50 protein-coding genes (2 of these 50 cut by a window edge) are annotated in these 56,866 nt (G+C 71.8%); 35 read left to right on the forward strand and 15 right to left on the reverse strand.

The window, feature by feature from the left end; translation table 11 throughout:
- Together ACFVYF_RS02330 and ACFVYF_RS02335 are read left to right on the forward strand one after the other, a co-directional pair.
- Positions 1-113: the 3' portion of a phosphatidylglycerol lysyltransferase domain-containing protein gene (locus ACFVYF_RS02330; protein WP_389449470.1), read on the forward strand. It extends 1,684 nt beyond the left edge of the window; only the last 113 of its 1,797 coding nucleotides appear in the window; its start codon lies beyond the left edge, outside the window; the stop codon is at positions 111-113.
- A gap of 34 nt (positions 114-147) precedes the next feature.
- Positions 148-867 carry a hypothetical protein gene (locus ACFVYF_RS02335; RefSeq protein WP_389449473.1) on the forward strand — a complete coding sequence of 240 codons (720 nt, stop codon included), beginning with the start codon at positions 148-150 and terminating at the stop codon, positions 865-867.
- On the opposite strand, the gene ACFVYF_RS02340 is transcribed toward ACFVYF_RS02335, so the two are convergent.
- Positions 804-1,571, reverse strand: a complete 768-nt coding sequence (locus ACFVYF_RS02340; RefSeq protein WP_389449476.1) for a hypothetical protein — start codon at positions 1,569-1,571, stop codon at positions 804-806. The two genes, ACFVYF_RS02335 and ACFVYF_RS02340, sit on opposite strands and share 64 nt — an antisense overlap.
- Positions 1,572-1,631: 60 nt before the next feature.
- Between ACFVYF_RS02340 and ACFVYF_RS02345 the strand changes: the two genes are divergently transcribed.
- A complete protein-coding gene (locus ACFVYF_RS02345) occupies positions 1,632-2,417 on the forward strand; it encodes an adenosylcobinamide-GDP ribazoletransferase (protein ID WP_389449479.1) in 786 nt (261 codons plus the stop codon).
- Between the two features lie 129 nt (positions 2,418-2,546).
- Positions 2,547-3,152 carry an RDD family protein gene (locus ACFVYF_RS02350; protein ID WP_389449482.1) on the forward strand — a complete coding sequence of 202 codons (606 nt, stop codon included), beginning with the start codon at positions 2,547-2,549 and terminating at the stop codon, positions 3,150-3,152.
- Here ACFVYF_RS02350 and ACFVYF_RS02355 read toward each other — a convergent pair.
- From ACFVYF_RS02355 to ACFVYF_RS02375, 5 genes are all read right to left on the reverse strand, one after another.
- Complete coding sequence (locus ACFVYF_RS02355) at positions 3,112-3,891, reverse strand: endo alpha-1,4 polygalactosaminidase (RefSeq protein ID WP_389449485.1); 780 nt, start codon at positions 3,889-3,891, stop codon at positions 3,112-3,114. The two genes, ACFVYF_RS02350 and ACFVYF_RS02355, sit on opposite strands and share 41 nt — an antisense overlap.
- Positions 3,888-4,553, reverse strand: a complete 666-nt coding sequence (locus tag ACFVYF_RS02360; protein WP_389449488.1) for a spherulation-specific family 4 protein — start codon at positions 4,551-4,553, stop codon at positions 3,888-3,890. The genes ACFVYF_RS02355 and ACFVYF_RS02360 overlap by 4 nt, the downstream gene beginning before the upstream one ends.
- Positions 4,550-6,070 (reverse strand): hypothetical protein, encoded by a 1,521-nt coding sequence (locus tag ACFVYF_RS02365; protein ID WP_389449491.1) that lies wholly within the window; start codon positions 6,068-6,070, stop codon positions 4,550-4,552. Before ACFVYF_RS02365 ends, ACFVYF_RS02360 begins: the two co-directional genes overlap by 4 nt.
- A complete protein-coding gene (gene pelF / locus ACFVYF_RS02370) occupies positions 6,067-7,590 on the reverse strand; it encodes a GT4 family glycosyltransferase PelF (protein ID WP_389449494.1) in 1,524 nt (507 codons plus the stop codon). The genes ACFVYF_RS02365 and pelF overlap by 4 nt, the downstream gene beginning before the upstream one ends.
- An 89-nt stretch (positions 7,591-7,679) precedes the next feature.
- Positions 7,680-9,716: a hypothetical protein gene (locus ACFVYF_RS02375; RefSeq protein WP_389449497.1), complete on the reverse strand. Its 2,037-nt coding sequence runs from the start codon at positions 9,714-9,716 to the stop codon at positions 7,680-7,682.
- Between the two features lie 329 nt (positions 9,717-10,045).
- Here ACFVYF_RS02375 and ACFVYF_RS02380 point away from each other — a divergent pair, with 329 nt between their 5' ends.
- From ACFVYF_RS02380 to ACFVYF_RS02410, 7 genes are all read left to right on the forward strand, one after another.
- Positions 10,046-11,569 (forward strand): leucyl aminopeptidase, encoded by a 1,524-nt coding sequence (locus ACFVYF_RS02380; protein ID WP_389449500.1) that lies wholly within the window; start codon positions 10,046-10,048, stop codon positions 11,567-11,569.
- Positions 11,570-11,831: 262 nt separating this feature from the next.
- Positions 11,832-13,220, forward strand: a complete 1,389-nt coding sequence (gene lpdA / locus ACFVYF_RS02385) for a dihydrolipoyl dehydrogenase (protein WP_389449503.1) — start codon at positions 11,832-11,834, stop codon at positions 13,218-13,220.
- A gap of 85 nt (positions 13,221-13,305) precedes the next feature.
- Positions 13,306-15,117, forward strand: coding sequence for a 2-oxoglutarate dehydrogenase, E2 component, dihydrolipoamide succinyltransferase (sucB, locus tag ACFVYF_RS02390; RefSeq protein WP_389449506.1), 1,812 nt, complete (start codon positions 13,306-13,308; stop codon positions 15,115-15,117).
- Positions 15,118-15,360: 243 nt separating this feature from the next.
- A complete protein-coding gene (locus ACFVYF_RS02395; RefSeq protein WP_389449509.1) occupies positions 15,361-15,984 on the forward strand; it encodes a GntR family transcriptional regulator in 624 nt (207 codons plus the stop codon).
- 359 nt (positions 15,985-16,343) lie between these two features.
- Positions 16,344-19,046: a pyruvate dehydrogenase (acetyl-transferring), homodimeric type gene (aceE, locus tag ACFVYF_RS02400; protein ID WP_389449512.1), complete on the forward strand. Its 2,703-nt coding sequence runs from the start codon at positions 16,344-16,346 to the stop codon at positions 19,044-19,046.
- An 87-nt stretch (positions 19,047-19,133) separates the two neighbouring features.
- Entirely contained in the window at positions 19,134-20,111 is a 978-nt protein-coding gene (locus tag ACFVYF_RS02405; protein WP_389449515.1) for a helix-turn-helix transcriptional regulator, read from the forward strand.
- A gap of 212 nt (positions 20,112-20,323) precedes the next feature.
- The gene (locus ACFVYF_RS02410) at positions 20,324-20,842 is read left to right on the forward strand and encodes a DUF4240 domain-containing protein (RefSeq protein WP_389450608.1); all 519 of its coding nucleotides are present in this window, start codon (positions 20,324-20,326) and stop codon (positions 20,840-20,842) included.
- Between the two features lie 2 nt (positions 20,843-20,844).
- Here ACFVYF_RS02410 and ACFVYF_RS02415 read toward each other — a convergent pair whose 3' ends face one another.
- Both ACFVYF_RS02415 and ACFVYF_RS02420 read right to left on the reverse strand, forming a co-directional pair.
- The gene (locus tag ACFVYF_RS02415) at positions 20,845-21,051 is read right to left on the reverse strand and encodes a hypothetical protein (protein WP_389449518.1); all 207 of its coding nucleotides are present in this window, start codon (positions 21,049-21,051) and stop codon (positions 20,845-20,847) included.
- A gap of 226 nt (positions 21,052-21,277) precedes the next feature.
- Complete coding sequence (locus ACFVYF_RS02420; RefSeq protein ID WP_389450611.1) at positions 21,278-22,018, reverse strand: peptidoglycan recognition protein; 741 nt, start codon at positions 22,016-22,018, stop codon at positions 21,278-21,280.
- Positions 22,019-22,534: 516 nt separating this feature from the next.
- Between ACFVYF_RS02420 and ACFVYF_RS02425 the strand changes: the two genes are divergently transcribed.
- Positions 22,535-23,719 (forward strand): MarP family serine protease, encoded by a 1,185-nt coding sequence (locus tag ACFVYF_RS02425; RefSeq protein WP_389449521.1) that lies wholly within the window; start codon positions 22,535-22,537, stop codon positions 23,717-23,719.
- A 24-nt stretch (positions 23,720-23,743) separates the two neighbouring features.
- Here ACFVYF_RS02425 and ACFVYF_RS02430 read toward each other — a convergent pair whose 3' ends face one another.
- On the reverse strand, positions 23,744-24,241 hold the full coding sequence (locus ACFVYF_RS02430) for a GNAT family N-acetyltransferase (RefSeq protein WP_389449523.1): 498 nt from the start codon (positions 24,239-24,241) through the stop codon (positions 23,744-23,746).
- A gap of 62 nt (positions 24,242-24,303) precedes the next feature.
- On the opposite strand from ACFVYF_RS02430, the gene ACFVYF_RS02435 reads away from it, so the two are divergent.
- Together ACFVYF_RS02435 and ACFVYF_RS02440 are read left to right on the forward strand one after the other, a co-directional pair.
- A complete protein-coding gene (locus ACFVYF_RS02435) occupies positions 24,304-25,221 on the forward strand; it encodes a TIGR01777 family oxidoreductase (RefSeq protein WP_389449526.1) in 918 nt (305 codons plus the stop codon).
- Between the two features lie 261 nt (positions 25,222-25,482).
- Positions 25,483-26,925 carry an NAD(P)/FAD-dependent oxidoreductase gene (locus ACFVYF_RS02440; protein ID WP_389450614.1) on the forward strand — a complete coding sequence of 481 codons (1,443 nt, stop codon included), beginning with the start codon at positions 25,483-25,485 and terminating at the stop codon, positions 26,923-26,925.
- A gap of 7 nt (positions 26,926-26,932) precedes the next feature.
- Here the strand turns inward: ACFVYF_RS02440 and ACFVYF_RS02445 are convergent, their stop codons facing one another.
- Positions 26,933-28,372, reverse strand: coding sequence for a regulator (locus tag ACFVYF_RS02445; protein WP_389449529.1), 1,440 nt, complete (start codon positions 28,370-28,372; stop codon positions 26,933-26,935).
- 232 nt (positions 28,373-28,604) lie between these two features.
- Here ACFVYF_RS02445 and lipB point away from each other — a divergent pair, with 232 nt between their 5' ends.
- The 4 genes from lipB (at position 28,605) to ACFVYF_RS02465 (ending at position 31,722) form a co-directional block, all read left to right on the forward strand.
- A complete protein-coding gene (lipB, locus tag ACFVYF_RS02450; protein ID WP_389449531.1) occupies positions 28,605-29,402 on the forward strand; it encodes a lipoyl(octanoyl) transferase LipB in 798 nt (265 codons plus the stop codon).
- Positions 29,403-29,523: 121 nt separating this feature from the next.
- Complete coding sequence (gene lipA / locus ACFVYF_RS02455) at positions 29,524-30,489, forward strand: lipoyl synthase (protein WP_389449534.1); 966 nt, start codon at positions 29,524-29,526, stop codon at positions 30,487-30,489.
- 277 nt (positions 30,490-30,766) lie between these two features.
- Positions 30,767-30,970, forward strand: coding sequence for a hypothetical protein (locus tag ACFVYF_RS02460; RefSeq protein WP_389449537.1), 204 nt, complete (start codon positions 30,767-30,769; stop codon positions 30,968-30,970).
- A gap of 50 nt (positions 30,971-31,020) precedes the next feature.
- Positions 31,021-31,722, forward strand: a complete 702-nt coding sequence (locus ACFVYF_RS02465) for a DUF4191 domain-containing protein (RefSeq protein WP_389449540.1) — start codon at positions 31,021-31,023, stop codon at positions 31,720-31,722.
- Between the two features lie 142 nt (positions 31,723-31,864).
- Here the strand turns inward: ACFVYF_RS02465 and ACFVYF_RS02470 are convergent, their stop codons facing one another.
- Entirely contained in the window at positions 31,865-32,332 is a 468-nt protein-coding gene (locus ACFVYF_RS02470) for an RDD family protein (protein ID WP_389449543.1), read from the reverse strand.
- A gap of 210 nt (positions 32,333-32,542) precedes the next feature.
- On the opposite strand from ACFVYF_RS02470, the gene glnA reads away from it, so the two are divergent.
- The 3 genes from glnA to ACFVYF_RS02485 all read left to right on the forward strand — a co-directional run bounded on the left by glnA (position 32,543) and on the right by ACFVYF_RS02485 (position 35,724).
- Positions 32,543-33,952, forward strand: coding sequence for a type I glutamate--ammonia ligase (gene glnA / locus ACFVYF_RS02475; RefSeq protein ID WP_389449546.1), 1,410 nt, complete (start codon positions 32,543-32,545; stop codon positions 33,950-33,952).
- A 219-nt stretch (positions 33,953-34,171) separates the two neighbouring features.
- Positions 34,172-35,095: a zinc metalloprotease HtpX gene (gene htpX, locus ACFVYF_RS02480; RefSeq protein ID WP_389449548.1), complete on the forward strand. Its 924-nt coding sequence runs from the start codon at positions 34,172-34,174 to the stop codon at positions 35,093-35,095.
- A gap of 2 nt (positions 35,096-35,097) precedes the next feature.
- Positions 35,098-35,724, forward strand: coding sequence for a hypothetical protein (locus ACFVYF_RS02485; protein WP_389449551.1), 627 nt, complete (start codon positions 35,098-35,100; stop codon positions 35,722-35,724).
- A 30-nt stretch (positions 35,725-35,754) separates the two neighbouring features.
- Here ACFVYF_RS02485 and ACFVYF_RS02490 read toward each other — a convergent pair whose 3' ends face one another.
- Positions 35,755-36,066, reverse strand: coding sequence for a hypothetical protein (locus ACFVYF_RS02490; RefSeq protein ID WP_389449554.1), 312 nt, complete (start codon positions 36,064-36,066; stop codon positions 35,755-35,757).
- 238 nt (positions 36,067-36,304) lie between these two features.
- Entirely contained in the window at positions 36,305-37,651 is a 1,347-nt protein-coding gene (locus tag ACFVYF_RS02495) for a DUF2252 domain-containing protein (protein WP_389449557.1), read from the reverse strand.
- Between the two features lie 242 nt (positions 37,652-37,893).
- On the opposite strand from ACFVYF_RS02495, the gene ACFVYF_RS02500 reads away from it, so the two are divergent.
- Positions 37,894-39,087 carry a winged helix DNA-binding domain-containing protein gene (locus ACFVYF_RS02500; RefSeq protein WP_389449560.1) on the forward strand — a complete coding sequence of 398 codons (1,194 nt, stop codon included), beginning with the start codon at positions 37,894-37,896 and terminating at the stop codon, positions 39,085-39,087.
- 175 nt (positions 39,088-39,262) lie between these two features.
- Here ACFVYF_RS02500 and ACFVYF_RS02505 read toward each other — a convergent pair whose 3' ends face one another.
- A complete protein-coding gene (locus ACFVYF_RS02505; protein WP_389449564.1) occupies positions 39,263-39,571 on the reverse strand; it encodes a hypothetical protein in 309 nt (102 codons plus the stop codon).
- Positions 39,572-39,949: 378 nt separating this feature from the next.
- On the opposite strand from ACFVYF_RS02505, the gene ACFVYF_RS02510 reads away from it, so the two are divergent.
- The 9 genes from ACFVYF_RS02510 (at position 39,950) to ACFVYF_RS02550 (ending at position 49,468) form a co-directional block, all read left to right on the forward strand.
- On the forward strand, positions 39,950-40,657 hold the full coding sequence (locus tag ACFVYF_RS02510; RefSeq protein ID WP_389449567.1) for a hypothetical protein: 708 nt from the start codon (positions 39,950-39,952) through the stop codon (positions 40,655-40,657).
- A 705-nt stretch (positions 40,658-41,362) separates the two neighbouring features.
- On the forward strand, positions 41,363-42,391 hold the full coding sequence (glnII, locus tag ACFVYF_RS02515; RefSeq protein ID WP_389449570.1) for a glutamine synthetase: 1,029 nt from the start codon (positions 41,363-41,365) through the stop codon (positions 42,389-42,391).
- An 80-nt stretch (positions 42,392-42,471) separates the two neighbouring features.
- The gene (locus ACFVYF_RS02520) at positions 42,472-43,398 is read left to right on the forward strand and encodes a DUF6891 domain-containing protein (protein WP_389449573.1); all 927 of its coding nucleotides are present in this window, start codon (positions 42,472-42,474) and stop codon (positions 43,396-43,398) included.
- Between the two features lie 97 nt (positions 43,399-43,495).
- The gene (locus ACFVYF_RS02525) at positions 43,496-43,618 is read left to right on the forward strand and encodes a hypothetical protein (protein ID WP_389449576.1); all 123 of its coding nucleotides are present in this window, start codon (positions 43,496-43,498) and stop codon (positions 43,616-43,618) included.
- Between the two features lie 119 nt (positions 43,619-43,737).
- Positions 43,738-44,319, forward strand: a complete 582-nt coding sequence (locus tag ACFVYF_RS02530; RefSeq protein ID WP_389449579.1) for a winged helix-turn-helix domain-containing protein — start codon at positions 43,738-43,740, stop codon at positions 44,317-44,319.
- Between the two features lie 89 nt (positions 44,320-44,408).
- The gene (locus tag ACFVYF_RS02535; protein ID WP_389449581.1) at positions 44,409-45,401 is read left to right on the forward strand and encodes an SDR family oxidoreductase; all 993 of its coding nucleotides are present in this window, start codon (positions 44,409-44,411) and stop codon (positions 45,399-45,401) included.
- A gap of 410 nt (positions 45,402-45,811) precedes the next feature.
- Entirely contained in the window at positions 45,812-47,086 is a 1,275-nt protein-coding gene (locus ACFVYF_RS02540) for a sensor histidine kinase (RefSeq protein WP_389450617.1), read from the forward strand.
- Positions 47,071-47,724: a LuxR C-terminal-related transcriptional regulator gene (locus ACFVYF_RS02545; RefSeq protein ID WP_389449584.1), complete on the forward strand. Its 654-nt coding sequence runs from the start codon at positions 47,071-47,073 to the stop codon at positions 47,722-47,724. The genes ACFVYF_RS02540 and ACFVYF_RS02545 overlap by 16 nt, the downstream gene beginning before the upstream one ends.
- 199 nt (positions 47,725-47,923) lie before the next feature.
- Positions 47,924-49,468 carry a DUF1996 domain-containing protein gene (locus ACFVYF_RS02550; protein WP_389449587.1) on the forward strand — a complete coding sequence of 515 codons (1,545 nt, stop codon included), beginning with the start codon at positions 47,924-47,926 and terminating at the stop codon, positions 49,466-49,468.
- Positions 49,469-49,628: 160 nt separating this feature from the next.
- On the opposite strand, the gene ACFVYF_RS02555 is transcribed toward ACFVYF_RS02550, so the two are convergent.
- Positions 49,629-50,090 (reverse strand): hypothetical protein, encoded by a 462-nt coding sequence (locus tag ACFVYF_RS02555; RefSeq protein WP_389449590.1) that lies wholly within the window; start codon positions 50,088-50,090, stop codon positions 49,629-49,631.
- Positions 50,091-50,202: 112 nt separating this feature from the next.
- On the opposite strand from ACFVYF_RS02555, the gene ACFVYF_RS02560 reads away from it, so the two are divergent.
- The 4 genes from ACFVYF_RS02560 to ACFVYF_RS02575 all read left to right on the forward strand — a co-directional run.
- Entirely contained in the window at positions 50,203-53,319 is a 3,117-nt protein-coding gene (locus ACFVYF_RS02560; RefSeq protein WP_389449593.1) for an alpha-N-acetylglucosaminidase, read from the forward strand.
- A 56-nt stretch (positions 53,320-53,375) separates the two neighbouring features.
- Positions 53,376-53,912 carry a tetratricopeptide repeat protein gene (locus tag ACFVYF_RS02565; protein WP_389449596.1) on the forward strand — a complete coding sequence of 179 codons (537 nt, stop codon included), beginning with the start codon at positions 53,376-53,378 and terminating at the stop codon, positions 53,910-53,912.
- An 81-nt stretch (positions 53,913-53,993) separates the two neighbouring features.
- On the forward strand, positions 53,994-55,913 hold the full coding sequence (locus ACFVYF_RS02570; protein ID WP_389449598.1) for a hypothetical protein: 1,920 nt from the start codon (positions 53,994-53,996) through the stop codon (positions 55,911-55,913).
- Between the two features lie 69 nt (positions 55,914-55,982).
- Positions 55,983-56,866: the 5' portion of a metal-dependent hydrolase gene (locus tag ACFVYF_RS02575; protein WP_389449601.1), read on the forward strand. The gene runs 127 nt beyond the window's last position; only the first 884 of its 1,011 coding nucleotides appear in the window; it begins with the start codon at positions 55,983-55,985; its stop codon lies beyond the right edge, outside the window.

Here is a 56,866-nt window from a genome sequence, read left to right on the forward strand (position 1 = left end):
AGAGCGCGGACCTGCTGCGCATCGGCGTCGCCTCGGCGCGTGCCGAAGGCTTCCTGGAGGCGCCGGGCCTGCCGAAGTGGCTGCACCGCAAGCACCTGGAGTCGCACCGATGAGCCACGACTTGAGCACGGTCGCGCGGACCGCCGGATGAGGGCACTCGCCCGCTTGGCCCGCGCCGAGTGGGGAGCGCTGTACGTCACCGTGCGCGCGGCCCTGGCGGCCGGGCGCCTGCGGGCGATCCCGATGACCCTCGGGGCCGTGTGCCTCACGGCGCTCCTGCAGTTCGTGCAGAACCAGTCCTGGGGCTTCCGGTTCGTCCAGAACATCGGCGCCGTACAGGCCCAGGACCCGCTGTGGCTCGCCCTGCTGCGCTCCCCGCTCTCCCTCTTCGTGCCGGCGCTGGATCTCCCCGTGTGGGGCGCCCTGGCCCAGATCCTCCTCGTGTTCGGGATCGCGGAGATCTGTCTGGGCTGGTGGCGCACGCTCGTCCTCGCGTACGTGGCCACGCTGGCGGGCACGCTCTACGCGCGCGTGGGCATCGCGCTCGGCCCCCACCACCCGCTGGGGCTGCCCGCCTCGGACGCGCAGATCGTCGACACCGGGCCCTCGGCGGCCGTGGTCGGGCTCGCCGTCTTCGTCGGCTGGCGGTTCGGCGCGCACGTCACGGCCGGACTGGTGATCGCGTCGATGCTCGTGGAGGTGGCGTTCAAGGACAACCTGGCGGGCAAGGAGCATCTGGCGGCCATCGCGGCGGTGCTGGTGGTGTGCGGACTCTCCGCGCTGCGTCACCGGCGGCACCGGCGTCACCGGCCTCCGGGCAGCGAGCGGGCGGGCTCGGGGTCCGGCTTGCCGCCGATCCACTCCTGAAGCCTGCGGCGGGGGCGCGCCCAACGGCGGTCGTGATGGTAGGCGCGCAGGCTCGACCTGGCCCGGGCGCGCGGCCGCCGGCGGTAGAAACGCTTGGCCCAGGGCGAGCCCGGGCGGGCCAGCCGGATCGCGCCGACCAGCGCGACGAGCGGGACGATCACGCCGAAGATCGCCGTACGTCCCTTGCCCTTGCTCAGGGCGAGCAGCGCGAACACGAAGTTGACCGCGACGCTCACGACGACGCCGCCGCGGTCCTGGAGCTCCTGGTGGCTCAGGTCGTTGACCCCGAACGGCAGGAATCCGCCGAGCACCAGCCCCACCAGGGCCGCCGTGACCACCACGACCTCGACGCTCTTGCGGCCGGCCTCGGACCAGTAGACGTCGTCGAGGTGCAGGATCAGCGCGAACTCGTCCAGCACCAGGCCCGCGCCCATCCCGAAGACCACCGCGAACGCGCAGGCGCCGAAGCCGTGCCGGGCGCTGGCCACCGCGCCGAAGCCGCCGATCACGGTCAGTACGACACCGGGGACCACGTGGTGGATGTGCAGCCCCCCGGCCTTGACGTTGCCGAACGGGCCCTTGCCCGCGCGGATCAGCCGGACGACGACACGCGTGATCACGAAGGTCAGCACGAAGGAGGCGAGTGCCAGCAGCAGGGGGAGCTTGCCCGGCTCGACGATGTTGCGATGCAACCAATGACCCATATGCGAACTTTATCCATGGCCGCCGTACCCGCTCCTCACCCGGCCGGATAACCTGCGCCGGTGTCCAGGACCCCCCTCGCCGACGGCCTGCGCTTCGCGTTCGGCACCCTTACCGTGCTGCCCGTCAAGGTGACCCGCTGGGATCGCGGGGCCGCGCGCGGCGGGATGCTGTGCGCGCCCGCGGCCGGGCTGGTGGTGGGTCTGGGCGCCGCCGCCGCGGGCGTACTGCTGCTGGCCCTGGGCGCGGGCCCGCTGCTCGCCGCCGTGGCCACCGCCGCCGTACCGGCCGCGCTCACCCGGGGACTGCACCTCGACGGGCTCGCGGACACCGCGGACGGGCTGGGCAGCGGGAAGCCCGCCGAGGACGCCCTGCGGATCATGAAGCAGTCGGACATCGGCCCGTTCGGCGTGGTCACCCTGCTGTTCGTGCTGCTCGCCCAGGTGGCCGCGCTCTTCCAGGCGTACGACGTCTCATGGGCGCGGGGCGCGTGCGCGGCGGTCGTCTCGGCGGCCGCGGCCCGGCTCGCGCTCACGCTGGCCGCCCGCAGGGGCGTGCCCCCGGCCCGGCCCGAGGGTCTGGGCGCGGCCGTCGCGGGCACGGTGCCCGTGCGGGACGCGCTGCTCGTGGCGGCCGGGGTGGTGGGCGCGGCGGCGGGCACGGGCGCGCTCTTCGGGACGTACGGCGTCGTGCGGGGCGCGCTCGCGGTGCTCGCCGGCTGCGCCGCCGCCGAACTGCTGCTGCGCCACTGTGTCCGGCGGTTCGGGGGCGTCACGGGCGACGTCTTCGGCGGGCTCGCGGAGACGGCGGCGACCACCGCGCTGGTGGTTCTGTCCCTCACCCCCTGACGGTCGGTCCCCCGGGACCGGCCGTCTGTCACCGCACTGAAACGATCAGCCGCAACCCGTCGATCCTGCGTCGCACCGCCACTAATCTGAGCCGCCGAACAGACAACAGATCGTGATCGGGGGACGTCTGTGCCGAAACTTCGCCGTGCCACGGCCTGGCTCATCGACTTCGCACTGGTGCTCGCGGCGGCGTCCGCGCTCGCCGTGCTCACCTTCCACCGGATATCCGCGCTCGTGACGGACGTACCCGAGCTGGCGACGCGGGGCGGCTGGGACCTCCTCACCTCGCGCGGCGACGTCATCGACGCCTCCGAGGGCTTCGGGATCCATGTGTGGGAGAAGGTGGTCCGCGATGTGGAGCAGGCCTTCGGACTGCTGGTCGTCGCGACCTTCCTCTACCAGTGGGCCACGCTCGCCCTCGCCGGCCGGACCGTCGGCAAGGCCCTGCTCGGTCTGAAGGTCACGCCGAGCCGCCCGCGCCGGGCCGCACTGCGGGCGGCGGTGACGACGACCGCCGATGTCGCCGTGTACGCGCTGGCCTGTGTGCTGCTGGTCGAGGGCGAGTTCGTGCTCTCGGTGCTGGTGTGGGCCGTCGCCGTAGTGATCTTCTTCCTCAACGCGCTGCCGGTGCTCTCGCCGACCCGGCGTTCACTGGCCGACCGGCTGGCCGGGACGGCGGTCACGGGCTTCGGGCTCAGCACGCCCGCCGCCACACCCCCAGTGCGTACTTTTTGAGCATCGAGCTCAGCTTCATACGGCGGGCCTCCGGGCAGAAGCTGCCGGTCGTCAGCTCGTACTCGACATGGAAGACGGCCTTGCCCGCCTTGATGAACGGCTCCAGCTCCCCGCACTCCTCGTACTGGGCGCACTGTTCGTTGACCGCGAAGTCGAAGTCCCCCACCAGCTGGGGGACTTGGCCGAGGTCGTTCTTCAGTCCGACGGCCAGGCCGCGTTCGTGGGCCAGTTCGGCGACGAGCCGGTTGTAGCGGAGCTGGTCGGCGGCCTTGAGCGGGAAGCCGGTGCGATTGCGGTAACCGTCCATGTTGTCCGGCTCCACGGCGTCGAAGCCCTTCTCGCGGCACATGTCGATCCGGGCCGCCATCAGCGGCTTCAGGACATCGGTACGGCGGATGTCGAGCCAGCGCTCGCCCTGCCAGCCGTTGCCGCGCCCCAGCACGGATTTGGGGAACTTCCCGGCGTCCGGGCGGAACTCCTCCCAGGCGCCGGCCGACAGATAACAGATGGCCTTGCGGCCGTCGCGGTGCAGGCCTGCGACCGTCGCCTGAGAATGGTCGAAGCCGTCGATGTCGTAGACCGGGACGTCGACGGAGGTGTCGAGGTGCCCGCTGAGCTGCCACTGCCAGGCGGTGCCGGGGCGCGGCTGCCAGCGGGCGGCCGGTTCCTTGTCGTCGGACCCGCTCGTGCAGCCCGCGATCAGCAGCAGCAGTACGGCGAGCAGGGCGGGGCGTCTCATCGAGCGGGCTCCAGGGCGTGCGGCAACGTACCCCAAGGATGATCCCCGACGCCCGGCACCGCGCAGTGGACGGTGGCCCCCCGGGCCCGGGACGGGCCCGTGAGGTCGATGCCGGACGGCACGCCGTAGACCAGGTGGCACAGCCGTGTGCCGGCGCCCTGCCACGGCGTGAAGCGCTGGGTGCGGTACGTCTCCCAGCTGCCCTCGAAGGTCACCAGGAGATCGGCGACCCTGGCGTACGAGGGGTGCGGTGCCGTGCCGTGGTTGAGGACGAGGGTGCCGCAGCCGGCGCCCCACGCGGCCGCGGCTAGCCGCCGGTAGTAGCCGAACTCGGCGATTCCCGCGGCCGCCTGGTCGAGGAACGCGCCGTCGGCGCCGTACCAGGAGCGGTGCCGGGCGAGGTCGCGTACGACATCGGCGTGCGGCCTGCGGCCGTAGTCCGTGTCGGCGTACCCGAGCACGCGTACGTCCGCCGCGCGCAGTTGGGCCGCGACCTCCGCGAAGGCCGGGTCGGGGCCATCGCCGGGGCCGCTGGCCGGATTCAGCACGACCCCGTACAGGCGGGGTGCGGCGGCGACGATCGCCCGCCACTCGGCAGGGCGGACGGACGGGTGCTCGTAGTAGGGCACGAGGAGGGTCCCCGGCCCGGTGGGCGTGCTCATCGGTGGGCCGTCGCCCTCCCCAGCAGCCCGCAGACGAGCCCCGCCAGCGCGGTGGCCGCCACGCCGTACACGATCAGGCCGATCCGGTGCGGGCTGCCCGCGTGGGTCGCCAGCGCCACGGTCTGGGCCAGCGCCGCGACGCAGCAGACCACGGCGGCACTCAGCACGGCACCGAAGGACTGGAGCAGCAGCCCGGTCCAGAGCACCACACCCAGCACCAGCAGCGACACGAGACGGATGCCGCCCACGCCCGGCGCGTGCGGCCACAGGACGGAGGTGGCGAGGCCCAGGGCGAACAGCGCCGCCAAATATCCGCCGAGGCACTGGACCAGGGTGCGCGCGGTGGTCCGCCAGAAGTCCCTCGACGTGCTGCTGGAGCGCAGGCCCGCGAGGCTACCGCTGCGGAACCGGTGGAGCAGCCACTCGGCCGGGCCCATGCTGAGCGTCAGGGCGACCGCGGCCGGCGCGGCCACCGCGGTGTGCGTGCCCGCCAGTACGTCCCCGAGCGCCGCGTACAGCACGAGGACCCCGCTGCCGAGCCCGAAGAGGGCGTACGGCAGGGAGCCGGCGAGCCAGGGTGCGGCCGACCGCGGCCGGTGCCCGGGGTCGCTGCCGAACATCCCGAAGGGCAGCAGTGCCGCCCAGCCGGCGGCCCAGCTCCCCTCCCCCAACTCCCGCACTGCGGGCGTCACTTCGAGCAGGGCGAGCAGGGCGACGGCGGCGAGCGAGCCGAGCAGCAGGGCCAGTCTCACCAGGTCCGGGACCGGATGGACGAGCGCCAGGACCGCGCCGCCGGCCATCGGCAACAGGGCCCCGAGCAGCGCCCGTTCGCGGCCCAGCACCAGCAGGACGGTGGCGGCGGCGAGGTAGCAGGACTGCCCGGCGGCGAAGGCGACGGCGCCGGGATGCGCCGCACCCGCCGCGGCCAGGGCGACCACCGAACCGAGCAGCGCCCCCACCGGGGCACCGACGAGCAGCGAGCGGCGGGCGGCCGCGCGGTCGCCGAGGCCCAGCCAGGAGTAGGCCCGGTGGGCGAGCCCCTGGTTCCAGGTCCAGCCGCAGAGGGCGCCGGCCAGCAGGGGGATCGTCCCGGCCGGGAGGCCCAGACCGTCGCGGGGGCCGGCGAGCAGCGGTGCGCCCAGGACGTATCCGAGGCCGGGCAGGGCGAAGACGACACCGCGCAGCAGACAGCCGAGGAGGCCGATCTGCCACGGGTCGTGGACGGGTCCCGCGGGCTCGGGATGGCGGCGCTCGACGCGCTCGAAGAGTTCCTCGGCGAGCGCGAAGGAGTTCTTGCATCCGTAGCGCTCGCGTATCTGGTCGTCCGACATGCCGTCGGACTCCAGCAGCGCGGCTATCTCGTCGGGGTGGACGGCAGCCGCTATGAAGTCGTCCAGGCGCTCGGCGAGTTCGTCGACCGGGTCGGGGCCGGCCCAGCTGGGCGCGCGGCGCTGCCGCGGCACGTACGGGAGCGTGTCCTCGTACGTGCCGGGTGGCATCCGCAGCGAACCGCTCACCAGTCGGCCCCGTCGGTGGCGACCGCCTTGTACCAGGGGTCGCGCAGTTCGAGGGTCCAGTCGGCGACGGTCTCCAGGGTGGGCTCGTACACCTCGGGCAGCCCGGCGAGCTCCTGGTAGATCGTCCGGAAGGCGTCCACGGAGCGGCGGAGCGTGAAGCGGTCGATGACCCGCTGGCGGGACAACTGACCCAGTTCCAGGCGCCGTTCGTCGTTGCGCAGCAGGGTGAGCGCGGCGGCGGCCATCTTCTCCGGCTCGCGCGGCGGCACCACGATCCCGGTGTCGCCGACCGCCTCGCGCACTCCGCCGACGTCGGTCGACACGGTCGTACGGCCGCAGGACATGGCCTCGATGATCGAGAAGGGGAAGCCCTCGGAGATGGAGGAGAGCATCACGACGTGGCCGGCCGCGTAGGCCCGCCACACCTCGCTGATCCGCCCTTCGAAGGTGAGCCCGTCGGTGACGCCGAGTTCGGCGGCGAGCTTCTCCAGCCGGGTGAGGTAGGCCTCCCCGCCGGCCGGTACCGGGCCGAACAACCGCAGCCGGGTCTCGGGGAGTTCGGCGCGCACCATGCCGTAGGCGCGCAGCAGGGTCTCCAGGTCCTTGATGGGGTCGACGCGGCCGCACCAGGTGAGGGTCGGCACCTCGGGTTCGGGGCCGGCGTGCGGGAAGGCGTGCGGGTCGACGCCGTTGTAGACCGTACGGATCTTGTCGGCGTCGGCGCCGCCGCGCTCCTCCCAGCGGCGGTTGTACTGGTTGCAGGGGGTGATGAGGTCGGCGGCGCGGTAGCCGAGGGAGTTCAGCTCGCGGTAGAAGCCGAGCATGAACGCCTTGACGGGCCAGCGCTGTTCGGCGCTGCGGTAACCGAGGTAGCGCTCGCGCAGATAGATGCCGTGCTCGGTGAGCAGGAACGGGACGCCGTCGAGGTGGTGCGCGGCGAGGGCGGGCAGGGTGGCGAGGCCGCTGCTGACGGCGTGGGCCACGGAGTCCTCGGGGATGCGCACCCCCAGCGGGCGCAGTGCGTGTTCCAGGAGGTCGGTGGCGGTCAGCGCGTCGTGCACGGTGGGCCGGGCGGCGGCCGTGGACAGATGCGGCATCGTCCAGATCCACATCAGCGAGCGCAGCGCCGACTCGGTGCGCAGGGCCGCCGACAGCCGTCCGTCCCGGGCGAGTTCGGCCAGTTCGTAGAGCGCCTGGCCGAAGTCGCAGTGCGCCTCGGGGTCGAGGAAGGACAGCAGGAAGCGCTCGTAGGTGTCGGTGAAACGCCGGCGGGCCCGGCCCAGCGGCGCTCGCGCGCGCCCCGGCCGCGGGCCCCAGGTCGGCACGGAGGTGTGCCGGTAGATGTTGGGCGGCAGCTCCCAGGTCACGGGTTCGCGGCCGCTGCCGGTGAGCGAGACGATGTGGAAGTCGACCTCGGGCATGCCCTTCACGAGCTGGTCGCACCAGGTGCTGACCCCGCCGTGGACGTGCGGATAGGTGCCCTCGGTGAGCATCGTGACATGACGGCCGGTGCGCATCATGCAGTTCCCCCCTGTGGAACATGACATACGGCTCGGTAGCGCACCCCGGCCGGTCCTGGCCGGGGTGCGCCTGGTGCTGCGGTGCCGCCTTACGAGGGCAGGGTCAGCGTGAGAGCGGTCTGCAGTAGTTCCGGCGTGGTCCAGGCCGAGCGCTCTCCCGCGTACGGCGTCCCGAACGCGGTGGTGCCGAGCAGGGTGTTCTTCTTGGTCCCTTCGGGTGCGGTCACCGGGATGTGGATCCCGGAGGGAGCGGTGACGGTGACGGTCGTGCCGACGCGGTACGCCGTGACACTGCCGTTGCCGACGGCGCTCTGCCAGGCGGCCCGGTACTTGAGCTCGGTGCCGATCGCGCTCTGCCGAGGGTTCTCGAGCGGGGTGTTGTCGGCGTAGAGCGCCCGGTAGTCGGCGAGGACCTTGTCCAGGACCGGGTACAGCAGCCGGTCCTCGGCCAGGTTGGACTGGTGCGCGTAGTGCGGTCGCGGGTCGTTGCTGATGGCGTGCCCGAGCGCCGTGCGGGCCTCCTGCGGCACGATGTACGAGTCATATCCGGTGCTGCTGGACAGGGGCTCGGACAGACACGTGGACGTGGGGTTGTCCTCGCACAGACCGCTGCCGCCGTCGGCCTTCGAGGTGTAGATCCAGTTGTACTCGTCGGCCATCTCGGCCTCGGTGCCGGTGTTGTAGTACACGTTCATCGGGTAGCGCGGCACGGTCAGCGCGCTGCCCGCCGCACGCTGCGCCGGTTCGCGGGAGTTGTCCGACGCCGTCCACTTGACGCCGTTGTCGGCGAGGGCTCCGGCCAGGTTCGGGTTGTCGGCGGGCTGCTGCGGCAGCGACTTCAGACCCGAGTGCTCGCCGGTCACCAGCTCGGTGCGGTCGGTCGAAAGGCCGTGGGAGAGCGCCCAGTTGTAGTTGTTGCCGATCTCCGCCGAGATGTCGGCGCGGCTCACGTACTGGGTCGAGCCGTCCGCGTTCTTCGCGCAGCTCCACGGCACCGTCGAGGTGTCCTGGACGCAGCCGAGGAAGGCGTGCGTGTACGTGTGGTTCACCCAGCGGTACTTGGCCTTGTCGGCGAGCAGCTTGTCGGTGAGGGCGTCGACGTTGCCGTTCTCGCTCTTCCACTCCTCGCCCGAGCCGGCGTTGAAGGCCAGGTCGAGCGTGAAGCCGCTGGCCGCCTCCCACTGGGCGGCGTAGGCCGCGTCGTCCGCCGTCATCCGGATCGGCGTGGTCCCCTCGCCGTCACCGCCCACGCAGTCGAAGTCTCCGGGCGTGCAGTTGCGCACGGTGTCCCAGCGACTGTCGGGTGCGAAGACATCGTCGACATGGACAGAAAAGTAGTTCCTGTTCTGCCCGAGGTGTACGCCCTGTGTCAGCCATTCGACGATGCCGCGCGCCAGCACCCGGAACTGCTGCTGGTACTGGTTGTACGCGAAGGTGACCACGAGCTCGCGGCGCCCGTCGTGGGCGTACTCGCCGATGAGGCTGCCGCGGCCGGTTCCCGACGGCACGGCGATGTCGACATAGCTGGTGAAGCCCGTGCGGGGCTTCGCCACATAGCCGTAACTCTCCTGGATGTCCGGGGCGTTGTCCTCGAACGCGACCGGTCCGTCGAGGTACCCGAAGGCGCCCGCCCTGCCCTCGGTGGTGACGGCGGCCTGCTTGCCGTCCAGGCTGCCGCTCCAGCCGCCCGCGGTGGTGTAGTCGAGACCCACCTCCGGATGCGCCCAGGTGTAGGCGTCGACCTGCGGGATGCCGTAGGTCTTCTCGTACGTCTCCAGGGCCGTCTGCTCGGCCGAGCCGGCGCCGAACGGCGCCTCGTTGGGCAGGACCACGCCCTGGTACTTGGCCCGGGGCGTGCCGCCGACGGTGTCGCTCAGGAACGCCGTGTCGATGGTCGGACGGCCCGAGGCGTTGAGGTCCACGGTGGTGTACGGGATGCCGGTGTTCTTCAGTTCGGCGGTGATGGCCTCGACGGGGCTGTCCCCGTTGTCCACCACCAGCACCTTGAGATCGATGCGTGGTGCCGGCGCGGCAGACGCACCGGGCGCCCCCAGACCCAGTACCAGCAGACCGGCGGCCGCCATTGCGGCGGCCGCGTCTCTCCATCTGTGCGCGCTCTGCGCCATGTTGGTCCCTCCCCCAGCAAGATCCTCTTGTGGTCGATACGAGGAGGATCCGTGGAAATCATGCAAAGCGGCGAGCCGCATGCTCACCGGAACCCGACGAGTGTGACTCAGGTCACACGATGGGGTGGGTGATAAGTGGCTACCACGCCACTGACGGGTGAACGCCCGGCCGGATGAGCGAAACGCCGCCCGCGCGTAGGCTCGTCCTCGGCGCCCCCGGGCCCGGTCCGAGCCCCTGCCGCGCACCGATCTAGGGTCTGTCGTACAGGCCCGGTCGACCCACCCCCGCTCGACCAGCGCAATTTCAACGGAAGCGAGATTTCACCACCGTGACTGCTCTCACTCTCAGCACCGCAGCGGTGTCCGGCCTGCGCGCCGACGCCGTCGTCGTCGGTGTCGCGAAGGGCGCCCGGGGCCCGGTCGTTGCACCGGGCGCCGAGGCCGTGGACAAGGCCTACGACGGCAGGCTCGCCGACGTCCTGGAGACCCTGGGCGCCTCGGGTGCCGAGGGCGAGGTGACGAAGCTGCCCGCGCCGTCCGGCTTCAAGGCACCCGTGGTGGTCGCGGTCGGCCTGGGCTCCGTCCCGGAGAAGGACGAGACCTACGGCGCCGAGTCCCTGCGCCGCGCCGCCGGAGTCGCGGCCCGCGCGCTGGCCGGCACCAAGAAGGCCGCCTTCGCGCTGCCGCTCGCGGACGCCGCGGACGCCGGCGCCGTCGGCGAGGGCGCGCTCATGGGCGCGTACACCTTCGACGCGTACAAGGAGAACGGCAAGGAGGCCAAGGCCGGCGGCAAGGCTCCGCTCGCCGAGGTCACGCTGCTCGGCGGCAAGCCCCGCGACAAGGCGTTCAAGGCCGCCGTCGAGCGCGCCGTCGCCGTCACGGAGGAGCTCAACCGCGCCCGCGACCTGATCAACACCCCGCCGAACGACCTGACGCCGGAGGCCTTCGCCGCCGTCGCGCAGACCGCGGCCAAGGAGCACGGCATCAAGGTGCAGGTGCTCGACGAGAAGGCGCTGGAGAAGGGCGGCTACGGCGGCATCCTCGGCGTCGGCGCCGGTTCCGCCGCCGCTCCCCGCCTGGTCAAGCTGTCGTACACCAGCTCCAAGGCGAAGAAGCACCTCGCCCTCGTCGGCAAGGGCATCACCTACGACTCGGGCGGCATCTCGCTGAAGCCCCCGGGCCACAACGAGACGATGAAGTGCGACATGAGCGGCGCCGCGGCGGTCTTCGCCGCGGTCGTCGCCGCCGCGCGCCTGGGCCTCGAGGTCAACGTCACCGGCTGGCTGGCGCTGGCCGAGAACATGCCCTCCGGCTCGGCGACCCGCCCCGGTGACGTGCTGCGCATGTACAGCGGCAAGACCGTCGAGGTCCTCAACACGGACGCCGAGGGCCGGCTGGTCCTCGCCGACGCCCTGTGGAAGGCCTCGGAGGAGAAGCCGGACGCGATCATCGACGTGGCGACCCTGACGGGCGCCATGGTGCTGGCCCTCGGCAACCGCCTCTTCGGCGTGATGGCCAACGACGACGCGTTCCGCACCGCGGTCGTCGAGGCCGCGGAGGAGGTCGGCGAGGAGTCCTGGCCGATGCCGCTGCCGACCCACCTGCGCAAGGGCATGGACTCCCCCACCGCCGACATCGCCAACATGGGCGAGCGCATGGGCGGCGGCCTGGTGGCCGGTCTGTTCCTGAAGGAGTTCGTCGGCGAGGGCATCACCTGGGCGCACCTCGACATCGCGGGACCGGCCTACAACGAGCAGGGCCCCTTCGGCTACACCCCGAAGGGCGGCACCGGCTCCGCCGTGCGCACCCTGGTCCGCCTGGCCGAGCTGACGGCGGCGGGGGACCTGGGCTAGCCCCGGACACAGCCCCGCGCCACCGCGCGGGGCGCTGTCACGGCCCCGGGCGCACGACCGCCCGGGGCCGTTTTGTCCACCGGGAACAGCACACTGCGACGTCTCACACATGGGCCCGGCGTCTCGAACGGCGCCGACAAGTGCGAAGATGGGTTCTCGGCAGGACAGGGCCCCCACCACAGGGCCGAAGAAGAGCGGCCGGACACCAGCCGCCGACCGGTCACTGCAGACCGGCGTGGCGCACATGCATGGAGGACGTGACGTGGCGAACGACGCCAGCACCGTTTTCGACCTAGTGATCCTCGGCGGCGGTAGCGGCGGTTACGCCGCGGCCCTGCGCGGAGCGCAGCTGGGCCTGGACGTCGCCCTGATCGAGAAGGACAAGGTCGGCGGTACCTGCCTGCACCGCGGGTGCATCCCCACCAAGGCTCTGCTGCACGCGGGCGAGATCGCCGACCAGGCCCGCGAGAGCGAGCAGTTCGGTGTCAAGGCCACCTTCGAGGGCATCGACGTGGCGGCCGTCCACAAGTACAAGGACGGCGTCATCTCGGGCCTGTACAAGGGTCTGCAGGGGCTGATCGCCTCGCGCAAGGTCACCTACATCGAGGGTGAGGGCCGTCTGTCCTCCCCGACGTCCGTCGACGTGGACGGCCGGCGCATCCAGGGCCGCCACGTGCTGCTGGCGACCGGCTCCGTGCCGAAGTCGCTGCCGGGCCTGGAGATCGACGGCAACCGCATCATCTCCTCGGACCACGCGCTGGTCCTGGACCGCGTACCGCAGTCCGCGATCGTGCTGGGCGGCGGCGTCATCGGCGTCGAGTTCGCCTCGGCGTGGAAGTCCTTCGGTACGGACGTCACGATCATCGAGGGTCTCAAGCACCTCGCCCCGCTCGAGGACGAGAACTCCTCCAAGCTTCTTGAGCGCGCTTTCCGCAAGCGCGGCATCAAGTTCAACCTGGGCACCTTCTTCTCGAAGGCCGAGTACACCCAGAACGGTGTCAAGGTCACCCTTGCCGACGGCAAGGAGTTCGAGGCCGAGGTGCTGCTCGTCGCCGTCGGCCGCGGCCCCGTCTCGCAGGGCCTGGGCTACGAGGAGCAGGGCGTCGCGATGGACCGCGGCTACGTCCTGGTCGACGAGTACATGCGCACCAACGTTCCGACCATCTCCGCCGTCGGTGACCTGGTCCCGACGCTCCAGCTCGCGCACGTCGGCTTCGCCGAGGGCATCCTGGTGGCGGAGCGTCTGGCCGGTCTCAAGACCGTTCCGATCGACTACGACGGCGTCCCGCGGGTGACGTACTGCCACCCCGAGGTCGCCTCCGTGGGTATCACCGAGGCCAAGGCCAAGGAGATCTACGGCGCGGACAAGGTCGTCGCTCTGAAGTACAACCTCGCCGGCAACGGCAAGAGCAAGATCCTCAACACCTCGGGTGAGATCAAGCTCGTCCAGGTGAAGGACGGTGCCGTGGTCGGCGTCCACATGGTCGGTGACCGTATGGGCGAGCAGGTCGGCGAAGCCCAGCTGATCTACAACTGGGAGGCGCTGCCGGCCGAGGTCGCGCAGCTCATCCACGCGCACCCGACGCAGAGCGAGGCGCTCGGCGAGGCCCACCTGGCCCTCGCGGGCAAGCCGCTGCACTCCCACGACTGACCGGCCCCCGGCAGATCAGTCCCTGCGTCGCACCTGGGCGCGACGACCACAGACTTCCGCACATTCGTAAGGAGCAACCGAAACCATGCCGGTTTCCGTAACCCTTCCGGCGCTCGGCGAGAGCGTCACCGAGGGCACTGTCACCCGCTGGCTGAAGGCCGAGGGCGAGCGCGTCGAGGCCGACGAGCCGCTGCTGGAGGTATCGACCGACAAGGTCGACACCGAGATCCCCTCGCCCGCCGCCGGTGTGCTCGCCTCCATCAAGGTCGCCGAGGACGAGACGGTCGAGGTCGGCGCCGAGCTGGCCGTCATCGACGACGGCACGGGTGCTCCCGCCGCCGCCCCGGCCGCCGAGCCCGCTCCCGAGGCTGCTCCGGAGCCGGCCCCGCAGTCCGCCCCGTCCACCGAGGCCGCCGCTCCCGCGCCCGCCCCGACCGCCGAGGCCGCCTCCGGCGGCGGCAGCGCCGAGGGCACCGACGTCGTCCTGCCCGCGCTGGGCGAGTCGGTCACCGAGGGCACCGTCACCCGCTGGCTGAAGGAGGTCGGCGAGGAGGTCTCGGAGGACGAGCCCCTGCTCGAGGTCTCCACGGACAAGGTCGACACCGAGATCCCGTCGCCCGCCTCCGGCGTGCTGCTCGAGATCGTCGTCGGTGAGGACGAGACGGCGGAGGTCGGCGCCAAGCTGGCCGTCATCGGTGCGCCCGGTGCCGCTCCCGCGGCGGCCCCGGCGCAGGCTCCGGCCGCCCCGGCGCAGGCTCCGGCCGCCCCGGCCGCCGAGCCCGAGCCCGAGCCGGCTCCCGCTCCGGCGCAGGCCGCCCCCGCGGCCCCCGCCCCGGCCGCCCCGCAGGCGCCGTCGGCTCCCGCGCCGCAGCAGCAGACGGCTCCCGCGCCCGACCCGGCGCCGGCCGCCCCTGCTCCGGCCCCCGTCACCCCGGCCCCGGCGCCCGCCGCGACCTCCGGTGACGAAGGCGCGTACGTGACCCCGCTGGTGCGCAAGCTCGCCGCCGAGAACGGCGTCGACCTGTCCACCGTCAAGGGCACCGGCGTCGGCGGCCGCATCCGCAAGCAGGACGTCATCGCCGCCGCCGAGGCCGCGAAGGCCGCCGCTGCCGCTCCGGCTCCGGCCGCTGCCGCCGCTCCGGCCGCGAAGAAGGCCCCGGCCCTGGAGGCCTCTCCCCTCCGCGGCCAGACCGTGAAGATGCCCCGCATCCGCAAGGTCATCGGCGACAACATGGTGAAGGCCCTGCACGAGCAGGCCCAGCTGTCCTCGGTCGTCGAGGTCGACGTCACCCGTCTGATGAAGCTCCGCGGGAAGGCGAAGGACTCCTTCGCGGCCCGTGAGGGCGTCAAGCTCTCCCCGATGCCGTTCTTCGTGAAGGCGGCGGCCCAGGCGCTGAAGGCCCACCCGGCCGTCAACGCCCGGATCAACGTCGAAGAGGGCACGATCACCTACTTCGACACCGAGAACGTCGGTATCGCGGTGGACTCCGAGAAGGGCCTGATGACCCCGGTCATCAAGCACGCGGGCGACCTGAACATCGCCGGTATCGCCAAGGCCACCGCCGACCTGGCGGGCAAGGTCCGGGCGAACAAGATCACCCCGGACGAGCTGTCCGGCGCGACCTTCACCATCAGCAACACCGGTTCGCGCGGTGCGCTGTTCGACACGATCATCGTGCCCCCGAACCAGGTCGCGATCCTGGGTATCGGTGCCACGGTCAAGCGTCCGGCCGTCATCGAGACGGAGGAGGGCACCGTCATCGGTGTCCGCGACATGACGTACCTGACGCTCTCCTACGACCACCGTCTGGTGGACGGCGCCGACGCGGCCCGTTACCTGACCGCGGTCAAGGCGATCCTGGAGGCGGGCGAGTTCGAGGTCGAGCTCGGCCTGTAGTCCCGCACGCTGGTACGGCGCCCCCGCCCGGAGCTCTCCGGGCGGGGGCGCCGTCTTTCCCGTGCGCCCCCGCCTGCGGGATCGCCCTCCGGGTCCGTGCGGCCGGTCCCGCCCCGAGGGCGTGTAAGTCTCGTCTCACCTGCACGAAAGCGCCGCCGTGTGCTCCTCCCCGGCGGGGAGGCGGCCTTATTGTCTAGACGTCAACGCCCTCGGGGCAGGTGCGCCCCCTTCGAAGGAGCCCTCATGACCGCGCCCGTCGTCCACTCGCTGCGCGAACAGATCCGCGAGCACATCGTGGAGGGGATCGTCAGTGGGCGCTGGCAGCCGGGTGAGCGGATCGTCGAGCGGCGGATCGCCACCGAGCTCGAGGTCAGTCAGACCCCGGTCCGGGAGGCCCTGCGCGAGCTGGAGTCGCTGCGGCTGATCGAGTCGGCGCCCAACAAGGGCGTCCGGGTGCGGAATCTGACCGCGGCCGACCTGGAGGAGAGCTATCCCGTACGGGCCGGCCTCGAGGCCATCGCGGCGGAGCTGGCGGCCGAGCGGCTGGCCGAGGACTGCTCGGCCCTGGAGCCGCACGTCACGGCCCTGTACGAGGCCGACCGGCTGGCGGACGGCACCGGCCAGGTCCGGCACACCGTCGGTTTCCACCGCGAGCTGGTACGCGCCGCGGACAACTCCGTGCTGCTGCACACCTGGGAGGGCCTGGGCATCGAGGTGTTCACGGCTCTGTCCATCCGCTGGCTGGGGACCGTCCAGCAGTCGTACGCGGAGGAGCACGAGGCGCTGGTGGACGCGTTCCGCCGCCGGGATCCGCTGATCGCGGAGCTGGTCAAGGCGCATGTGCTCGGTTGCGCTCCGCGCGCCTGAGCGTTTCCCCGCGCGAGCGGAGGAGCGCACCGGAGCATCCCCGCGCGAGCCGAGGAGCGCACCGGAGCGTCTCCCGCCGCCCGAGCAGAGGAGCGCACCCCCGCTCAAACGCCGCCCCGACCTGCACAAAGCTTCGCATTCAAGGCACCCGGTGCCTGAGGTGGAGGCACCGGGTGCCGACTTTCCCGGAATGAAGAGGTTTTCCCCTGGAACCCTTTGATCGATCATCGATCAGGGAGTTACAGTCACCGACGGGCTCGAACCAGAGCCCGCCGCCCTGTCCTGCCAAAGACCAAGGGCAACCCCCGAAAACCCCTTGCCGATGAGGGAACCCCCCTCCGCATCCGGAAGGCGGCGCAATGACCGACCCCACCGCAATCCAGCCGAGCGAGCTCGACCAGCTCCCGGACCGCGACCCCGAGGAGACCGCCGAATGGCAGGCCTCCCTGGACGCCGTCACCCAGGCGGCCGGGCCGCACCGTGCCGCGTACCTGATGCGCCGCACGCTGGAGCGCGCCGAGGGCACCGGCCTCGCGCTGCCCAAGCTGCTGGAGACCGACTACGTCAACACCATCCCCACCGCCGCCGAGCCCGCAGTGGACGGCGACGAGGAGATGGAGCGGCGGATCACCGCGTGGAACCGCTGGAACGCGGCCGCGATGGTGAGCCGCGGCAGCAAATACGGCGTCGGCGGCCACATCGCCACCTTCGCCTCCGCCGCCTGGCTCTACGAGACGGGCTTCAACCACTTCTTCAAGGGCAAGGAGGGTGACGGGTCCGGCGACCAGCTCTACATCCAGGGCCACGCCTCCCCCGGCATCTACGCCCGCGCCTTCCTCGACGGCCGGCTGACCGAGCACCACCTCGACCGCTTCCGCCAGGAGTCCGGCGGCGACGGCCTGCCGTCCTATCCGCACCCGCGGCGCCTGCCGTGGCTGTGGGAGTTCCCGACGGTGTCGATGGGCCTCGGTCCGCTGTCGGCGATCTACCAGGCGCGCTTCAACCGCTACCTCACCAACCGCAACATCAAGGACGTGTCCGCGTCCCACGTGTGGGCGTTCCTCGGTGACGGCGAGATGGACGAGCCCGAGTCGACGGCCGCACTCGCGCTGGCCTCCCGCGAGGGTCTGGACAACCTGACCTTCGTCATCAACTGCAACCTGCAGCGCCTCGACGGCCCGGTCCGCGCCAACTTCAAGATCGTGCAGGAGCTGGAGGCCCAGTTCCGCGGCGCCGGCTGGAACGTCATCAAGTCGCTGTGGGGCACGGCCTGGGACGAGCTGTTCCAGCTCGACACCACGGGCGCGCTGGTACGCCGGCTGCGCCAGGTACCCGACGCGCAGGTGCAGACGTACCAGACCCGTGACGCCGCCTACATCCGCCAGGACTTCTTCGGCGCCGACCCGGCGCTCGCCGAGATGGCGAAGCTGCTGAGCGACGACAAGATCCTCGAGTGTTTCCACCTCTCCCGCGGTGGCCACGAGTCGCGCAAGGTGTACGCGGCCTACAAGGCGGCCGTCGAGCACAAGGGCGCGCCGACGGTCATCCTGGCCCAGACGGTCAAGGGCTTCACGCTCGGCGAGGGCTTCGCGTCGAAGAACGCCAACCACCAGATGAAGAAGCTGACGACGGACGAGTTCAAGCAGATGCGTGACCTGCTCGAACTGCCCATCTCCGACAGCCAGTTCGTGGACGGTGTCGTTCCCTACGGCCACCCGGGCGCCGACGCCCCCGAGGTCCGCTACCTCCAGGAGCGCCGCGCGGCCCTCGGCGGCCCCGCCCCGGCCCGTCGTACGCACGCGCTCGCCCCGCTGCCCGCCGCCGCGGACAAGACGTTCGCGTCCTTCGACAAGGGCTCCGGCTCGCAGAACGTGGCGACGACCATGGCGTTCGTCCGCCTGGTCAAGGACCTGGTCCGCGACAAGGAGACGGGCAGGCGCTGGGTGCCGATCGTCCCCGACGAGGCACGCACCTTCGGCATGGAGAGCCTCTTCCCCTCCCTCGGCATCTACTCGCCCAAGGGCCAGACGTACGAGCCGGTCGACCGCGACCAGCTGATGTACTACAAGGAGGCCAAGGACGGCCAGATCCTCAACGAGGGGATCACCGAGGCCGGTTCCATGGCGGACTTCATCGCCGCGTCGACCGCGTACTCCACGCACGGCGAAGCGATGATCCCCTTCTACATCTTCTACTCGATGTTCGGCTGGCAGCGCACGGCCGACCAGATGTGGCAGCTCGGCGACCAGCTCGGCCGCGGCTTCCTGGTCGGCGCCACGGCCGGCCGTACGACGCTCACCGGTGAGGGCCTCCAGCACGCCGACGGGCACTCGCCGGTGATCGCGGCGACCAACCCGGCCGCGATGTCGTACGACCCGGCGTTCGCGTACGAGATCGCGACCATCGTCAAGGACGGTCTGCGCCGGATGTATGGCGAGGCCGCCCCCGGCGAGGACCCGAACGTCTTCTACTACCTGACGGTCTACAACGAGCCGGTGCCGCAGCCCGCGAAGCCGTCCGGCCTCGGCATCGACGAGGGCATCGTCAAGGGCCTGTACCGCTTCAACACCGCGGAGTCCGCGGGCCTTTCCCCGGCCGCGAACGCCGCCCGCATCCAGCTCATCGGCTCCGGCACGGCGATCCACTGGACGCTCAAGGCCCAGCGGCTGCTCGCCGAGGAGTGGGGCGTGGCCGCCGACGTGTGGTCCGCGACCTCCTGGACCGAGCTGCGGCGCGACGCGCTCGACGCCGACGCGGCGCTGCTGCGCGGCGAGGAGCGGGTGCCGTACGTCCGTCAGGCGCTGAACGGCGCCGAGGGCCCGGTGCTGGCCGTCAGCGACTACATGCGCCAGGTGCCGGACCAGATCGCCCAGTGGGTCGAGCAGGACTACTCCTCGCTCGGCGCCGACGGCTTCGGCCTCTCCGACACCCGCGAGGCGGCCCGCCGCCACTTCGGTGTCGACGCCGAGTCGATCGTCGTCGCCGCCCTGGCCCAGCTCGCCCGCCGCGGCGAGGTCAAGGCCTCGGCGGTCAAGGAGGCCAGGGAGCGGTACGGCCTGTAACGGCCGGCACGAGGGCTCAGCTTCGCTGAAGGGGTACGGCGGCCGCCGTACCCCTTCGCTGTCGGTGGGGCCCGGCATCATGACCGTATGCGTGCTGCCCGCCTGATCAAGATGGTGCTACTGCTTCAGTCCCGGCCGTCGATGACCGCCGGCGAGCTGGCGCGGGAGCTGGAGGTGTCCGAGCGTACGGTCACGCGGGACGCCCAGGCCCTCTCGGAGGCGGGCGTCCCGGTGTACGCGGACCGGGGCCGGGCCGGGGGCTATCGCCTCATCGGCGGCTACCGCACCCGGCTGACCGGCCTCGCCCGCGGTGAGGCGGAGGCGCTGTTCCTGTCCGGAGTGCCGGGCGCGCTGCGGGAGATGGGCCTCGACGACGCGGCCTCGGCGGCCCGGCTGAAGGTGTCCGCCGCGCTGCTGCCCTCGCTGCGGGACGCCTCGCGGACGGCCGCGCAGCGCTTCCATCTCGACGCGCCCGCCTGGTTCCGCGAGCCGGAGACGCCCGGGCTGCTGCCGGCGGTCGCGGAGGCGGTGTGGGACGACCGGCGGATCAGCGCGCGCTACCGCCGGGGCGCCGACGAGGACGAGGTGGAGCGGCTCCTGGAGCCGTACGGGCTCGTGCTCAAGGCGGGCGTCTGGTACCTGTGCGCCCGGGAACCGGAGTCGGGATCCTTCCGGGTCTACCGCATCGACCGGTTCACGGCGGCCGCCGCCGAGGAGGAGCGCTTCACCCGGGACGACGGTTTCGATCTGCCCGGCTTCTGGGAGGAGCGCGCCGAGCAGTTCGCCCGCTCCCTCCTGCGGGCGGAGGTCGTCGTCCGGCTCTCGCCCGAGGGTGTACGGAGGCTGCCGTACGCCCTTGATCCCGCGTCCGCCCGGGAGGCGCTGGCCGCTCCGGGCGAGCCTGACGACCTCGGGTGGGTGACCGTCACCCTGCCGGTCGAGTCCGAGGAGGTGGCGCACACCCAGCTCATGGCCCTGGGGCCGGAGGCGGAGGTGCTGTCGCCGGCGAGCCTGCGCGACCGTTTCGCGGAGGAGGCGGTGCGGCTGGCCGCGCTGTACGGGTGAGGGCGGCCTGCGGCTCGCCGCTCGGCGTGCGCCGGGTGTCGTGCCGGGCGATGGCGGGCGGCGCGCCGGGCGGGCGGGCGGGCGGCGGGGTTGAGCCCGCCGAATGCCGAATGCCCCCGCACCTGCCGGTTTTACCGTCGGCATGTGCTCGCATAACAATCTGCGGCACTCCACGTGCGTCCCTCCCCTCCAGGACCGATGCTTGACCCGTGATGGACGAGACGGAGTTCTGGGAGCTGGTGGACGCGACCCGCGAGGGCGCCGAGGGTGACCCCGAGGAGCAGGCGGACCTGCTTGTCGAGCGGCTCCTCCAGCAGGATCCGGACTCCGTGCTGGACTTCGCCCGGCACTTCGAGGCCCGCTACAACCGCGCCTACCGCTGGGATCTGTGGGGCGCCGCCTGGATGCTGCTCGACGGGGCCAGCGACGACGCCTTCGATTTCTTCCGCTGCTGGCTGATCGGTCAGGGCCGGGAGGTCTTCGAGGGCGCGGTGCACGACCCGGACTCGCTGGCCGATCTCCTGGACGACTTCGACGAGGAGGTCGACGGGGACGCCGAGGAGCTGGGCTACGCGGCGGACGAGGCGTACGAGCAGCTCACCGGCGCCGTCGCGCCGGACCTGGGCCTCCCGCCCGCGCCCCCCGAGCCCGAGGGCACGCCGGTCGACTTCGAGAACGAGGCCGTGCTCGCCGAGCGGTACCCGAAGCTGTGGGAGCGGTTCAAGGACTGACCTCAGGGCGCGGTCGGCCGCAGGGGGTGCCCGGGCCGCTCGCCCTCCGGGGCCGCGTGCCGGGGCGGCGCCGCGTTGGCCCGGTCCAGGGCGGACGCCGTGACCGCGGCCGGGCCCAGCACGACCGTCACCACCGCGCAGAGCACGGTCCACGGGCTGCGCAGGGCGCCGGTCCAGCGGCCGTCCCTCTTCGTGCGACTGCTCCTCATGTCCCCACCTCCACTCAAGGCCTGCACGCCAAGGCTAGGCACCGGGGTTCTGAACTCCCGTGGGGGCGCCTGTGGGGTGCCTGTGAACCCCCGCGGCAGCCGAATCTCTCCCCCGGCCGGGCTGGAGGTTCTCAGCCCGTCCGGCGTGTGAGGACGAGCGCGTCAGCGCGATACGGGGGTCTGGGGGCGGAGCCCCCCGGGTACGGACCGGCGGCGGGAACAACCGTCAGCGGCCCTGGAGACGCGCCGCGCGTTCGCGGATCTCCGGGAGCCGGGCCGTCAGCGCGGCCCCCGGGCAGCTGGTCATGAACCCGGCGTTGTGACCGGCAATGGCGGGCAGCATCGCCGCGACCCCTGACTTGAACCGGGCGAGGTCGTTGCTGGACACCAACCGCACCCGCGCCCGCGGATCCGTGTCCGAAAGCCCCAGCTTCCACGCGGCAAGCGCGGCGATCGCGTCGGTCATGGCCCGCGGCACCGGCGTCCCCGCCGTGAAGGTCCCGATGGCCGCGACCCCGACGGTGCCGTGGTTGAAGCCCTGGGTGTGCGCCCCGGTGACCGGCCGGTCGACACCGCCCGCCCGGCCCTCGTAGATCGTGCCGCAGCGGTCGACGAGGAAGTTGTAGCCGATGTCATCCCACTGCCGGGCGCCGATCTGACCGGCGTACAGATAGCGGATGATGCGGGGCGCGTCGGCGCAGGCGTACCCGTTCGGCGAGTCGGTGTGGTGGACGAAGACCGCGGAGACCCGGCCGTCGTAGCGCGGCGGCGGCTGGATGTGCGCGCCGTCGTCGATCCAGCGGGAGCGTGGCACGATCGGCGGCCGGGGGGCGGAGTGCGGTCCGCCCTCGCGCTGTACGGCGGGCCGCGCGGCCGGCCGCGCGGAGTGGCTCCCCGTACCGCCCACCCCCACCGCGCACAGCAGCAGCGCGACGACGGCGGCCAGACCGGGCAGACAGGCGACCATCACCCACAGGACGCTCGGCGCGCGCAGGGCGCGCGGCAGTCGCGGAACGTGCAGGACCGCCGGGAGACCCGGAACCACCCGCAGCGGCCGCGGCAGCCGCACCGTACGCCGGGGGCGTACGGCACCCTCCGGCGGCCTCCCGCGCCCCGCGGGCGACGGGCGCCCGGCACGGGGCGGTCGGTCGGCGCGGGGGTGGCGCAGCCGGCGCACCGCGGCCGGCAGGCGGGCCGCTCGTGGCAGCCGCGCCGTGGCCCTGGCGAACCCTGCGGTCCGCCGGGGTGCGGCGCCGGATATTCGTCTCCTCCGCGCTCTGGGGAAGACACGCATGCCCCCAGCCTCACCTTGATCCGTTCCATCCGCGATGTGTGCTGTGCCACCCGGTGGAACCATCCTCACGGTCCGGGACGTTTCTACAGGTCCACGCACGCGTGACCGATTCCCGGGCCCTACGCGCGCGTGCCTGATCACTGGGCCCGCCCCACGCGTACTAAGGGGCCCGAGAGAAAGGGCGGCTCCGTGGACCTGCTCGACCTTCTGCTGCTGCTGGTGATCCTGGCCTACGCGGCGTCCGGCTACCGGCGCGGCCTGGTCGCCGGCTGTGTCTCCCTGGCCGGTTTCGTGGGCGGTGCCGTCATCGGCGTGTGGATCCTGCCGTGGACGATGAACCTGGTCACGGCGGCCACCCCGGCGGCGACGGTGACGGCGGTGCTGACGGTGCTGATGCCCGCGGTGGTGGGACACGAGCTGGCGGGACGGCTGGCGGTCAAGCTGCGCCGCGAGCTGGACAGCGGACCGCTGCGGGTGGCCGACGGCGCCGGCGGTGCCGCCGCGAACACGGTCTCCGTGCTGCTGGTGGCCTGGGTCGCCGCCAGCGTCCTCGGCGCCTCCTCCTCACCCGTGGTCACCCAGTCGATCCGCAACTCGGCCCTGCTGGGCGCCGTGCAGAGCGCGATGCCGGACACCACCCCCGCCTGGTTCTCGCGCGCCACCTCGGCGCTCGCGCAGGCCGGCTTCCCGCAGGTCTTCAACCCGTTCGAGAACGAGCCGGCGGCCGGGGTCGCCAAGCCCTCCGGGGACAGCGTCACGGCGAGCGCGACGAACGCGGCCAAGCTCAGCACCGTCAAGGTCGAGGGCTCCTCCGGCACGCAGGGCCGCGAGGGCAGCGGCTTCGTCTACGCGTCGCAGCACGTGATCACGAACGCCCATGTGGTGGCGGGCATCGACGGGCCGACCGTCCGCGTGGGCGGCGTGGGCACGCCGTACGAGGCGGAGGTCGTGTTCTTCGACCCCGAGAAGGACGTCGCGGTGCTGTACGTCCCGGGGCTCAAGGCGCCCGTCCTGCGCTTCGACGACACCGCTTCCCGCGGCGACTCGGCGGTCGTCGCCGGCTATCCGCAGGACGGCGGCCTCGATCTCCAGGCGGCCACGGTCGCGAACCGCATCGACGCGACGGGCCGGGACATCTACAACACGGACACCGTCACGCGCGAGATCTACTCCATCCGTTCCACGGTCCGCCCCGGCAACTCGGGCGGCCCCCTGCTGACGACCGACGGCAAGGTCTACGGCGTCGTCTTCGCCCGCTCCACCTCGGACGACGAGACGGGGTACGTGCTGACGGCCGACGAGATCGCGGGCGACGTCCAGCGCGCGGTGAAGGCGACCACGCCGGTGGACACCGGCGACCTGGTCACGTCGTAGGACAGCCGCCGCAAGGGGCGGGCGTCAGAGCGAACGCCCCATCAGGACGTCGTCGACGTACTCGCCCTCGATGCGGAACTCCTCGGGCAGGATCCCCTCCACCACGAAGCCCTCGGACTCGTACAGCTTGCGGGCCGGGGTGTTGTGCCCGAGGACGCGCAGCGTGATGCGCCGGGCCCCCTGGCCCCGGGCCTCGTCCTGCACGGCCCGCAGCAGCGCCCGTGCGACTCCGGCGCCGCGCGCCTCCTCGGCGACGACGAGCCCCTGGATCTGCCGGACATGGGAGTTGCAGTCGAGCGGGGTCGGGAAGCCCAGCCGGATGTACCCGACGACGGCGCCCGCGATCTCGGCGACGAGATGGTCGCGCGGCCCGAACCGCTCGCTGTAGAAGGGCTCGTACGGCGGCTCGGGGCGGGGCTGGACCGCGTGCACCGGGGACCAGGTGACACGGTCGAGCCGGCCGAGGGCGTCCTCGTCGTCGAGGGTGGCGTGACGTATGTGCGAATCCGGCATGCGGGCCATCGTACGGCGGGCACGGGACCGTCCGGACAGGGTTTTTACGGGGTGACGGGCAGGATGGGTCCATGAGCGATTCCCCCCTTTCCCCCGGCTCCCGTGTAGCGATCGCCGGTGCGTCCGGTCTGATCGGCTCCGCGCTCGCGCGCTCCCTCACCGCGGACGGCCACGAGGTGGTCCGGCTGGTGCGCCGCGCACCCCGAGCCAAGGACGAGGTCCGGTGGGATCCCGACGCGCAGCGGGTCGACACGGCCGGCCTCGCCGGGTGCGCGGCGGTGGTCAACCTGGCGGGGGCCGGAATCGCTTCCCGGCGCTGGACGGCGGCGTACCGGGCGAAGATCCGCGACAGCCGGGTGCTGGGCACGGCCGCGCTCGCCGAAGCGGTGGCCGCGCTCGACTCGCCGCCGCGCGTCTTCGTGAACGGCAGCGCGATGGGTTACTACGGCGACACCGGCAGCCGTGCGGTGGACGAGACGGCGCCGCCCGGGGACGGGTTCCTGCCGTCCGTGTGCGTGGAGTGGGAGGAGGCGACGGGCGCCGCGCGGGAGGCCGGCATCCGTACCGTCTTCGCCCGTACGGGGCTGGTGGTGGCCCGTGGGGGCGGGGCCTGGGGGAAGCTGTTTCCGCTCTACAAGGCGGGGCTCGGCGGGCGGTTGGGGGACGGCAGCCAGTACTGGAGCTACATCGCGCTGCATGACGAGGTGGCCGCGCTGCGCCATCTCATCGACACGGAGTCGCTGTCCGGGCCGGTCAATCTGACCGGCCCGGAGCCGCTCACCAACGCGGAGGTGACGGAGGCGATGGGGCGGGTGCTGAACCGGCCCACGCTCTTCGCGGTGCCGGCGCCGGTGCTGCGGCTTGTCCTCGGGGACATGGCCGGGGACATTCTGGGCAGTCAGCGCGTGCTGCCCACGCGGCTTCTGGAGTCGGGGTTCTCCTTCGCGTTCCCCTCGATCGAGGGGGCGTTGCGGGCCGCGTTGCGGTGAGAGCGGTTTTCGCCCCCGCCGCCCGTCCCGTCCCTGGGGACTGCGCCCCAGACCCCCTCGTCGCGCTGCGCGCTCGTCCTCGAACGCCGGACGGGATGGACCGGACGGGATGGAAGTGCGCACCCCCCGTGCGTCCGTGCGAGGGTTCCGCGCGGCTTGCCGGGGCCGTCGGCGGACCTACCCTCGATCCGAACTCGGGTATTCCGGACGCCTGTTGGGGGCATGACGTCCCCACAGGTGCGCGACCTCCAGGAGGAGCACGTGCTAGAGCCGGCACGCGAAGCGGAGATCTCGGAAGCTGTGGACGTGGTGGTCGTGGGGGCCGGAGCCGCCGGACTCGCGGCCGCTCATCACCTCACCAGGGCGGGCCTCACCACGGCCGTCCTGGAGGCCGCCCCGCATGTGGGCGGCCGTATGTCGACGGAGAAGGTGGACGGTTTCCGGCTCGACCGGGTGGGCCGGCTGCTGTCCACCTCGTATCCCGAACTGCGGCGCACGCCGGGCCTGGACGACCTGGCGCTGCGCCCGTTCTCGCCCGGCGTTCTGCTCCACAGTGACGGCCGCCATCACCACGCGGGCGCCCCCGCCGGCGCTCGGAGCGCGAGGGGCGCACTCACCGTCGTACGCGCCCTCGCGAGCGCCCCCCGCCTCCCCCGGTCGCCCGGCCCGCACGGGCGGCCCGGTCCTGCGGTCGCCCACCCGGGGCCCGCAGGCCCTTTGAGCCGCCCCACAGGGACCCTGGGGCGCTCCGCGGGACCGACGGGGCGCCCACTCGACCAGGCCCGGCTGGGGACCGCCCTGACGCGCCTCGCCGCGTGTTCGCCGGACGACCTCCTGGGCCGCCCCGAACTCCCCGTCGCCCAGGCGCTGTCGGCCCGCGGCTTCCCGGCCCGCACCGTCGACGGCTTCCTGCGCCCGCTGCTCGCCGCCCTGCTGTGCGACCCGGCCCTGACGACCTCAAGCCGCTGCGCGGACCTGGCCCTGCACTCCTTCGCGACAGGCCGCCTGTGTGTCCCGGAGGGCGGCGCCGACGCTCTTCCCGAACTCCTCGCGGCCGGCCTGCCACCCGGCACGCTCCGCCTCGGGGTGCAGGTGACGGCGGTCTCCACCACCTCCGTGACCACCCGGGACCACGGCGACATCCCGTGCCGGGCGGTGGTGCTGGCGACCGGCGCCCGGGCCGCGGCCGGACTGCTGCCGGGACTGCGGGTCCCCGGCTTCCACCCCGTCACCGTCATCCACCACACGACCGACGAGCCCCCGCTCACCGAACCGGCGCTGGTCCTGGACGCCGACCGGAGCGGCCCGGTGACGCACACCGCGGTGATCAGCCAGGTCGACCCGAGCCGTGCGCCGGCGGGCCGCGCTCTCATCACCTCGACCGTGCTGGGCACTCCGCCGGCCGCCGCTCACCTGGACGCGACGGTCCGCGCCCAACTGGCCCGGCTCTACCGGACGTCCACCGCCCGCTGGGAACTCCTCGCGGTCCACCACGACCCCGAAGCCGTCCCCGCGATGCCCCCGCCGCACGATCTGCGCCGCCCGGTGCGGCTGCTTGCGGGCCTGTACGTGTGCGGGGACCACCGCGACACCAGCACCGTCCAGGGCGCCCTCCACTCGGGCCGCCGGGCCGCCCAGTCCCTGCTCAGGGATCTGGGCGCCCGCCCGGTCCCGGTGGAGGAACCCCTGGAAACCGCCGCGTGAGCCCCGCTCACCCCAGCGCGGCCACCCGGTCCCGGTAGCCCCGCACGGGAGCGGCGTCCCGGTACGGCTCGAGCCGGCGTTCGAAGTCACGGACGTACTCGACCGCCCGTACCGACCGCATCTCCGCCGCCTGTCCGGCGGCCTCGGCCGCCAGCTGGCAGGCCTGGTCGAGTTCACCGAGGCCCAGCCGGGCGGTGGCGAGCACGACCCGGCAGAAGAGGCGGCTGCGCGCGTACCCGGGCGCGCGCAGCTGCAGGGAGCGTTCGGCGTGCTGGGCCGCGACGCGGTACTGCTGCAGATCCCGGTGGCAGTGCCCGAAGTCGTCGGCGAGCTGGGCCTCGTCGAAGAAGCGGGCCCAGTGCGGCACGTCGTCCGCGGGGCGCGCGGCCTCCAGCGCACGCTCGGCGCGCACCAGCGAGGCCGTGCACGCCCGCACCTCCCCCAGTACCCCGTGCGCCCGCGCCTCGACGGAGTGCAGCATCGCCTGCATCACCGGCGGAGCGGACGAGCCGACGCCCTGCTGCGCCACCCGGGCCAGCTGCACCGCCTCCCGTCCGTGGCCCAGATAGATCGCCTGCCGGCTCATCGTCACCAGCACGTACGACCCGTACGCCCGGTCCCCGGCCGCCTGCGCGAGCCGCAGCGCCTGGACGTAGTAGCGCTGGGCGAGCCCGTGCGCGGCGATGTCGTACGAGGTCCAGCCGGCGAGCCGGGTGAGGTCGGCGGCGGCGGCGAACAGGCGGCGCCCGGTCTGTTCGCCGTAGGTGCCGCGCAGCATCGGCTCGGCCTCGTGCTCCAGATAACGCACCAGGGCCTGGCGGGCGTGGCCGCCGCCGTACGCGTGGTCGAGGGACCGGAACAGGTCGCCGACCGAGCGCAGCGCGGCGAGGTCACCGCCGGTGACCTTCTGGCCGGGTCCGCGCTCGGACTGGCTGCGCTGCCGGGGCACGGCGGGCCGGCCCTGTGCGGGGACCCGGGCGGGGGCCGGTTCGCCGCGGCTGACCCGGTCGTCGGCCCGGCCGATGAGCCAGTCCCGGCTGGGGACGACCAGTCCGGCCGGAGTGAAGGCGATCTTGCGCAGTTCGGCGTGGCTGCCGGAGTCCTTGCGCCACAGACCGCTGACGATGTCGACGGCCTCCTCGGGGCTCGCGGCGAACTCGAGACCGGCGTACACGGGGGCGCACGCGTCGAGCCCGAGATCCTGTGCGGTCAGCCGGCGGCCGAGGCGACGGGTGAAGACCTCGGCGATCAGGGCGGGGGTGGTGCCCCTCGGCTGCTGCCCGCGCAGCCACCGGGTGACCGATGTCTTGTCGTATCTGAGATCGAGGCCGTGTTCGAGCCCGAGCTGGTCCACGCGTCGGGCGAGACCTGCGTTGGAGAACCCCGCTTCTGCGATGAGCGCGGCGAGCTGTCGGTTGGGAGTGCGCTGCGCGGGTCGTTCCGTCATCTGCGGTGCGGTCTCCTGCCTTCCGGGCACGTCAAGTGCCCGGATTGCCTGTGAGCAGCCCTTATGGCCTCGTGAACGGCGCGAATGTAGCGGTCTGTAAGCACCCCGTCGCACATCTCGACATTCATTCATCCGATCGTGTGAGGATTGGTCCCAGGGCTGACGGACCCGGGGCGGACGTACAGTGGCGTAGGCGCGTTCGTGCCTTACGAGCTTCTAGGGAGGCCTTGCCGTGAGTGAGCTGCGGTTCGTCCGGATGGGATTCGGTGCGGAGGCGGTCGAGTACCAGGAGGCCTGGGACGAGCAGCGCCGTGTGCACGGCGCCCGCTTCCTGGACGAGGTCCCCGACACCTGCCTGCTCCTGGAGCATCCGCCCGTCTACACGGCGGGCCGGCGCACGGCGGACAGCGAGCGCCCCCTCGACGGCACCCCGGTGATCGACGTGGACCGCGGCGGCAAGATCACCTGGCACGGCCCGGGCCAGCTGGTGGGCTATCCGATCCAGAAGCTCCCCCGCCCGGTGGACGTCGTAGCACATGTACGCCGTCTCGAAGAGGCTCTTATCCGTACGTGTGCGGAATTCGGCCTGGAGACCAGCCGGGTCGAGGGCCGCAGCGGGGTGTGGGTGCTCGGCGACCCGGTCGAGCAGCGGCCCTCGCTCGGCGGGCTCTCCCTCGACTTCGACCCGCGGCTGCAGGACGAGGAGTTCGACCCCCGCCTCGACGGACCGGAGTACGCCCCGTCGAACGCGGGCCAGCGCCGCGAGGACCGCAAGATCGCCGCGATCGGCATCCGGGTGGCCAAGGGCGTCACGATGCACGGCTTCGCGCTCAACGTGAACCCGGACAACGCCTGGTTCGACCGGATCATCCCCTGCGGCATCCGCGACGCGGGCGTGACCTCCCTCGCCTACGAGCTGGGCCGCGACCTCACCATCGCCGACGTCCTGCCGGTCGCCGAGCGGCATCTGCGGGACGTACTGGAGAACGCGGAGCTGAAGCCGCGCGAGACCGAGGGCGCGACCGTCTAGGACAGGGTCCCCTCACGGGGGAATGCACCCCCGGACCCGAAGGTTGCCCAGACGCAGGGCCGAAAACAGCACGGGCGTACCCTGGTGTACGCCGAGGAATCGAAGTTGTAGGGAGCCGGACGTGTCCGCAGTCGCACCCGACGGACGCAAGATGCTGCGCCTGGAGGTCCGGAACAGCCAGACCCCCATCGAGCGCAAGCCCGAGTGGATCAAGACCCGGGCGAAAATGGGCCCCGAGTACACGAAGATGCAGAAGCTCGTGAAGAGCGAGGGCCTGCACACGGTCTGCCAGGAGGCGGGCTGCCCCAACATCTACGAGTGCTGGGAAGACCGCGAGGCCACCTTCCTCATCGGCGGCGACCAGTGCACCCGGCGCTGCGACTTCTGCCAGATCGACACCGGCAAGCCCGAGGCGCTGGACCGTGACGAGCCGCGCCGCGTCGGTGAGTCCGTCGTCACGATGGACCTGAACTACGCGACGATCACCGGGGTCGCCCGCGACGACCTGGAGGACGGCGGCGCCTGGCTGTACGCCGAGACGGTCCGCCAGATCCACGCCCAGACGGCGGGCCGTGAGGCCGGCCGCACCAAGGTCGAGCTCCTCGCCCCCGACTTCAACGCCGAGCCGGAGCAGCTCGCCGAGGTCTTCTCCTCGCGCCCCGAGGTCTTCGCGCACAACGTCGAGACGGTCCCCCGGATCTTCAAGCGCATCCGCCCCGGCTTCCGCTACGAGCGCTCGCTGAAGGTCATCACCGAGGCCCGCGACTACGGCCTGGTCACCAAGTCGAACCTGATCCTCGGCATGGGCGAGACCCGCGAAGAGGTCAGCGAGGCCCTCCAGCAGCTGCACGACGCCGGCTGCGAGCTGATCACCATCACGCAGTACCTGCGGCCTTCCGTGCGCCACCACCCCGTGGAGCGCTGGGTCAAGCCGCACGAGTTCGTGGAGCTGAAGGACGAGGCCGAGCAGATCGGCTTCTCGGGCGTCATGTCAGGGCCGCTGGTCCGCTCCTCGTACCGTGCCGGCCGGCTCTACCAGATGGCTGTCGAGAAGCGCGGTGCCTACATCGCCTCGCAGGCTGTCTGACACCCGGCACCCCCTCGCCCGTGGCACGGAGTGCCATCTGCGCGTGTGAATCTGCGCACAAGCAACCGCCGCCCGGTGGCGGCCCGTTGGACGCGGTCCCGACCGTCCCCGCAGCTGGGGACAGCGTCAGGGCCGCGTCAGCGTTTGCGCTCGCCCCATCAAGGCTTCATTGGCGTTTGACCGCTCGGTCACGCCCTGGTAACACCAATCAGTGACGCTGGTCTTACGCCACGTACAGCCTTCGCCAGAGCCGCCATCCCGAGGGGGGACCCCCATCATGCAGGCCGCGCCCGTCCGCGCCACAGCGATTCCTTCGTTCACCGATGCACTCCGTGCCGTCGAGTCACTGCTCCTGAGCAGCGGCCAGCGCACCGCGCGCCGCAACGCCTGGACCTCCGTCCTGGAGGACCGCCGTCGCGCCAAGGACCGGTTCGAGGCGCAGCGCGTCCTCGAAGAGGCCGTGTCCACCCGGATGTCCTAGCGACGACACCGCCGTCGTCGGCGCTCTCCCGGCCACGTAGACTTCGTGGCATGGCGAGGAAGGAAACCGCAGCGGACGCTGCGAACCCCGGGCGACTCAAGCAGATCGCCCTGACTTACAAGATGACCCGCAAGGCCGATTCCACCATCGGTCTTGTGCTCGCGGCTGTCGGAATCGTCACCCTCGGTGTCTTCCTCGCGATCGGCTTCTTGATCGGCCACCCGGTCTATCTCGGCATTCTCGGGCTCCTGCTCGCCTTCCTCGCGACGGCGATCGTCTTCGGACGCAGGGCCGAGCGCGCCGCCTTCGGGCAGATGGAGGGTCAGCCCGGCGCAGCCGCGGCGGTGCTGGACAACGTGGGCCGCGGCTGGACGACGACCCCGGCCGTGGCGATGAACCGCAGCCAGGACGTGGTGCACCGCGCCGTCGGCAAGGCGGGCATCGTGCTGGTCGCCGAGGGCAACCCGAACCGGCTGAAGACCCTGCTGGCGGCCGAGAAGAGGAAGATGGCGCGGATCCTCTCGGACGTGCCGGTGCACGACGTGGTCGTGGGCAACGGCGAGGGGCAGGTCCCGCTCAAGAAGCTGCGCACGACGCTGCTGAAGTTCCCCCGGGTCCTGAGCGGACCCCAGGTCACGGCGACCAACGACCGGCTGCGCGCGATGGGCGACCTGATGAGCAACATGCCGCTGCCGAAGGGTCCGATGCCCAAGGGCATGCGGATGCCGCGCGGTGGGCCGAAGGCCCGCTGACATCCCTCCGACACGAAAGGGGGCGCCCGGATCTCTCCGGGCGCCCCCTTCGTCGTATGCGGCTTCTCGTCGTATGCGGCTTCCCCGGCTTCGCCGTAGGCCGCTTCGTCGTATGCGGCGGATCAGCCCCGTATCGCGCGGATCAGCTCCGCACCTCGACGGTGCGGGCCAGCCGGTCGTGCAGACCGCGGCCGTCGCGGTCCCAGATCAGGGCCGGCAGGGCGACGCACAGAAGCACCGTCCGCAGCAGCGCGCGCGGCGGGCTGAGCCGGCCGCCGGCCTCCGGGACGACGCGCAGCCGGAAGAGCCGCTTGCCCGGCGTGAAGCCGACCGTGCCGACGGTCAGCACGCTCAGGGCGAAGAAGATGAGCAGGGCCCAGTTGCCGGTCGCCTGGTTGTAGCCGTCGGTGAGCAGCCCGTATGCGATCAGCAGGCACAGGGCCCAGTCGACGGCGAGGGCGCCCAGGCGCCTGCCCGGGCGGGCGATCGAGCCCGGTCCCTGCTCCGGCAGACCCAGCTGCTCGCCCCGGTATCCGAAGTCGGCACCGGCCTCTTCCGCTGCCGCGCGGGGTCCGGAGAGCCACGACCCGATTGCTTGCCTGTTGTCCACCCGTCCACGGTACTGCGACCGTACGTACGCCCCGCCGCTCGGGGTGTGCGTAGGCTGCGGTGGGACCCGGGCCGGTTAACTTCGACGAAACAAATGGGTCACGCTTGAGAAATCCCCCGTCCTTATGGTCGGGTCCAGCGTGTGCCACCGCACTGGCCGCACGAACGAACTACCACCCCGGTCCCTGTGGGCGGGAGTAGGAGGAGCTGGATGTTCCAGAACGCCGACGAGGCCAAGAAGTACATCGCGGACGAGGGCGTCAAGTTCGTCGACGTCCGGTTCTGCGACCTGCCGGGCGTGATGCAGCACTTCACGATTCCGGCCGAGGCCTTCGACCCGGCCGAGGAGCTCGCGTTCGACGGCTCCTCGATCCGCGGCTTCCAGGCCATCCACGAGTCCGACATGGCGCTCCGCGCCGACCTGTCCACCGCGCGCGTCGACCCCTTCCGCCGCGACAAGACGGTCAACATCAACTTCTTCATCCACGACCCGATCACGGGCGAGCAGTACTCCCGTGACCCGCGCAACGTGGCGAAGAAGGCCGAGGCCTACCTCGCGTCGACCGGCATCGCCGACACCGCGTACTTCGGCCCCGAGGCCGAGTTCTACGTCTTCGACAGCGTGCGCTTCCAGACCTCGGCGAACGAGAGCTTCTACCACATCGACTCCGAGGCCGGCGCCTGGAACACCGGTGCGGTCGAGGACAACCGCGGCTACAAGGTCCGCTACAAGGGCGGTTACTTCCCGACCCCGCCGGTCGACCACTTCGCCGACCTGCGTGCCGAGATCTCCCTGGAGCTGGCCGCCTCCGGCCTCCAGGTCGAGCGTCAGCACCACGAGGTGGGCACCGCCGGCCAGGCCGAGATCAACTACAAGTTCAACACGCTGCTCGCCGCGGCCGACGACCTCCAGCTCTTCAAGTACATCGTGAAGAACGTCGCCTGGCGCAACGGCAAGACCGCGACCTTCATGCCGAAGCCGATCTTCGGCGACAACGGCTCGGGCATGCACATCCACTCCTCGCTGTGGGCGGGCGGCTCCCCGCTCTTCTACGACGAGGCCGGCTACGCGGGTCTGTCGGACACCGCCCGCTACTACATCGGCGGCATCCTCAAGCACGCCCCGTCGCTGCTCGCGTTCACCAACCCGACGGTGAACTCGTACCACCGCCTGGTCCCGGGCTTCGAGGCGCCGGTCAACCTGGTGTACTCGCAGCGCAACCGCTCCGCCGCGATGCGTATCCCGATCACGGGCTCCAACCCGAAGGCCAAGCGCGTCGAGTTCCGCGCGCCCGACTCCTCCGGCAACCCGTACCTGGCCTTCTCGGCGCTGCTGCTCGCCGGTCTCGACGGCATCAAGAACAAGATCGAGCCGGCCGAGCCGATCGACAAGGACCTCTACGAGCTGGCCCCCGAGGAGCACGCGGGCGTCGCCCAGGTCCCGACCTCGCTGCCGGCCGTCCTCGACCGCCTCGAGGCCGACCACGAGTTCCTCCTCGCGGGCGACGTCTTCACGTCCGACCTGATCGAGACGTGGATCGACTTCAAGCGGACGAACGAGATCGCGCCGCTGCAGCTGCGTCCGCACCCGCACGAGTTCGAGCTCTACTTCGACGTGTAAGCCGCGCCGAGGCCCACGGCTCATCGCCGGAGCCCCGTCACCGCCTTCGGGTGGTGGCGGGGCTCCGTCGTTGCGTGGCCATGGTGTGCGCCGCATAAATAAGTGGCTCTTGACAGGGCAGATCTTTGCTCTCCGAGGGGGCGATCGGGGCCTGTTCATGGGAGGCGGCGGGCGCACAATGGAGGGCGGGACGAGTGCCTGACCGCGAGGTGATGCAAGATGCAGAGCCGCTTTCACAGCGACCGACGACTGACTGTCCGGATGACGGTCACCCTTTTTCTGCTCGGTCTGCTGTACGTGGCATTCGTCGCCGCGTTGATCGTGCTGCTGAAGTCCTGGGTGCTGGTCGTCGTCATCGCGGCGCTGCTGCTCGGGGCGCAGTACTGGTTCTCGGACCGGATCGCGCTGTACGCGATGCACGGACGGATCGTGGAGCGCGAGGAGTATCCACAGCTCCACGGGGTCGTCGACCGGCTGTGCGCGGTGGCCGACATGCCGAAGCCGCTGGTCGCCGTGTCGGATCTGGACATGCCCAACGCGTTCGCCACCGGGCGGAACGCCGATCACGCCGTGCTGTGCGTGACCACGGGGCTGCTGCACCGCCTGGAGCCCGATGAGCTCGAAGGCGTTCTCGCGCACGAGCTGTCGCACGTGGCGCACAAGGATGTCGCCGTGATCACCGTGGCGTCCTTCCTCGGGGTGATCGCCGGACTGATCGTGCGGTTCGCCTTCTACTCGCAGCTCTTCGGCGGACGGGGACGCAAGGACCAGAACACCTTCGCCGTCTTCATGGCCGTGATGGCGGTCTCCGCGGCCGTGTACGCGATCAGCTTCCTGCTCATCCGGGCGCTGTCCCGGTACCGGGAGCTGGCCGCCGACCGGGCCGCGGCCCTGCTCACCGGGCGCCCCTCGGCGCTGGCGTCCGCACTGACCAAGGTCACCGGGGACATCGCCCACATCCCGACCAAGGACCTGCGTACGGCCCAGGCCTTCAACGCCTTCTACTTCACACCGGCCTTCGGGGCCAACCCCGGGATCCAGCGGTTCTTCTCCACCCACCCGAGCCTGGAGCAGCGGCTCGAACAGCTCGCGCGCATCTCTGCGGAGCTGGGTGAGGCGGCGACGCCCGGACAGGTGGGCTGAGCATGGGTCTCCTGGATGTGCTGCTCGGTCGTACGAAGGCCGTGGCGCCCGATCTCGACCAGCTCTTCGGGCTGCCGTCGGCCGCGGTGACTCTGCAGGCCGCCGCCGGGTTCACCCCGACCGGGACCGGAGCGGTGTGCTTCGCGTCGGTGGAGGGCGCGGCGTTCGCCGAGGCGCACCAGGAGGTACGGGCGCTGCTGGACGCCGACTTCGAGCGCGGCCGGGACGCCGGGGGACGACCGCCGGTGGAGCTCAGCCGGGACGAGTACGGGTATTCGTGGCTCGTCTCCCGGCGGGCGCCCGACGACCTGCCCGCACTGGTGAGTGATCTGCACGCGGTCAACAGCGCGCTGGAGAGCAGTGGCTTCGGGCCCCAACTGCTCTGTTCCGTGGCCGGGTTCCAGGAAGCGGAAGGCCAGGAGGATTCCGGCGTCGGCGGACGGCGGCTCGGGCTCGTCTATCTCTACAAGCGCGGGACCTTCTATCCCTTCGCGCCGCTGGCCGGGGAGGGCGCCCGGCGCGACAACGCGCTGGAACTCCAGATCAAGGCGGCGCTCTCCGACGATCTGCGGATCGAGCAGGACCTGACCCGCTGGTTCCCGATCTGGGGTGCCCCGGGGCTGACTTGAGCCTCGGGGCACCCGGACGGCACTGGCTGGCTAGCTGCCCTTGCTCCGGTCCTGCCGGCGGGCCTCCATGGGGCGCTCGCGGCGGTAGCGGCGCTCCCACTTGGCCTGCCGGTCACGGCGGTCGCGGTAGGCGCGGTAGCTGGAGTCCGTGCGGGCCGCGGATCCTCCCGGGGCTCCGGGAGCTGCCGGTGAGCCGGGCGAGGACGCCGTGGACGCGCCTGAACCGGCGCGGCCGTAGCGGACGTAGAGGAAGAGCAGTCCGATCGCGGCGAGCCACAGGACGTGGTTGGAGAAACCGAGGACGACCAGGATCACGGTCGCCGAAATGATCAAGGTTCCCATGACGGGACTCCTTGGGGCGTGGGTTGCTGGCGGTGATGGAGGGTGCGACAGGGCTCCGGAGGCGGGGCGCCCGTCCGACGGTGCGTAGAGAGTAGCCCTGAGTCCGCCTCCTGATGCCTGTCCGGCACCAAGCGGTGTTCCACAGCTGCGGAACGGGTGTCCAGCGTAGGGAGCGGGCCGGGACACTCGCATCCGAATTTGTACCGGCCCGTCCCGTTGGACCCGCGTGTCCCCTGACTCAGACGCCGGGGGCCGCCCGGACCACGCCGGCCGCCACGGCCGCGCACAGGCTCCCGTGGTCGGCGGCGTTCTGGTCGGCGTACCGCAGGGCGAAGTCGCCGACGGCGCGTTCGAAGGTGTCGGCGTCGCCGAGGTAGCCGGCGATGGCGATGCGGTCACCGGAGCGGGCATGGGCGCGGGCCAGCGCCGTGCCGCACAGCCGGGCGTAGTTCAGCAGCTCGTCCGGGTTCATGGCGCCGACGTCCGCGGCCCCCTTCATGTCGCGCAACTGCCGCCAGTAGTACGGCCGTCCCTGCGGCCCGGTCATCCAGCCGAGGAAGATGTCGCCGACGGCCTGCAACAGCCGCTGGCCCGCGACGACCCGGTGTCCGGGGTGGACGTAGGGGCCGCTGGGCAGATGCTCTTCGAGTACGGACTCGGTGGCTTCCTTGATCTGCAGGAACAGCGGGTCGTCGGTGTCCCGGCCGACGAGCAGCACGATGAAGCAGCGGGTGCCGACGCTGCCGACGCCGACGACCTTGCGGGCGGCGTCGACGAAGCGGTAGCGGTCCAGCAGGAGACGGCGCTCCTCGGCGAGGGTGGAGCGGTAGTCGCTGAAGATCTTGCGCAGGGCCGCCATGTCGGGTGGCCCCGCGGGTTCCAGCAGTGGCGGGTCGTGGACGATGCGGGGCAGGCCGTCGACGGTCTCGGTGAGCTTGCCCAGGGCGTGCAGACTGGTGCGGCGGCGGGCCCGCGCGAGGCTGGACTCGACGCGTCTGCGGTGGTGGGCGGAGCGGACCAGCGGGAGCAGGCGGTCGGCGTCGATGCGCTCGTACCAGACGGCCAGTTCGCCCCGGCCGGCGAGCCGTCGCATGGAGTGGCGGTACTCGGCGGCCGCGGCGCGGGCCGCCCGGCGGGCCCGGGCCTCGGAGTGGCCGTTCTCGCGGGCGGCGACGGCGACGCTGGCGGCGAGCCGTTTGACGTCCCACTCGAAGGGGCCAGGACAGGTCTCGTCGAAGTCGGTGAGGTCGAAGAGCAGGGCGCGTTCCGGGGAGGCGAACAGACCGAAGTTCAGCAGGTGCGCGTCGCCGCAGAGCTGCACGGTCAGGTCCGTGTGCGGCTGGGCTGCCAGGTCCGCGGCCATCACGGCGGCCGCTCCGCGCAGGAACGCGAACGGCGACGCGGTCATCCTGCCGTAGCGGATCGGCAGCAGCTCCTGGAGCCGGTCCCGGCCCTGCCGCTCCAGGACGGCCACCGGGTCGGGGCGGTCGACGGCGGCCAGCCACTCGGCGTGCGCGGAGCGGGGGACGCGTTTGCGGGCGGCCCTGCCCTTCGCGGTGCGGTCGGCGGGTGAGGTCCCGTTCATGGGCGGGGGCGCGGGCAGTCCGCCGGGACCAGGGTTCGTCCCCTCTGGTTCGCCATCGCCGCACCGCCCTTCCCCACGCCTGTCGCTGCCTGCCTCCCGTTGCCCCAGTGAAGGCCGCCGGGCGGGTCGTACGCATGCCGGGTACGGCAATCGGGTGACGTGGACCCGCGGGCGGCCGGGCGTTCGAGAGGATGTCCGCGGCATGGGAGCGGTACAGGCGCGGTGGGACGGGTGGAGGCGGCGTGGGCGGACAGCGGCGGCACATCGGGGTGGCGGAGCGGCGGGCACGGCTCGCGCTGCGGCACCGGCTGGCGGGGACGGCGCGCGCGGCGGCCCCCGAGGAGGTCGCCGGGTCGCTCGTCGCGCTGCACGGGACGGATCCGGCCACGGTGTATCTCGCACTGGGCGCGCGCCTGGCCGACTCCGGGAAGACCGTGAGCGAGGTGGAGCGGGCGCTGTACGAGGACCGCACGCTGGTGCGGATGCACGGGATGCGGCACACGGTGTTCGTGTTCCCCACCGGGCTGGCCGCCGTGGTGCACTCCTCGACCGGGCTCGCCATCGCCGCGAAGGCCCGGGCGGGGCTGATCAAGGACCTGACGACCGGGAGCGACGGCCGGCTGACCGCGGAGTGGCTCGCGGAGGTCGAGACATCCGCGCTCGCCGCGCTGGCCCGGCGCGGGCAGGCCACGGTGAACGAACTCACCCGGGACGAGCCGCGGTTGAGGGAGCAGTTCACCTATGGCGCGGGCAAGAAGTACGAGAGCCCGCAGGCCGTGTCGTCACGGCTGATGCGGGTGCTCGGTGTCGAGGGACGGGTGGTGCGCGGGCGGCCGCTCGGCGCCTGGACATCGAGCCAGTTCCGCTGGGCGGTCGCCCCGCCGCACCCCGAACTCGCGCCCGCCGAGGCCCAGTCGGAGCTGCTCGGGCGCTGGCTCGCCGCATGCGGTCCGGCCACCGAGGCGGACCTGAAGTGGTGGACGGGGTGGAAGGTCACCGACGTCCGCAAGGCGCTGAGCGCGGCCGGGGCGGTGGCCGTGTCCCTCGACGACGGGGTCACGGGGTACGTGGCGGACGGCGACGAGGGTCCGGTCGCCGGGCCGGCCGAGCCCTGGGCCGCGCTGCTCCCCGGGCTCGATCCGACGGCCATGGGGTGGCAGGAGCGGGACTGGTATCTCGCGCCCTCGCTGCGTGCTCCCCTCTTCGACGGGAGCGGCAATGTCGGGCCCACCGTGTGGTGGAACGGGCGGGTGGTCGGCGGGTGGGCGCAGCGGGACGGGGAGATCGTGTGGCGGCTGCTGGATGCGGACGGGGTCGGCCGTGAGGCTCGCGCCGCGATCGACGTCGAGGCCGCGCGGCTCTCCGCCTGGGTGGGCGCGACCCGGATCACTCCGCGGTTCCGGACGCCGCTGGAACGGGAGTTGACGTCGGCGTGAGGTTTCCGGCTCCGCCGCCGGATGGGGTGAATTCCTCGCCGGCCGGGGTTGCTTCTCACCGGCCGGGGCTGGAGATTTTCAGCCCGTCCGGCGATTGAGGACGAGCGCGCGGCGCGATACGGGGGTCTGGGGCGGAGCCCCATGTCGGCACCGGTGCGACACGGGGCTCCGTGGTTCAGCGCGAGTACCGCATCAGGGCTCGCACCATGTGACACGTGGTGTCCGACGGCGGATGGACACCGATCAACTCCGCCGCACTCCGGATCGTCTCGTTGCGCGCCTGGTTCGGCAGATGGACGCCGGAGTCGAGCAGGGCGATCGCGAGGCGCATCGCCTTGAGCCGGCGGTTGTGGGTGACGTACCAGTCGCGAGGGCGCCCCGGCGGCAGCGGGCGCTTCTCCACGGGCTCGTACGGCAGATCGAGCGGGACCGCCCTCTTGGCGGTGGACTGGGTGGGTTTCGGCTTCAGTGCGGCAGCGGGCACGGGCATCCTCCTGTCGCGGTCAGGGCACCGTCCGGACCTCCCGGCGACACCCTCGAACACTGCTTCTATTCTACCGCCCGGCACTGACAAATGCCGCTGCCCACAAGGGCGTTGAACGAGGCTGTGACGCAGGTGAGAGGGGGTGTTCCGCGTACCGGGTGGGCATGGAGATCCGGCGGCCGACGGCTCTCGGCTCGGCTCTCGGCTCTCGGCTCTCGGCTCTCGGCCAACTCCCGCCCGGATCAAGGGAATTCGATCACTCCCTCTCAACACTCGTGTGGCCCACGTCACTTCCGTGACTCCCGTGACCGTTGAGTAACCCCGTTCGGGATCTCGTACATAGCGGCGAACGCTCCCCCCGCAACTCAGGAGGCGCGCATGTCGCGTAGGAGAACTCTCAGTACCAAGAAGAAGCTCGCCCTGCTGGTCAGCGCGGCAGCCGTGGCCGGTGGCGGAGCCTTCGCCATGGCGGCCACCTCGAACGCGTCGCCCGTGCAGAACGCGAAGAGCTCCACGGTCTGTCAGGGGCTGGCCACCGCGCTCGGCAACAACCAGAAGTTCATCGCCGACCAGAAGGCCAGTCCCGACAGCCAGTCGGAGGCCCGGATCGCCAACCGTGAGGCGGTCGTCGCGCAGATCAAGGTTCAGCAGGAGGCGTCCGGCTGCGAGGTCGGGGAGTCGGCTCAGGACTCCCAGGCCGCCGAGCCGGCGGAGACCGCACCCGCGGAGACCGCGCCCGCCGACAACGCGGGCACCGGAGGAGCCGACGAGAACGCCGGAGGCGCGGGAGAAGGCGCCGGGGCGGGAGGCGCCGACGACAACGCCGGTGGCGCGACCGGTGAGCAGGTCTGCACCGGTTCGACCGTCACGCTCTCCGGCGAGGGCGGCGCTCCGGCCGCGTCCAGCAACCAGTTCCCGGCCGGTACGCAGCTCAAGGTGACCAACCTGGACAACAACAAGTCCACGACCGTGGAGGTCACCTCGGTCTCGGGCAGCTGCGCGCTGCTGAACAACGCGGCGTTCGAGGAGGTCCGGGAGCCCGGCAAGTTCCTGATCCGCAACGCCCGTATCGAGAAGGTCGGCTGACGTCCGTATCGAGAAGGTGGGCTGACGCGCGCATCGAGAGGGTGGGCTCGCACCCGCATCGAGCGCAGGTCGGCTGACGCCGGCATCGAGGGGCCGGCTGACCGCCGCCCTGCGGATCGCACGCGGGAACACCGCGCATCACCGCCGAGGGCCCCGTTCCTCCCGTCCGGGAGGGGAGGGGCCCTCGGCCGTTGTCGCCGGTGCGGGTCCGCACAGCCATGGTTCGTGCGTGCCGGGGCGCACGGCAAGCCCCTCGTTCTCGCCGGTGCGCGCCCGCACAGCCATGGTTCGTGCGTGCCGGGGCGCACAGCAAGCCCCTCGTTCTCGCCGGTGCGCGCCCGCACAGCCCTGGTTCATGCGTGCCGGGGCGCACAGCAAGCCCCTCGTTCTCGCCGGTGCGCGCCCGCACAGCCCTGGTTCATGCGTGCCGGGGCGCACAGCAAGCCCCTCGTTCTCGCCGGTGCGGGTCCGCAAACCCATCGCATACGAGCCGTCGCGGCCCCGGTGGCGGGCGGCGCCCGCACCCCGCACGGCCCCCCTCACCCCGTGCCACCGGGCACACAGGCCCCCCGGTAACACGGGGTTCATCGTCGGGCAATGATCGGGAAATCCCCTGTTGACAGGCTGCCGGGCGTCCCCAGCGGCGCCCCAGTGCCGCAGCGCCGCAGCACCTGCGCAGAGACCCACCCCCGAAGGATGTGGCCCGTGACCTTCAAGGCTGAGTACATCTGGATCGACGGCACCGAGCCGACGGCCAAGCTCCGTTCGAAGACGAAGATACTGGCCGACGACGCGAAGGGTGCCGAGCTGCCGATCTGGGGCTTCGACGGCTCCTCGACGAACCAGGCCGAGGGTCACGCCTCCGACCGCGTACTCAAGCCCGTCGCCACCTACCCGGACCCGATCCGGGGCGGCGACGACATCCTGGTCATGTGCGAGGTCCTCAACATCGACATGACGCCGCACGAGTCCAACACCCGTGCCGCGCTGGCCGAGGTCGAGGAGAAGTTCGGCGCGCAGGAGCCGATCTTCGGCATCGAGCAGGAGTACACCTTCTTCAAGGGCTCGCGCCCGCTCGGCTTCCCCGAGGGCGGCTTCCCGGCCGCGCAGGGCGGCTACTACTGCGGTGTCGGCTCCGACGAGATCTTCGGCCGTGACATCGTCGAGGCGCACCTGGAGAACTGTCTCAAGGCGGGTCTCGCCATCTCCGGCATCAATGCCGAGGTCATGCCCGGCCAGTGGGAGTTCCAGGTCGGCCCGGTCTCCCCGCTGGAGGTCTCCGACCAGCTGTGGGTCGCCCGCTGGCTGCTCTACCGCACCGCCGAGGACTTCGACGTCTCCGCGACGCTGGACCCGAAGCCGGTGAAGGGCGACTGGAACGGCGCGGGTGCGCACACGAACTTCTCCACGAAGGCCATGCGCGAGGGCTACGACGCGATCATCACCGCCTGCGAGTCCCTCGGCGAGGGCTCCAAGCCGCTCGATCACGTCAAGAACTACGGTGCCGGCATCGACGACCGCCTGACGGGCCTGCACGAGACCGCCCCGTGGAACGAGTACTCGTACGGCGTCTCCAACCGCGGTGCCTCGGTGCGTATCCCGTGGCAGGTCGAGAAGGACGGCAAGGGCTACATCGAGGACCGCCGTCCGAACGCGAACGTCGACCCGTACGTCGTGACACGGCTGCTCGTCGACACCTGCTGCAGCGCTCTGGAGAAGGCCGGCCAGGTCTGATCCGCGCGCTTTCCGGAGGGGCGTCCACCGATCCGGTGGGCGCCTCTCGCGTTGTCAGTGGCGCGTGCCAAGGTTCGTCCATGCGGAACGACGACGGCCTCGCCATCAAGGTCGAGACGGAGAACTGGCAGACGCACTCACGGGTTTCGGCCGAGCGGCTGCGGGACCTGGTGCACCGGATCGGGGGCGAGGGTGATCACTATCTGGTCGTACAACGCATCCCCGACATCCCTGACGTCTTCATTCAGGTGTGGCACGAGGAGGGCGGGGACTACCGGCTGGAGTACCGGGACAGCCGGGAGCTGTTCTTCGGGACGGATCTGGCCGACCGGGACCGGGTCGCGGCGGCCCTGACGGGCTGGGCCCGGCGGGACGAGGGCTGGGACGCGGGGATCGGCTGGGAGCCGGTCGCGTTCGACCCGCCCGCGGAAATCCCCGAGCTGCCGGGCGAGGTGCGGGAGAAGGTCGAGACGCGGATTCGGGAGCTGCTGCGCTGTGGGTACTTCGACCGCAGGACGCTGACCGAATCGGCCGAGGACTACCTGGTCGACGGTGACGAGCGCCCGGTGTCGCGGGCCCAGGCCGGGCAGCTCGTGGACCGGCTGTGGCTGGAGCGCCTCGCCGAGCAGGAGTCGTGGACCGGGACGACCGACCCCGAGCGCCTCACGGGGGCCTTCGAGGCGCTCGACGCGAGCGGCATCACGGCCCGGGAGAACTTCACCTGCTGCCGTGGCTGCGGCATGGCCGAGATCGGCGCGGAGTGCGAGGACTCAGGCGCCCGCGGTTTCGTCTTCTTCCACCAGCAGTGCACCGAGGGCGCCGCCACGGGCGGCGGACTGTCGCTGTACTACGGCGGCTTCGACGCCCCGGAGGAGCGGACGACGGAGATCGGCCACGAAGTCGTCGCCGCCCTCACCGCCGCCGGTCTGTCCACGGAGTGGGACGGCTCCCCCGCCAAGGCGATCGAGGTGAGGGATCTGGACTGGCGCAAGCGGCTCACCGGGTGAGGTGAAGAGGGTGTTTCGCGCCAAGGTTCCGTATCACGTGCCGAGAAGGTCTGTACCGGATCTGCTGTGTGTCACCGTCATCTGCTTCAATGGGCCCATGGCCAGCATCCAGAAGTACACCGCGACGGGTCGTCCCGACCTCGAGCCCTTCTGGCCCTCCCGTCAGCACCACGACTTCGACCGGGTGTGTTGCCGCGCGATGAACGCGCAGGCCCTCTAAAGCCGCACACCCCGGCCTTCGGCCAGCGCGCACGACGTACGTCTCTCGACGGTCCCGACCAAGAACTCGCGGACGTCGACACCACACGACGACTCCTCGCGCGAAAGAGCTGACCTCTCATGGCGAACACCCGTTCTTTCTCCACCGCCGGCACCCTCACCGCCTCACCCACGGGCAGCGCACGGCACCGACTGCGTGCCGTCGACCGGGACGAGGTGGTGGACGTCGCGGACTTCCTGCCGCCGGGCGCCACCTGGCTGCCCGCTCCCCAGCACACCCTGCCCACGCTGCCCGGCCAGCCGCCGATGATCGGCTACCTGGTCCTCGTCCCGGCCGACCAGCAGCCCCTGCTGCCGGTGGCCGTGCCGGACCGCCCGGAGCCGACGGTCCTCGACCAGGACGCCGACGCGCCCCTCGTCCGGATCGACACCGTGCAGCGCACCGCCGAGGTCGACGGGCGGCCGCTCGACCTCACCTACCTGGAGTTCGAGCTGCTCGCCCATCTCGTCGCGCACCCGCACCGGGTGCACACCCGGGACCAGCTGGTCACGACCGTGTGGGGCTACGGGCACGTGGGCGACGGACGCACCGTCGACGTCCATGTCGCCCGGCTGCGGCGCAAGCTCGGCGTGGAGCACCGCAAGGCGATCCAGACGGTCCGGCGGGTGGGCTACAAGTACGCCCCGCCGGCCGGGCGCTGACCAGGCTCTGACCGGGCACCGCTGACGGCGGATCTTCTGACAGCAGAATCCCGTTCCGTGCGGCCGGTGGGGCGGGCAGAGTCGTCGGCATGAGACTTCTGATGCTGGGCGGTACGGAGTTCGCGGGGCGCGCCGTCGTGGAGGCGGCGCTCTCCGCCGGCTGGGAGGTGACCGTCTTCCACCGCGGCCGCCACGAGCCGCCCGCGGGCGTGCGCTCGCTGCACGGCGACCGCACCGCGCCCGACGGTCTGGCCGCGCTCGCCGACGGCGAGTGGGACGTGGTCGTCGACACCTGGTCGGCGGCGCCGCGGGCCGTCCGGGACACGGCGCGGCTGCTGGCCGGCCGGGTCGCGCGCTATGTGTACGTGTCGAGCTGCTCCGTGTACGCCTGGCCGCCGGCCGCCGGTTACACCGAGGACGCCCCTCTCGTCGACGGTGCCTCGGCGGACGCGGAGCAGACGGACTACGCGCGGGACAAGCGGGGTGCCGAGCTCGCCGTCCTGGACGCCTTCGGTGCGGAGCGCTCGGTGCTCGTGCGGTCCGGGCTGATCCTCGGGCCGTACGAGAACATCGGGCGGCTGCCGTGGTGGCTGAACCGGATCGCGCGCGGCGGGCCCGTCCTCGCACCCGGCCCGCGCGATCTCCCGCTCCAGTACGTCGATGTCCGCGACCTCGCCGAGTGGATCCTCGGGGCGGTGCGGCGCGGGCTGGGCGGGGCCTACAACCTGGCGGGGCCCCGGGGGCTCACGACGACGGGGGAGCTGCTCGACGCGTGCGTTCGGGTCACGGGGGCCCGGGCGGAGCTGCGGTGGACGGAGCCCGAGGTGATTCTGGGGGCCGGGGTCGAGCCCTGGACGCAGCTGCCGGTGTGGGTGCCGCCGGGGAGTGATCTGCATGACGCCCTCCATGGGGCGGATGTGTCCCTTGCGCTGGGGAGCGGGTTGCTGTGCCGGGGGGTCGAGGCGACGGTGGGCGATACGTGGGGCTGGCTCCGGAGCCTTGGCGGGGTTGCGCCTCAGCGGGCCGATCGGCCCGCGGTGGGGCTGGACCCCGCGGTCGAGGCGAAGCTCCTCGGCCTCTGAACCCGGGCGCTCCAGGGCGGCCTTTGGGTTCCGGGCAACTCCGTGGGCCCAGGCCCTCCGGGGGGCCAATCCCTCCGGAGGTCCCGTTCCTCCAGGGGTGTTCCGGTCCCTCCGGGGGTTTCGCCCCCTCCGCCGCTTCCCGTCCCATCCCGTACCTGGGGCTCCGCCCCGGACCCGCTCCTCAAACGCCGGAGGGGCTGAATTCTCTCCCCGGGCGGGCTGCGAAGCTCTTGCCCGGGGGAAAGATTCATAGCCCGTCCGGCGATTGAGGACGAGGCCGTTCAGGCCGATTCGGGGGTTTGGGGGCGGAGCCCCCGAGGGGGTGGGGGGTGGACCTAGGTGCACCCCCGAGCCGGGTGGCCGGGCCAGTGACCCGGGGGCGCAGGGTCGGGAAGACTGGCCGTATGGAAATGACAGCGGTCGGGAGTGGTGGGGTGCGGGCCAGGGCGCGGAGCGCGGCCGTGGCGGGGGCCCGGGCGCTGGCCCTCGCCGTGGGCGGACTGACCGGCTCGATCGTCCTGTTCGTGCTGGCCGTCGTGTCGATCGCGCTGGTGCCGGTCGGCGTCGGCATCGTCACGACGCCGTGGGTACTGACCGGCGTACGCGCGTTCGCGGACCGGCGGCGGATCCTGGCCGCGGAGTGGTGCGGGGTACGGATTCCGCCGGCGTACCGCCCGCTGCCGGCGGACGCCAACCCGTGGGCCCGCTGCTTCGGAATGCTGCGGGACCCCGCCACCTGGCGGGACCTGGGCTGGCTGCCGGTCGACATGACCGCGGGTTTCGTGACCGCGCTGCTGCCGGCATTGCTGCTCTTCTACCCTCTGGAGGGGTTCGCGCTCGCCCTCGGCCTGTGGCGGGTCTTCACGGACGGCACCCGCGTCGGCTGGTGGTACGGCTTCGTGCCGGTCTCCGGACAGGCCACCGCGCTCGCGGCGGCCGCGCTGGGCGCCCTGCTCCTGGCCGCATCCCTCTACCTCAACCCACCGCTGCTGCGGGTCCACTTCCTGCTCACCAGGTCCGTGCTCGCCCCCAGTGAGGGCGAACTGAGCGAGCGGGTAAGGGTGTTGACCGAGACCCGGCGGGACGCCGTCGACACCTCCGCGGCCGAACTGCGGCGCATCGAGCGGGATCTGCACGACGGAGCACAGGCCCGGCTCGTCGCCATGGGCATGGACCTGGGGACCGTCGAGGCACTGATCGAGAAGGACCCGGCCAGGGCCAGGAAGCTGCTCGCCGAGGCCCGCAGGTCCTCGGCGGAGGCGCTCACGGAGCTGCGCGACCTGGTGCGGGGCATCCATCCGCCGGTGCTGGCGGAGCGCGGACTCGGCGACGCCGTACGGGCGTTGGCGCTGCGGCTGCCGCTGGTGAGCGAGGTGAACGTGGACCTGGCGGGCCGCGCGGACGCGCCCGTCGAGGCCGCCGCGTACTTCGCCGTCAGCGAGGTGCTGACCAACGCGGTCAAGCACTCCGGCGCCGACCGCCTCTGGGTGGACCTCCACCACGCGGACGGCATGCTGCGGATCTCCGTCACGGACAACGGAAAGGGTGGCGCGCGCACCGGCGCGGGCACCGGGCTCACCGGAGTGGAGCGGCGGCTGGGTACATTCGACGGCGTCCTGGCCGTCAGCAGCCCCGCGGGCGGTCCCACGATGGTGACCCTGGAGATTCCGTGCGCGTTGTCCTAGCCGAAGACCTCTTCCTGCTGCGCGACGGACTGGTCCGGCTGCTGGAGGCGTACGACTTCGAGATCGCCGCTGCCGTCGAGACCGGGCCCGAACTCAGCCGCGCACTCGCCGAGTTGGCGCCGGACGTCGCGGTGGTCGACGTACGGCTGCCGCCCTCGCACACGGACGAGGGGCTGCAGTGCGCACTGGAGGCGCGCCGGAACAGACCCGGGCTGCCGGTGCTGGTCCTGTCGCAGCACGTGGAGCAGCTGTACGCGCGGGAGTTGCTCGCCGACGGCACGGGCGGGGTCGGCTATCTGCTCAAGGACCGGGTGTTCGACGCGGAGCAGTTCATCGACGCCGTACGGCGGGTCGCGGCGGGCGGCACGGCCATGGACCCGCAGGTGATCCAGCAGCTGCTGTCCCGGCGCTCCAGCACCGACCAGCCGCTGGGCCGGCTGACCCCGCGGGAGCGAGAAGTACTCGAACTGATGGCGCAGGGACGCTCGAACGCGGCGATCGCCGGCCAACTCGTCGTCACGGAACGGGCGATCGCCAAGCACACCTCGAACATCTTCGCCAAGCTGGATCTCGAGGTCTCGGACGACGACAACCGACGCGTTCTCGCGGTGCTCGCCTATCTCGACCAAGGCCGCTGACCAAGATTCAAACCTGTTCCGGGAGATCAACTACCGGAGAAATAGCGGCTTCTGTGGCCCTTGTGCCGGAATTGACCTCATGAACTTCTAAGAATTTCCGGCGGTCACTGAACACCTCACGCGCCCCCTGCGTATGAATGGGAGCCGCTTCACTCCTGTCGGGTACCTCGCTGCCCCGCAAGGAAGTCAGAGGAGTTCCATGGGACGCAACATACGAAAACGCCGTTCGCCGCTGGCGGTCCGCGCCATAGCAGCGTCGGCTGCCCTAGCGCTCGGCGGGGGCGGGCTGATCTGGGCGAATTTCTACGCTTCGGCGCATGAGACGAACTCTGCGCAGAACAGCACGAAGTCCGCCACCGGCTGGGTGGCGACGATCGACTGTCCGGACGTCGGCCAGAAGCTCTCCAGTGTGCCCCAGCAGGCGCGTGGGGAGGTCGACGGTGAACTGGCCACGATGGACCAGCAGATCACCGATGCCTACCAGCGCCTGAACACCACACGGGACGCACAGACGAAGGACGCGAACTTCGTCCAGAACTCCGTGCTCGGCCCGCTCAAGGACCTGCGGAAGGTGATGATCGACCGGATCCAGCTGGAGATCAACCGGGTCGGAGGCAACGCGCCCGAACAGCTGGACGACCTCGCCACGTGCAGTGGCCGCCCCGCCGATCAGACCCAGACCAACGCGGGTGGCCAGAACAACGGCCAGCAGCAGAACAACGGTGGGCAGCAGCAGAACAACGGCGGTCAGCAGCAGGGCGGCGGTCAGCAGCAAGGCGGCGGTCAGCAGAACAACGGCCAGCAGCAGGGCAACGGCGGTCAGGCCGGTAACGGGCCTGTCGCGGCCGACTTCGTCGACATCACGAAGGTCCAGCCGAACGTCTCCAAGAAGGCCCGGACCAAGCGCGGCGGCTCGACGGGCACCTTCACGAGCGCGTGCGGTGTGAACGAGAACAAGAAGTTCAACACCGACAACGTCATCGTGGCGCCGGGCGTCACCAACGGCGCGCACCACCTGCACGACTACGTCGGCAACCAGTCGAACGACGCCTTCGCCAACAACGACACGTTCGCGGCAGCCCAGACCACCTGCTCCAACCAGGGCGACAAATCGTCGTACTACTGGCCGGTCGTGCGCATCCAGAACGGTTCGCAGGACTTCGACCAGAACAACGACGGTGGTGGCAAGGAAGGCAACGTCGGCCAGATCCAGCAGGTGAAGGAGGCGCAGATCAAGTACGTCGGCAACGCGAAGAGCAAGGTCGTCGCGATGCCGAAGTTCCTGCGCATCATCACCGGTGACGCGAAGACCCTGACCAACGGTCTCGCGAACGCCAACGCGCACTGGAGCTGCACCGGCTTCGAGAACAAGGTGCAGCTGACGGAGCAGTACCCGATCTGCCCCCAGGGCAGCAGCGTGGTGCGTTCCTTCGCCTTCCAGAGCTGCTGGGACGGCCAGAACATCGACAGCGCGAACCACCGCACGCATGTGGCCTTCGCCGACGCGCAGGGCAACTGCGCCAACGGGTTCAAGGCGATCCCGCAGCTGACGATGCGCCTCGTGTACGACGTTCCGGCGCCGACTCTGGAGAACGGGCAGGTCAAGAACGCCTACGCGGTCGACGGCTTCCCCGAACAGCTGCACAAGGCGAGCACCGACCACGACGACTTCATCAACGTCTTCGACACGGGCCTGATGAACAAGATGGTCAACTGCATCAACCAGGGCAAGCAGTGCAAGTGATTCCTCGCGGCAGCACCGGCAGGCGCTGCGAGTGACCACATGACGAGGCCGGCGGTGGGAGATCCCGCCGCCGGCCTTCGTCATGTCATGTTGTGTCATGTCGCCCCGGGGCGCTTCCGGAGCCGCTCCGGAAACACCCCCACCCCCCGATCCTGCGCGGTCAGCCGCTGTGGGTACCGGAGTGTGTGGCCTCGGTCCCCCCACCACCACTCGCCGAGTGGTGCGAGGCCCCCTCCTCCATGGTCCCGCCGAGCTGGCCGCGCAGCGCCATGACCGTCTTCATCTCGCCGACGGCGACCCACTTGGCGCCGACGAGGTACGCGCCGCCGTAGTCCTTCGCGCTGTTGAGCCATTCACGCTGGCCCCGGTCGGTGGCGAAGGTGGCGAGGATGAACTTGCCGTCGGTGTTCTTGCAGACGGCCTGGCGGATCTCGTCGGCGTCCGTCTGGATGTCCGGCTCGCACTTCACCTCGGACGCGAGGTCCTCCAGGCTGCCGGTGGCGGTGGCCGGGACCTTGTCGTCCTGGTCGGCGGCGCCCGATCCGCCGCAGCCGGTCAGTGCCAGCAGGGCCACGGCCGCGCCGGCCGCCCCCGCCGCAAGCTTTTCGCGCGTGATCCTCATACGTTCCTCCGGTTCCTTCCGGCGACACGAACTCGCCAGCTCCGTTCGCACCGTTGAGCACAGCGGCCCGTCCGGTTAGCGTGCCGCTCCTGTCGACACAGGGGGCACACAGATGAACAGTCCGTCGCGACGCACGGTGCTGGGCACGGCCGGTGCCATCGGCCTCGGGACCACCCTCGGGGTGACGGTCCCGGCCCACGCCGCTGAGAGCCCCGGCGAGGGCCCCGCCTTCGATACGGCTCCCGCACGCTCCGCGCTCAATCGACTGCTGCCCGGCCATGCGGACCAGTTCCGGCTCAGTCTCCTCAGACCGTCCGGCGGGCGCGACCGTTTCCGGGTGACGGGCACCACGGGGCACATCCAGGTGACGGGTACGACACCCGGCGTCCTGCTCACCGGCGTCCATTTCTACCTGAAGTACGTCTGCGGGGCGCACCTCGCCTGGAACGGCTCCCAGCTGAACCTGCCGCGCCGGCTGCCCGCACCCGCCCGCCCGCTGGCCCGGGACACCGCGCTCCCCCACCGGTTCGCGCTCAACGACACCAACGACGGCTACACCGCCCCGTACGCGGACTGGGCCTACTGGGAGCACCAGATCGACCTCCTCGCGGTGCACGGCTGCAACGAGGTCATGGTCATCGCGGGCACCGAGGCCGTCTACCACCGTGTCCTGAAGGACTTCGGCTACAGCGACGCCGAGGCCCGCGCCTGGCTGCCCGCGCCCTCGCACCAGCCGTGGTGGCTGCTGCAGAACCTCTCCGGGTACGGCGGCCCGCTCTCCCCCGAGCTGATCGCACGACGCGCGGCGCTGGGCCGGCGTATCTGCGACCGGCTGCGCGAGCTGGGCATGGCGCCGGTGCTGCCCGGCTATTACGGACATGTCCCGAAGGGCTTCGTCGAGCGCAACGGCGGTGACGCGCACGTCGTGCCGCAGGGCGTCTGGCACGGCTTCGAGCGCCCGGACTGGCTGGATCCGCGCACCGACGCCTTCGCCGCGGTCGCCGGGTCGTTCTACCGCCATCAGCGGGACGTCTTCGGCAAGGCCGCCCACTTCAAGATGGACCTGCTGCACGAGGGCGGGACGGCCGGTGACGTGCCGGTGCCCGCCGCCGCCCGCGGAGTGGAGACGGCGCTGCGGACGGCGCACCCCGGCGCGACCTGGGTGATCCTCGGCTGGGAGGCCAATCCGCTGCCCGCGCTCCTCGACGCCGTCGACAAGAAGAAGATGCTGATCGTCGACGGCGTCTCCGACCGCTACACGAGCGTCACCGACCGCGAGCGCGACTGGGGCGGCACCCCGTACGCCTTCGGCACGATCCCCAACTTCGGCGGCCGTACGACGATCGGGGCCCGCGCGCACCTCTGGAACGAGAAGTTCTTCGCGTGGCGGGACAAGACGGGCAGCGCGCTGGCGGGCACGGCGTTCCTGCCGGAGGCCACCGACCGGGACCCGGCCGCCTTCGAGCTCTTCTCGGAGCTGGCGTGGAGTCCCGCCCGGATCGACCGGGCCGCCTGGTTCTCGTCGTACGCCGACTTCCGCTACGGACGGCGGGACTCCCACGCCCGGGCCGCCTGGCGGGCGCTGCACGACACCGCGTACCAGCAGCGGGCCGTCGAGCGCAGCGACCCGCACGACTCGCTGTTCTGTGCCCGCCCCGACCTCGCCGCGAACCGCGCCGCCGAGTACGCGCCGCGTGCTCTCACCTACGACCCGGGCCGCTTCGACGCCGCGTTCGCCGGACTGCTCGGCGTGAGCGGGAGCCTGCGGGGCAGTGCCGCGTACCGGTACGACCTGGTGGACGTGGCCCGGCAGGCGCTCGCGCACCGCAGCCGCCAGTATCTGCCCCAGTTGAAGGCCGCGTACGACAGGAAGGACCTCGGCACCTTCAAGGTGCTGGCGGCGCTGTGGCTGCGGCTGATGGGGCTCTCGGACGACATCACCGGGACGCATCCGGCGTTCCTCCTCGGGCCGTGGATCAACGACGCGCGGCTGCTCGCCACGAACGACGACGAGCGCGCCGAGTTCGAGCGGACCGCCAAGGTCCTCATCACCGTCTGGGGCGGGCGGGCCACCTCCGACGCGGGCGACCTGCACGAGTACGGCAACCGCGAGTGGAACGGCCTGCTGGCCGACTTCTACCTGCCGCGCTGGCGTAAGTGGCTCGACGCGCTGCAGGACGCGCTCGCCACCGGGACACCGCCCGCGGCCGTCGACTGGTTCGCGTTCGAGGAGCCGTGGACCCTGGAGCGGAAGGACTACCCGCTGCGGCCGGTGGGCGATTCCTACCGGACGGCCGCGCGGATCCGGGACGTCCTGTCCCGCGCGCCCTATCAGGGCTCCCTCCGGGTCACCGCCGAACCGCCCGCCTTCCCGCCCGGCGGCCACGCGCGCGTGGAGGCCGTCTTCACCAACGTCAACGGCCTGCGGGCCACCGGACGCGTCGACTTCGAGCTCACCGGCATCGACGCGCGGCCACTGGGGCCGACGTCCCTGGAAAGCGTGCCGGCCGCCGGGTCCGGCACCGTCCGCTGGTCGGCGAGCGCACCCGGGACCCCGCTGGACCGCCCGCTGCGTCCGCTGCCGTACGCGCTCGTGGTGCGTTACGGGCCCCGGGGCGAGGACCGGGTGCGCAGCGAGTCCGACGGCACCCTCTTCGAGGCGGGGCCGCTCGCCGCGGGCTGGACGACGTACTCCGGGAACGCGGCCGTCTTCGGGCAGCTCGGCGACCGGTTCGCGATCGACGGGGCGGGCGCGGACCTGTGGAAGGGCACCGCGGAGTTCGGGACGGTGTACCGGAAGGGGGCCCTGAAGGACGGGGTGTCGGTGACGCTGCGCGTCGACTCCCAGGCGGTCACCGGCCCTTGGGCCCGCGCGGGGATCGTCGTCCGCAACAGCCTGGCCACCCCCGGGTCGCCGGGCTTCCTCGATCTGGCGGTCACGCCGGCCAACGGGGTCGTGCTGTCGTACGACACGAACGGCGACGGCACCCTCGACACGTACAAGCGCGTCACCGGGATCAAGGCGCCGGTGCTGCTGCGGCTGACCCGGGCCGGTGCCGCGTTCACGGGGGCCTGCTCGGCGGACGGCGGGGCGAGCTGGCGGACGGTGGCGACGGTGCCGGTGCCGGGTGCTGCCGACGTCCAGGACGTGGGCCTGTTCATGAGTGCCACGAACGGGGGCGGCGGGGCGCGCGGCACGGTGGAGTTCAGCGGCTGGACGATCGGTTAGGACCCGGCGGACGGCGCGGTCACCACGGGCCGCGCCTCCATGATCACGGAAAGGGCATGTCGTCACGGGCACACCTGTGCGAGGGTGGGCCCGTGAACGACGACTGGGAAAAGCGCGTGACGGCCGCCTGGGCCACCTTCGACGACTACGACGAGGAGCACGGGGCGGACTTCCGTGCTGTGATCGACGAGCTCGTCGCCGAGCTGCCGGCCGACAGCCCGCTCGGCCCCTTCGAGCAGGCCTGCGCCTGGGACTCGACGGGCCACTCGGACAAGGCCGTTCCGCTGTACCGCGAGGCGCTGGCCCGCGGGCTCAGCGGCTACAAGGGCCGGCGCACCAGGATCCAGCTCGCCAGCTCCCTGCGGAACATCGGGCAGGCCGAGGAGGGTGTCAAGCTCCTCACGCCCGAACTCCTCACGCCCTCGGACGAGTTGGACGACGCGGTACGCGCCTGTCTCGCGCTGTGCCTGGCCGATCTGGGCCGGGAGCGGGAAGGTCTCGCGCTCGTGATCGGCGCGCTCGCGCCCCATCTGCCGCGCTACCAGCGGTCGATGGCGAACTACGCGCGTCTGCTCGTGGAGCCGGAGGCGTAGGGAGCGTCTTCTCCCCGCGGCTCTTCGGCCAACTCGCCGCGGTCCAGGTGACCATCCAACGATTCGCTCGTTTTGCTGAACGTGCAGTCACAGGATGTAGCCCCGCGCCCCGCGCCCGCGTCAGGACCGGTCGTCGATGTCGAGCAGGCCGAGGCCGCGCTCGTCGAGCACTATCCGCGGCTCGTCCGGCTCGCCTATCTGGTGCTGCCGCCGAGCCTCGGCCGCAACCGTCGGGTGCTCACGGCGCACGCCCTCACCCAGCGGGCCCTGCCCCGCGGGCGGACGTCCGCGGCCGTGATCCCGGCCCAGCCGACGGGCCGTGACGGCGACCCGGGCTACGCCTTCGTCCGTCTCCAAGTGCTGCGCAGCGCGCTGGAGGCGGGCCTGCCGCTCCGGCGCCCGGCCTGGCCCAAGCGGTCCCAGCTGCCGCCGCTGCTCCCGCAGGTGTGGGGCCTCAGGCTCTTCCCGCGGTCGGGCGGCGCCGATGAACTCGCCCTGGACCAGCGCCTTTCCGCGCTGAGCGGACCGGCCCGCGCGGCCTACGTCCTGCGCGGCCTGGAGCAGCTGGCCGACACCGATGTGCGCAAGGCGCTGGACGCGGCGGGTGTCGAGGACCCGGAGGCGGCCCTCACGGAGTCCGCCGAGGTGACACCGCAGAACGACCTGCTGCTCTCCCCCGAGTTCGACCCCTGCTCGCTGCACGCCAGGCCCACCGACCTGATGCGGCGACGGCAGCACCTGAAGGCGGCGCTCGCCGCCACGGCGGCCGTCGCGGTGTGCGGCGCACTGCTCGGTCTGCCCGGCGACGGCTGGGGGCCGGACGGGGCCGCCGCACCCTCGTACGCGCAGAATCCGGCCGCCGAAGCGGCCCTGGACCCGGGGAAGCTGGCGAAGGTCGCCGCGACGGCCTGGCAGTCGTCCGCGCGGACCGACTTCTCGGTGTGGCCCGCGCGCGGAAACCTCACCGGTGACCGCGCGCTGCTGCGGCGCGCCCTCGCCGTGTGGGCCAGGCCCGGCGAGTCCGTGCAGGTCTCCGCGACCCCCGGGACCCCGTCGGGCGCTCCGCCCGGCCCGCCCCAGCTGCTCTTCGCGGGCGACGTCGACCAGGCGCGGGTGGTGCTCCTCTACGACGGTCTGCGCATCGCGCGGTACGCCGAACCCAAGGACGGGACGAGCGGCGCCGCCCTCGACTTCGCGCGGGTCGACGGCGCGACCGGCGCCGAGGCGGCCGCGGTGGTCCTCGACCGCGTCGACGGCAACGTCCGCTACCTGACGGCTCCTTGGGTGCGCAAGGCGGCCGCCCGGGATCTGCTGAAGGCGAGTTCCGCCCCGCTCGACCTGGGCCTCTCGGCGGACGGCGTCACCGGTCCGCTGGCCAGCCCCGCGCAGCAGACCGGCGACTGCCGCTCCTGGCGCGCCCTGCAGCTGACGGACAACTCGGGCACGCGGCTGATGAGCGACCTCGGCGAGCTCACTCCGGCGCACCTCACCACGGGACGCCCCACGGCACCCCACGAGGTGTCCGGAGCACAGGCGCTCCAGACCTGGTCGCCCTTCGCCTGCTCCCTCGCCGCGGTGCGCTCGGGAGGCGTCCGGTCGGTGAACGCCTGGCAGTTCGCACAGCAGCCGCTGCCCGACGCGAGCGGGTCGGCCGCCTGGGTGTGCACCCGGGCCGACACCTGGCGGGGCGGCGGCCCGCGCGTGCTGGCGCAGTTCCACACACCCGGCGGGCTGTACGGCGCGGTCGCGGCGAAGGCGGAGAACTCGCCCGCGTGCGGCTCACGCGATCCGCATGTACTGGCGGGTGTGCTGTGGAAGTCGGGGACGGGGTCCTGGTACCTGCTCGCCGCCGGCAGCAAGGACACGGCCTCGGTCAGTGCCACGGGCGGCGTCCACGGCTCCGCCGAGGGCTCCCTGCTCGCCGTACGGACCGAACAGGGGACCCAGGCCGCGCTGAAGGGGACCCTGGCGGACGGCAGGTCGATCACCGGCCTGCGCTAACTGACATTCACGTCAACAAGTCCCCGCACGGGGGTTCTCCCGGGAACTACCCGTCAGTACATTGACGCCATGTCCAATAACCAGGCGGTGTCCAATAACCAGGCGGCCCGGCTGCCCCGTCCGGTCGAGTCCGAGCGGATCGCCCTCAAGGCACGGAAGGTGTCGTTCTCCTGGGAGGACACGCCTCTGCACTGGGTGCCGGGGGACCCGTTCACCACGCACACCATCAATGTGCTGCATCTGCTGCTGCCCGCCGGTGAGCGCTGGTTCGTCCATGTGTACAAGCAGGTGCTGCCCTACATCCGGGACGAGCGGCTGCGCGAGGACGTCATCGGGTTCATCGGGCAGGAGGCGATGCACTCGCAGGCGCACGACGAGGTGCTGCCGCATCTCAAGGAGCAGGGTCTCGACCCGACGCCGTACACCGCGCAGGTCGACTGGCTCTTCGAGAAGCTGCTCGGCGACCGCACCCTGCCGCCGGGCAGGGCCAGGAAGTGGTGGCTCATGGAGCGGGTCGCGATCATCGCGGCGATCGAGCACTACACCGCGTTCCTCGGCGACTGGGTGCTGAACGCGGCGGAACTCGACCGGCGGGGTGCCGATCCGACGATGCTCGACCTGCTGCGCTGGCACGGCGCGGAGGAGGTCGAGCACCGGTCCGTGGCCTTCGACCTGTTCCTGCACGTCGACGGCGGCTACCGGCGCCGGGTGCGGACCTGGGCGACCGCCTTCACGGCCCTGGTGTTCCTGTGGCAGCGCGGGGCGCGGTTCTTCATGGAGAACGACCCGACCCTGCCTGCCGGCCGCGCCACCTTCAGGGACTTCCACGCGAGTACGAAGGCGAGGGTGCTGCCGTCCACCGGGGCCATGCTCAAGTCCATACCGCGCTATCTCAGCCGTGACTATCACCCGTCCCAGGAGGCGTCGACCGCGCAGGCCGTCGCCTATCTCGC

The organism is Streptomyces sp. NPDC058274, assembly GCF_042881375.1.
In the GTDB taxonomy this organism is placed as follows: Bacteria; Actinomycetota; Actinomycetes; order Streptomycetales; family Streptomycetaceae; genus Streptomyces.

What these genes read in the sequence shown, in the direction of transcription:
- ACFVYF_RS02335 (WP_389449473.1), top strand. Translation starts at nt 148, where the DNA reads ATGAGGGCACTCGCCCGCTTGGCCCGCGCCGAGTGGGGAGCGCTGTAC.
- ACFVYF_RS02340 (WP_389449476.1), bottom strand. Translation starts at nt 1,571, where the DNA reads ATGGGTCATTGGTTGCATCGCAACATCGTCGAGCCGGGCAAGCTCCCC.
- ACFVYF_RS02355 (WP_389449485.1), bottom strand. Translation starts at nt 3,891, where the DNA reads ATGAGACGCCCCGCCCTGCTCGCCGTACTGCTGCTGCTGATCGCGGGC.
- ACFVYF_RS02360 (WP_389449488.1), bottom strand. Translation starts at nt 4,553, where the DNA reads ATGAGCACGCCCACCGGGCCGGGGACCCTCCTCGTGCCCTACTACGAG.
- pelF (WP_389449494.1), bottom strand. Translation starts at nt 7,590, where the DNA reads ATGATGCGCACCGGCCGTCATGTCACGATGCTCACCGAGGGCACCTAT.
- ACFVYF_RS02375 (WP_389449497.1), bottom strand. Translation starts at nt 9,716, where the DNA reads ATGGCGCAGAGCGCGCACAGATGGAGAGACGCGGCCGCCGCAATGGCG.
- sucB (WP_389449506.1), top strand. Translation starts at nt 13,306, where the DNA reads ATGCCGGTTTCCGTAACCCTTCCGGCGCTCGGCGAGAGCGTCACCGAG.
- ACFVYF_RS02395 (WP_389449509.1), top strand. Translation starts at nt 15,361, where the DNA reads ATGACCGCGCCCGTCGTCCACTCGCTGCGCGAACAGATCCGCGAGCAC.
- aceE (WP_389449512.1), top strand. Translation starts at nt 16,344, where the DNA reads ATGACCGACCCCACCGCAATCCAGCCGAGCGAGCTCGACCAGCTCCCG.
- ACFVYF_RS02405 (WP_389449515.1), top strand. Translation starts at nt 19,134, where the DNA reads ATGCGTGCTGCCCGCCTGATCAAGATGGTGCTACTGCTTCAGTCCCGG.
- ACFVYF_RS02410 (WP_389450608.1), top strand. Translation starts at nt 20,324, where the DNA reads ATGGACGAGACGGAGTTCTGGGAGCTGGTGGACGCGACCCGCGAGGGC.
- ACFVYF_RS02415 (WP_389449518.1), bottom strand. Translation starts at nt 21,051, where the DNA reads ATGAGGAGCAGTCGCACGAAGAGGGACGGCCGCTGGACCGGCGCCCTG.
- ACFVYF_RS02420 (WP_389450611.1), bottom strand. Translation starts at nt 22,018, where the DNA reads ATGGTCGCCTGTCTGCCCGGTCTGGCCGCCGTCGTCGCGCTGCTGCTG.
- ACFVYF_RS02430 (WP_389449523.1), bottom strand. Translation starts at nt 24,241, where the DNA reads ATGGCCCGCATGCCGGATTCGCACATACGTCACGCCACCCTCGACGAC.
- ACFVYF_RS02435 (WP_389449526.1), top strand. Translation starts at nt 24,304, where the DNA reads ATGAGCGATTCCCCCCTTTCCCCCGGCTCCCGTGTAGCGATCGCCGGT.
- ACFVYF_RS02445 (WP_389449529.1), bottom strand. Translation starts at nt 28,372, where the DNA reads ATGACGGAACGACCCGCGCAGCGCACTCCCAACCGACAGCTCGCCGCG.
- ACFVYF_RS02460 (WP_389449537.1), top strand. Translation starts at nt 30,767, where the DNA reads ATGCAGGCCGCGCCCGTCCGCGCCACAGCGATTCCTTCGTTCACCGAT.
- ACFVYF_RS02465 (WP_389449540.1), top strand. Translation starts at nt 31,021, where the DNA reads ATGGCGAGGAAGGAAACCGCAGCGGACGCTGCGAACCCCGGGCGACTC.
- glnA (WP_389449546.1), top strand. Translation starts at nt 32,543, where the DNA reads ATGTTCCAGAACGCCGACGAGGCCAAGAAGTACATCGCGGACGAGGGC.
- htpX (WP_389449548.1), top strand. Translation starts at nt 34,172, where the DNA reads ATGCAGAGCCGCTTTCACAGCGACCGACGACTGACTGTCCGGATGACG.
- ACFVYF_RS02485 (WP_389449551.1), top strand. Translation starts at nt 35,098, where the DNA reads ATGGGTCTCCTGGATGTGCTGCTCGGTCGTACGAAGGCCGTGGCGCCC.
- ACFVYF_RS02490 (WP_389449554.1), bottom strand. Translation starts at nt 36,066, where the DNA reads ATGGGAACCTTGATCATTTCGGCGACCGTGATCCTGGTCGTCCTCGGT.
- ACFVYF_RS02495 (WP_389449557.1), bottom strand. Translation starts at nt 37,651, where the DNA reads ATGAACGGGACCTCACCCGCCGACCGCACCGCGAAGGGCAGGGCCGCC.
- ACFVYF_RS02510 (WP_389449567.1), top strand. Translation starts at nt 39,950, where the DNA reads ATGTCGCGTAGGAGAACTCTCAGTACCAAGAAGAAGCTCGCCCTGCTG.
- ACFVYF_RS02520 (WP_389449573.1), top strand. Translation starts at nt 42,472, where the DNA reads ATGCGGAACGACGACGGCCTCGCCATCAAGGTCGAGACGGAGAACTGG.
- ACFVYF_RS02525 (WP_389449576.1), top strand. Translation starts at nt 43,496, where the DNA reads ATGGCCAGCATCCAGAAGTACACCGCGACGGGTCGTCCCGACCTCGAG.
- ACFVYF_RS02530 (WP_389449579.1), top strand. Translation starts at nt 43,738, where the DNA reads ATGGCGAACACCCGTTCTTTCTCCACCGCCGGCACCCTCACCGCCTCA.
- ACFVYF_RS02535 (WP_389449581.1), top strand. Translation starts at nt 44,409, where the DNA reads ATGAGACTTCTGATGCTGGGCGGTACGGAGTTCGCGGGGCGCGCCGTC.
- ACFVYF_RS02540 (WP_389450617.1), top strand. Translation starts at nt 45,812, where the DNA reads ATGACAGCGGTCGGGAGTGGTGGGGTGCGGGCCAGGGCGCGGAGCGCG.
- ACFVYF_RS02550 (WP_389449587.1), top strand. Translation starts at nt 47,924, where the DNA reads ATGGGACGCAACATACGAAAACGCCGTTCGCCGCTGGCGGTCCGCGCC.
- ACFVYF_RS02555 (WP_389449590.1), bottom strand. Translation starts at nt 50,090, where the DNA reads ATGAGGATCACGCGCGAAAAGCTTGCGGCGGGGGCGGCCGGCGCGGCC.
- ACFVYF_RS02560 (WP_389449593.1), top strand. Translation starts at nt 50,203, where the DNA reads ATGAACAGTCCGTCGCGACGCACGGTGCTGGGCACGGCCGGTGCCATC.
- ACFVYF_RS02565 (WP_389449596.1), top strand. Translation starts at nt 53,376, where the DNA reads ATGTCGTCACGGGCACACCTGTGCGAGGGTGGGCCCGTGAACGACGAC.